General features: G+C 71.1%; 52 protein-coding genes and 1 pseudogene (1 of these 53 only partly in view). 20 read left to right on the top strand and 33 right to left on the bottom strand.

The genetic code is table 11. The annotated features are described in order from the left end of the window. The 4 genes from AHOG_RS04500 to AHOG_RS04480 form a co-directional block, all read right to left on the bottom strand. Positions 1-1,217, bottom strand: the 5' portion of a protein-coding gene (locus AHOG_RS04500; protein WP_093940218.1) for an ABC transporter substrate-binding protein. The gene continues 67 nt to the left of window position 1, outside the view; only the first 1,217 of its 1,284 coding nucleotides appear in the window; it begins with the start codon at positions 1,215-1,217; the stop codon falls past the left edge of the window. A 272-nt stretch (positions 1,218-1,489) separates the two neighbouring features. Then, a complete protein-coding gene (locus tag AHOG_RS04495) occupies positions 1,490-2,050 on the bottom strand; it encodes a YflT domain-containing protein (protein ID WP_425427583.1) in 561 nt (186 codons plus the stop codon). 474 nt (positions 2,051-2,524) lie between these two features. Continuing rightward, positions 2,525-3,469, bottom strand: a complete 945-nt coding sequence (locus AHOG_RS04485; protein WP_184451006.1) for an HpcH/HpaI aldolase/citrate lyase family protein — start codon at positions 3,467-3,469, stop codon at positions 2,525-2,527. A gap of 102 nt (positions 3,470-3,571) precedes the next feature. Beyond that, positions 3,572-4,090, bottom strand: a complete 519-nt coding sequence (locus AHOG_RS04480; RefSeq protein ID WP_376700069.1) for a MarR family winged helix-turn-helix transcriptional regulator — start codon at positions 4,088-4,090, stop codon at positions 3,572-3,574. Positions 4,091-4,308: 218 nt separating this feature from the next. Here AHOG_RS04480 and AHOG_RS04475 point away from each other — a divergent pair, with 218 nt between their 5' ends. Next, positions 4,309-5,463, top strand: a complete 1,155-nt coding sequence (locus AHOG_RS04475; RefSeq protein ID WP_376700068.1) for an Mrp/NBP35 family ATP-binding protein — start codon at positions 4,309-4,311, stop codon at positions 5,461-5,463. A 588-nt stretch (positions 5,464-6,051) separates the two neighbouring features. Here AHOG_RS04475 and tatB read toward each other — a convergent pair. The 4 genes from tatB to sigE form a co-directional block, all read right to left on the bottom strand. Continuing rightward, positions 6,052-6,444 (bottom strand): Sec-independent protein translocase protein TatB, encoded by a 393-nt coding sequence (gene tatB / locus AHOG_RS04470; protein WP_093940214.1) that lies wholly within the window; start codon positions 6,442-6,444, stop codon positions 6,052-6,054. Positions 6,445-6,513: 69 nt separating this feature from the next. Beyond that, entirely contained in the window at positions 6,514-8,004 is a 1,491-nt protein-coding gene (locus AHOG_RS04465; protein ID WP_245856558.1) for a S1C family serine protease, read from the bottom strand. Between the two features lie 268 nt (positions 8,005-8,272). Further along, positions 8,273-9,187 (bottom strand): zf-HC2 domain-containing protein, encoded by a 915-nt coding sequence (locus tag AHOG_RS04460; protein WP_157736630.1) that lies wholly within the window; start codon positions 9,185-9,187, stop codon positions 8,273-8,275. Next, entirely contained in the window at positions 9,184-9,777 is a 594-nt protein-coding gene (sigE, locus tag AHOG_RS04455) for an RNA polymerase sigma factor SigE (protein WP_221438721.1), read from the bottom strand. The genes AHOG_RS04460 and sigE overlap by 4 nt, the downstream gene beginning before the upstream one ends. 295 nt (positions 9,778-10,072) lie before the next feature. Here sigE and AHOG_RS04450 point away from each other — a divergent pair, with 295 nt between their 5' ends. Further along, on the top strand, positions 10,073-10,723 hold the full coding sequence (locus AHOG_RS04450; RefSeq protein WP_245856557.1) for an O-methyltransferase: 651 nt from the start codon (positions 10,073-10,075) through the stop codon (positions 10,721-10,723). Between the two features lie 373 nt (positions 10,724-11,096). On the opposite strand, the gene glgC is transcribed toward AHOG_RS04450, so the two are convergent. Beyond that, positions 11,097-12,317 (bottom strand): glucose-1-phosphate adenylyltransferase, encoded by a 1,221-nt coding sequence (glgC, locus tag AHOG_RS04445; RefSeq protein ID WP_093944154.1) that lies wholly within the window; start codon positions 12,315-12,317, stop codon positions 11,097-11,099. Between the two features lie 198 nt (positions 12,318-12,515). Here glgC and glgA point away from each other — a divergent pair, with 198 nt between their 5' ends. After that, positions 12,516-13,673: a glycogen synthase gene (glgA, locus tag AHOG_RS04440; protein ID WP_184450996.1), complete on the top strand. Its 1,158-nt coding sequence runs from the start codon at positions 12,516-12,518 to the stop codon at positions 13,671-13,673. A gap of 163 nt (positions 13,674-13,836) precedes the next feature. Here glgA and AHOG_RS04435 read toward each other — a convergent pair whose 3' ends face one another. Then, positions 13,837-15,123 (bottom strand): MFS transporter, encoded by a 1,287-nt coding sequence (locus AHOG_RS04435; RefSeq protein ID WP_245856556.1) that lies wholly within the window; start codon positions 15,121-15,123, stop codon positions 13,837-13,839. Positions 15,124-15,486: 363 nt separating this feature from the next. On the opposite strand from AHOG_RS04435, the gene AHOG_RS04430 reads away from it, so the two are divergent. Then, positions 15,487-16,473 (top strand): LysR family transcriptional regulator, encoded by a 987-nt coding sequence (locus tag AHOG_RS04430; protein ID WP_093940211.1) that lies wholly within the window; start codon positions 15,487-15,489, stop codon positions 16,471-16,473. A gap of 507 nt (positions 16,474-16,980) precedes the next feature. Next, complete coding sequence (locus AHOG_RS04425; protein ID WP_211290522.1) at positions 16,981-18,249, top strand: SNIPE associated domain-containing protein; 1,269 nt, start codon at positions 16,981-16,983, stop codon at positions 18,247-18,249. A 385-nt stretch (positions 18,250-18,634) separates the two neighbouring features. On the opposite strand, the gene AHOG_RS04420 is transcribed toward AHOG_RS04425, so the two are convergent. Both AHOG_RS04420 and AHOG_RS04415 read right to left on the bottom strand, forming a co-directional pair. Next, the gene (locus AHOG_RS04420) at positions 18,635-20,197 is read right to left on the bottom strand and encodes a leucyl aminopeptidase family protein (protein ID WP_245856555.1); all 1,563 of its coding nucleotides are present in this window, start codon (positions 20,195-20,197) and stop codon (positions 18,635-18,637) included. Between the two features lie 175 nt (positions 20,198-20,372). Continuing rightward, positions 20,373-20,540, bottom strand: a complete 168-nt coding sequence (locus AHOG_RS04415) for a DUF3117 domain-containing protein (RefSeq protein ID WP_075739184.1) — start codon at positions 20,538-20,540, stop codon at positions 20,373-20,375. Between the two features lie 174 nt (positions 20,541-20,714). Between AHOG_RS04415 and AHOG_RS04410 the strand changes: the two genes are divergently transcribed. From AHOG_RS04410 to AHOG_RS28265, 4 genes are all read left to right on the top strand, one after another. Then, a complete protein-coding gene (locus AHOG_RS04410) occupies positions 20,715-21,545 on the top strand; it encodes a PaaX family transcriptional regulator (RefSeq protein ID WP_093940210.1) in 831 nt (276 codons plus the stop codon). Between the two features lie 129 nt (positions 21,546-21,674). Next, positions 21,675-22,475: an enoyl-CoA hydratase-related protein gene (locus AHOG_RS04405; protein WP_221438791.1), complete on the top strand. Its 801-nt coding sequence runs from the start codon at positions 21,675-21,677 to the stop codon at positions 22,473-22,475. 711 nt (positions 22,476-23,186) lie between these two features. Then, positions 23,187-24,611 (top strand): hypothetical protein, encoded by a 1,425-nt coding sequence (locus AHOG_RS28270; protein WP_157736629.1) that lies wholly within the window; start codon positions 23,187-23,189, stop codon positions 24,609-24,611. After that, positions 24,608-25,387 carry an ESX secretion-associated protein EspG gene (locus AHOG_RS28265; protein ID WP_157736628.1) on the top strand — a complete coding sequence of 260 codons (780 nt, stop codon included), beginning with the start codon at positions 24,608-24,610 and terminating at the stop codon, positions 25,385-25,387. Before AHOG_RS28270 ends, AHOG_RS28265 begins: the two co-directional genes overlap by 4 nt. A gap of 41 nt (positions 25,388-25,428) precedes the next feature. Here the strand turns inward: AHOG_RS28265 and AHOG_RS04385 are convergent, their stop codons facing one another. Then, a complete protein-coding gene (locus AHOG_RS04385; protein ID WP_093940206.1) occupies positions 25,429-25,818 on the bottom strand; it encodes a VOC family protein in 390 nt (129 codons plus the stop codon). A gap of 337 nt (positions 25,819-26,155) precedes the next feature. On the opposite strand from AHOG_RS04385, the gene AHOG_RS04380 reads away from it, so the two are divergent. Further along, positions 26,156-26,605: a hypothetical protein gene (locus AHOG_RS04380; protein ID WP_157736627.1), complete on the top strand. Its 450-nt coding sequence runs from the start codon at positions 26,156-26,158 to the stop codon at positions 26,603-26,605. Between the two features lie 101 nt (positions 26,606-26,706). On the opposite strand, the gene AHOG_RS04375 is transcribed toward AHOG_RS04380, so the two are convergent. The 4 genes from AHOG_RS04375 to AHOG_RS04360 all read right to left on the bottom strand — a co-directional run bounded on the left by AHOG_RS04375 (position 26,707) and on the right by AHOG_RS04360 (position 28,729). Next, the gene (locus AHOG_RS04375) at positions 26,707-27,165 is read right to left on the bottom strand and encodes an SRPBCC family protein (RefSeq protein ID WP_093940204.1); all 459 of its coding nucleotides are present in this window, start codon (positions 27,163-27,165) and stop codon (positions 26,707-26,709) included. Beyond that, positions 27,162-27,674: a DivIVA domain-containing protein gene (locus tag AHOG_RS30430; RefSeq protein WP_093940203.1), complete on the bottom strand. Its 513-nt coding sequence runs from the start codon at positions 27,672-27,674 to the stop codon at positions 27,162-27,164. The genes AHOG_RS04375 and AHOG_RS30430 overlap by 4 nt, the downstream gene beginning before the upstream one ends. A gap of 69 nt (positions 27,675-27,743) precedes the next feature. Next, on the bottom strand, positions 27,744-28,394 hold the full coding sequence (locus AHOG_RS04365; RefSeq protein ID WP_157736626.1) for a permease prefix domain 1-containing protein: 651 nt from the start codon (positions 28,392-28,394) through the stop codon (positions 27,744-27,746). Further along, on the bottom strand, positions 28,391-28,729 hold the full coding sequence (locus AHOG_RS04360; RefSeq protein WP_075739157.1) for a PadR family transcriptional regulator: 339 nt from the start codon (positions 28,727-28,729) through the stop codon (positions 28,391-28,393). Before AHOG_RS04360 ends, AHOG_RS04365 begins: the two co-directional genes overlap by 4 nt. Positions 28,730-29,164: 435 nt before the next feature. Between AHOG_RS04360 and AHOG_RS04355 the strand changes: the two genes are divergently transcribed. The 3 genes from AHOG_RS04355 to AHOG_RS04350 are packed head-to-tail and all read left to right on the top strand — an operon-like array spanning position 29,165 to position 31,543. Beyond that, positions 29,165-30,955 carry a hypothetical protein gene (locus AHOG_RS04355; RefSeq protein WP_093940201.1) on the top strand — a complete coding sequence of 597 codons (1,791 nt, stop codon included), beginning with the start codon at positions 29,165-29,167 and terminating at the stop codon, positions 30,953-30,955. 37 nt (positions 30,956-30,992) lie between these two features. Further along, positions 30,993-31,157 (top strand): hypothetical protein, encoded by a 165-nt coding sequence (locus AHOG_RS28260; protein WP_157736625.1) that lies wholly within the window; start codon positions 30,993-30,995, stop codon positions 31,155-31,157. Then, the gene (locus AHOG_RS04350; RefSeq protein WP_093940200.1) at positions 31,154-31,543 is read left to right on the top strand and encodes a hypothetical protein; all 390 of its coding nucleotides are present in this window, start codon (positions 31,154-31,156) and stop codon (positions 31,541-31,543) included. The genes AHOG_RS28260 and AHOG_RS04350 overlap by 4 nt, the downstream gene beginning before the upstream one ends. Positions 31,544-31,690: 147 nt before the next feature. Here the strand turns inward: AHOG_RS04350 and folP are convergent, their stop codons facing one another. Then, entirely contained in the window at positions 31,691-32,560 is an 870-nt protein-coding gene (gene folP, locus AHOG_RS04345; protein WP_245856554.1) for a dihydropteroate synthase, read from the bottom strand. A 45-nt stretch (positions 32,561-32,605) separates the two neighbouring features. Then, the gene (locus AHOG_RS04340) at positions 32,606-33,412 is read right to left on the bottom strand and encodes an LOG family protein (RefSeq protein ID WP_093940199.1); all 807 of its coding nucleotides are present in this window, start codon (positions 33,410-33,412) and stop codon (positions 32,606-32,608) included. Positions 33,413-33,599: 187 nt separating this feature from the next. Between AHOG_RS04340 and wrbA the strand changes: the two genes are divergently transcribed. From wrbA to AHOG_RS04320, 4 genes are all read left to right on the top strand, one after another. After that, positions 33,600-34,229 (top strand): NAD(P)H:quinone oxidoreductase, encoded by a 630-nt coding sequence (wrbA, locus tag AHOG_RS04335; RefSeq protein ID WP_093940198.1) that lies wholly within the window; start codon positions 33,600-33,602, stop codon positions 34,227-34,229. A gap of 183 nt (positions 34,230-34,412) precedes the next feature. Further along, the gene (locus AHOG_RS04330; protein WP_093940197.1) at positions 34,413-34,727 is read left to right on the top strand and encodes a hypothetical protein; all 315 of its coding nucleotides are present in this window, start codon (positions 34,413-34,415) and stop codon (positions 34,725-34,727) included. After that, the gene (locus tag AHOG_RS04325; RefSeq protein ID WP_093940196.1) at positions 34,727-36,439 is read left to right on the top strand and encodes an alpha/beta hydrolase; all 1,713 of its coding nucleotides are present in this window, start codon (positions 34,727-34,729) and stop codon (positions 36,437-36,439) included. Before AHOG_RS04330 ends, AHOG_RS04325 begins: the two co-directional genes overlap by 1 nt. Then, positions 36,436-36,963 carry an LppA family lipoprotein gene (locus AHOG_RS04320; protein WP_221438718.1) on the top strand — a complete coding sequence of 176 codons (528 nt, stop codon included), beginning with the start codon at positions 36,436-36,438 and terminating at the stop codon, positions 36,961-36,963. Before AHOG_RS04325 ends, AHOG_RS04320 begins: the two co-directional genes overlap by 4 nt. 163 nt (positions 36,964-37,126) lie before the next feature. Here AHOG_RS04320 and AHOG_RS04315 read toward each other — a convergent pair whose 3' ends face one another. Both AHOG_RS04315 and dapE read right to left on the bottom strand, forming a co-directional pair. Then, on the bottom strand, positions 37,127-37,657 hold the full coding sequence (locus AHOG_RS04315) for a class IV adenylate cyclase (RefSeq protein ID WP_093940195.1): 531 nt from the start codon (positions 37,655-37,657) through the stop codon (positions 37,127-37,129). A gap of 263 nt (positions 37,658-37,920) precedes the next feature. Next, on the bottom strand, positions 37,921-38,994 hold the full coding sequence (gene dapE / locus AHOG_RS04310; RefSeq protein WP_093944146.1) for a succinyl-diaminopimelate desuccinylase: 1,074 nt from the start codon (positions 38,992-38,994) through the stop codon (positions 37,921-37,923). A 182-nt stretch (positions 38,995-39,176) separates the two neighbouring features. On the opposite strand from dapE, the gene AHOG_RS04305 reads away from it, so the two are divergent. Both AHOG_RS04305 and dapD read left to right on the top strand, forming a co-directional pair. Continuing rightward, positions 39,177-39,926, top strand: a complete 750-nt coding sequence (locus AHOG_RS04305) for a hypothetical protein (RefSeq protein WP_093940194.1) — start codon at positions 39,177-39,179, stop codon at positions 39,924-39,926. A 41-nt stretch (positions 39,927-39,967) separates the two neighbouring features. Beyond that, entirely contained in the window at positions 39,968-40,972 is a 1,005-nt protein-coding gene (dapD, locus tag AHOG_RS04300; protein WP_211290521.1) for a 2,3,4,5-tetrahydropyridine-2,6-dicarboxylate N-succinyltransferase, read from the top strand. Positions 40,973-41,332: 360 nt separating this feature from the next. Here dapD and pdxA read toward each other — a convergent pair whose 3' ends face one another. The 3 genes from pdxA to fdxA all read right to left on the bottom strand — a co-directional run bounded on the left by pdxA (position 41,333) and on the right by fdxA (position 43,964). Beyond that, positions 41,333-42,355 carry a 4-hydroxythreonine-4-phosphate dehydrogenase PdxA gene (gene pdxA, locus AHOG_RS04295; protein WP_093944144.1) on the bottom strand — a complete coding sequence of 341 codons (1,023 nt, stop codon included), beginning with the start codon at positions 42,353-42,355 and terminating at the stop codon, positions 41,333-41,335. 176 nt (positions 42,356-42,531) lie between these two features. Continuing rightward, on the bottom strand, positions 42,532-43,647 hold the full coding sequence (dapC, locus tag AHOG_RS04290; RefSeq protein WP_093940193.1) for a succinyldiaminopimelate transaminase: 1,116 nt from the start codon (positions 43,645-43,647) through the stop codon (positions 42,532-42,534). After that, positions 43,644-43,964, bottom strand: a complete 321-nt coding sequence (gene fdxA / locus AHOG_RS04285; protein WP_093940192.1) for a ferredoxin — start codon at positions 43,962-43,964, stop codon at positions 43,644-43,646. The genes dapC and fdxA overlap by 4 nt, the downstream gene beginning before the upstream one ends. A gap of 244 nt (positions 43,965-44,208) precedes the next feature. On the opposite strand from fdxA, the gene AHOG_RS04280 reads away from it, so the two are divergent. Beyond that, entirely contained in the window at positions 44,209-45,021 is an 813-nt protein-coding gene (locus AHOG_RS04280; RefSeq protein ID WP_093940191.1) for a GNAT family N-acetyltransferase, read from the top strand. A gap of 320 nt (positions 45,022-45,341) precedes the next feature. On the opposite strand, the gene AHOG_RS04275 is transcribed toward AHOG_RS04280, so the two are convergent. The 9 genes and pseudogenes from AHOG_RS04275 to typA all read right to left on the bottom strand — a co-directional run bounded on the left by AHOG_RS04275 (position 45,342) and on the right by typA (position 57,453). Continuing rightward, positions 45,342-45,719: a hypothetical protein gene (locus tag AHOG_RS04275; RefSeq protein ID WP_093940190.1), complete on the bottom strand. Its 378-nt coding sequence runs from the start codon at positions 45,717-45,719 to the stop codon at positions 45,342-45,344. Between the two features lie 104 nt (positions 45,720-45,823). Continuing rightward, positions 45,824-46,714 (bottom strand): annotated as a pseudogene (mshB, locus tag AHOG_RS04270) (N-acetyl-1-D-myo-inositol-2-amino-2-deoxy-alpha-D-glucopyranoside deacetylase); the annotation flags it as partial. Between the two features lie 260 nt (positions 46,715-46,974). Then, a complete protein-coding gene (locus AHOG_RS04265; protein WP_093940189.1) occupies positions 46,975-48,021 on the bottom strand; it encodes an ABC transporter ATP-binding protein in 1,047 nt (348 codons plus the stop codon). Continuing rightward, entirely contained in the window at positions 48,021-49,142 is a 1,122-nt protein-coding gene (locus tag AHOG_RS04260; protein WP_093940188.1) for an ABC transporter ATP-binding protein, read from the bottom strand. The genes AHOG_RS04265 and AHOG_RS04260 overlap by 1 nt, the downstream gene beginning before the upstream one ends. After that, positions 49,142-50,062, bottom strand: coding sequence for an ABC transporter permease (locus AHOG_RS04255; RefSeq protein ID WP_245856830.1), 921 nt, complete (start codon positions 50,060-50,062; stop codon positions 49,142-49,144). Before AHOG_RS04255 ends, AHOG_RS04260 begins: the two co-directional genes overlap by 1 nt. 1 nt (position 50,063) lies before the next feature. Beyond that, positions 50,064-51,059: an ABC transporter permease gene (locus AHOG_RS04250; RefSeq protein WP_093940187.1), complete on the bottom strand. Its 996-nt coding sequence runs from the start codon at positions 51,057-51,059 to the stop codon at positions 50,064-50,066. 148 nt (positions 51,060-51,207) lie between these two features. Beyond that, positions 51,208-52,995 (bottom strand): ABC transporter family substrate-binding protein, encoded by a 1,788-nt coding sequence (locus AHOG_RS04245; RefSeq protein ID WP_093940186.1) that lies wholly within the window; start codon positions 52,993-52,995, stop codon positions 51,208-51,210. Between the two features lie 289 nt (positions 52,996-53,284). Continuing rightward, a complete protein-coding gene (locus AHOG_RS04240) occupies positions 53,285-55,222 on the bottom strand; it encodes an ABC transporter family substrate-binding protein (RefSeq protein ID WP_245856553.1) in 1,938 nt (645 codons plus the stop codon). Positions 55,223-55,539: 317 nt separating this feature from the next. Further along, positions 55,540-57,453: a translational GTPase TypA gene (gene typA, locus AHOG_RS04235; RefSeq protein ID WP_093940185.1), complete on the bottom strand. Its 1,914-nt coding sequence runs from the start codon at positions 57,451-57,453 to the stop codon at positions 55,540-55,542. Between the last annotated feature and the right edge of the window lie 218 nt (positions 57,454-57,671).

Here is a 57,671-nt window from a genome sequence, read left to right as displayed (position 1 = left end):
TCGGGGTCGATGCGACCCGGCGGCGAGAGCGTGGCGGCCAGCACCGTCGAGACGTTCTGGTAGGCCGGGGTCAGCGGCCGGTTCGCCGCGTCCTGCAGCTCTTCGAGGATGACGTCCTTCATCGGATAGGCGTCTTCCATCTCGGGCTCGTCGTAGACGCTCTCGATGGTGGGCGGCACGCCGTCGTTGATGGCGGAGTACTTCTGGTTCTCCGCGTTACGCAGGCACAACGCCGCCTCGAACGCCTCATCCGGGTGCTCGGTATACCGGCTGACGCCGAGGTTGTAGCCGCCGATGGACACCTTGGACGGCACGCCGGGCTCCACACCCGGATACCGTGCCCAGCTCACGTTCTCGGCCAGCTCCGGGGCCTCGGACTGCATGGCCGGGTAGACGTACGGCCAGTTGAGCTGGAACGCGCCGTTGCCCGACTGGAAGGCCAGCCGTGCCTCGTCCTCCATCGCGTTGGTGAAGGAGGGGTCGGTGACGCCTGCCGAGGCGAAGTCCCGCAGCACCTCGAGGCCGCGCACCGCGCCGTCGTCGAACAGCGCCCGCGTGCCGTCCTCGGAGAGGATGGAACCGCCCGCGGAGGCGACGATGCTGTTGTAGATGACGACCAGGCCTTCGTACTGGGCACCGGTGGCGTTGACCTGGTAGGTCTCGCCCGCGTCCCGCAGCTGTCGGGACATCTCGATCATCTCGCCCCAGGTCTCCGGCGGCGAGTCGACCAGGTCGGTGCGATACCACAACAGCTGGACGTTGGTGTTCTTCGGCGCCGCGTAGAGCCGGTCCTCGTAGCGGGCGGACTCCAGCGGCCCCTCCAGGGTGCCCTCCTCCGCCTCGGCTCGGTGCTCGCCGGTCCACTCCAGCGTCCAGCCCGCGCCCGCGAACTCCTGGGTCCAGGTGATGTCGAGGCCCAGGATGTCCATGCTGGTGTCCTCGGCGGCCAGCCGCCGGGCCATCTGGGTGCGCTGGTCGTCCGCGCCGCGCGGCAGGATGTTGTAGGCGATGCGGTAGCGCCCGTCCGCCTCCTCGTTACAGTTGTCGACGACGGTCTGAAAGTTCTGCTCCGGGGCGTAATACAGGTTGATCGTGATTCCGTCGTCGGCACCGGCGGCGCAGCCTGCCAGTGGTGCGACGAGCAGAGCCGTGGCGGCGACGGCCGCTCTCCGCCCCCTTGCCCTCCCAGACCGCGACCGAGTCGCGGGACCGTTCATCCCAGTCTCCTTCCCGCCGCGCCGAGGAAGGTCGACCGGGTGGTCGTAGACGACCCGGACCACCACGCACGGCCGGCACCTCACTGTGCCCATCCCGCGGCTCACCCCTTCGGGGGTAGAGCCAGGAACGAAGTGTGAAAACCCGCACACCTTGGGAACGGTGGGTAAAACCTAGGCCCGAAGATCACGGCTCGCAACAACTCCCGGCGTATTGCCGTCGGCTGCCACCAGCCTGTTACCAAACAGCGCCGTAGGCCGGAGTCGAGGGTCGGTCAGGAACTGGTGCGTCGGGGTCCCATCGCCAGTCTGGCCAGGATGTCCCGGCCCTTCTCCGCGTGCCGGGGCTGGCAGAGCACGTCGTAGCGGCCCGCCACGAGCTGGCTGGCCGACATGAAGTCGCGGCGCCCCTTGGCCGAGGCGTAGGTCGCCGCCGCGAAGAGGATGCCGAACAGGACGCCGGTGCCGAGGCCGACCAGGATCGGACCGAGGATGAAGCCCTCAGGGCTGCCGAAGAGACTCAGCAGCACACCGACGAAGAGACCGAACCACGCGCCGGACGCCGCTCCGCCGCCGATGACCTTTCCCCAGGTCAGCTTGCCGGTCACCCGCTCGACCAGCATCAGGTCGACGCCGACGATCGTGACCTCCTGGACGGGGAAGTCGCCGTCGGCGAGGTGGTCCACCGCCCGCTGCGCCTCCTCGTAGGTGGCGTAGGACCCGATGGGCCACCCGGTGGGGGGTGTGGGCAGCCTGGGCGCTCCCGGCGAGCCGCCACCGGTACCGCCGAACGGACTTGTCACCATGTCTCCCCTCGTGAACTTCAGAGCCTGCATCCTGCCAACGATCGGCACGCCCGACAGTTCCGCCCCCGACAGAACGACGAATCAGACATACCCATGATCCATCGTGCTCGCCGGGTCGACCACTCCGCGGGACGACGTCCCCCCGTCGTGACTCCGACCACCGCCGAAGGTGGCGGTCCGCCGCTGCCGACGGTGGTCGACGGCGATCCACGCGGTCGCCGCCACCGGGTGGCGCACCGGGCGCGGGGCCGTCGCGGCGCCGGACTCCCGGCCCTCGTCTCTCGGCCAGGCCCGGTCGTCCTGTCTGCTCGACTGCGGTCGACCAGGCGATCGGGCAGCGGTGCGGGCACGGACGGGCGCCGCGGCGATCGCATGACGCTCGGGCGGCCCTGCCCGAGGAGCCGTCGAGATCGGCGTCGTCGCACCGCTGCGGACCGCGCGTTCGAGCCCGTGTTCCCGGCCGCCACGATCGCCTCGATCCGCGGCGCGCCGTGAAAGGCCCGGTCAGTCCTCGGGCCGCCATCCCCGCCGTCGGGTGAGTCCGGCCGCCCGCCCCTTCGCCGCGATCACCAGGGCCATCTTCCGCGAGGCCTCGTCGATCATCTCCTCTCCCAGCAGCACGGCGCCTCGGGCACCGCCCTCGGTCGAGGTGTGCCAGGCGTAGGCGTCCAGGATGTCCTCCGCGTGCTCGTAGTCGTCCTGATCCGGCGAGAACACCTCGTTGACCGCGTCGATCTGGCCGGGGTGCAGCACCCACTTGCCGTCGAAGCCCAGTGCCGCCGAGCTCGCCGCGACTCGGCGCAGGCCGTCGACGTCGCGGATCTGGAGGTACGGCCCGTCGACCGCCTGCACTCCCGCCGCCCTTGCCGCGATCAGCAGCCGCATCAACACGTAGTGGTAGGCGTCGCCCCGGTCGTAGCCCGGCGGCTGCTCCCCCACCACGAGGCTGCGCATGTTGATGGAGGCCATGAAGTCCGCGGGCCCGAAGACCAGTGCCTCCAGCCGGGGCGACGACCGGGCCAGCTCGTCGGCGGCCACCAGGCCGCCCGCGCTCTCGATCTGCGCCTCGATGCCGATGCGTCCGACTTCCAGACCGTTGGCCCGTTCGATCTGCGTCAGCAGCACGTCGAGCCAGCGGACCTGCTCCGCGGACTCCGCCTTGGGCAGCAGCAGACAGTCGAGGTCGGCGCCCGCCCCCTCCACCACCTCGATGACGTCGCGGTAGGCCCATTCGGTGCTCAGGTCGTTGATGCGCACGACCCTGGTCCGGCCGCCCCAGCCGCCCTCGGTCAACGCCTCGACGACGGTGCGGCGAGCCTGCGCCTTGACCGGCGGCGCGCAGGCGTCCTCCAGGTCGAGGAAGAACTCGTCGACCGGCAGTCCCCTGGCCTTGTCGATCATCTTCCGACTCGACCCGGGGACCGCCAGGCACGACCGACGGGGGCGCATCCGCTCGACCACGATGAACTCCGCTCTCTGGGACTCTCGACTCGTCCCGGCGAATGCTAGGAGGACCGTGGTGGCCGCGACGCGGTCAGGCGCCCCGGATGGTTACCCACCGCTGTCGGCGGTCGTGATCGTCGCGGGGTCCACGTCGCCCGAGGGAGCGGGAATTTTTCCCTCCGCCAATTTCTCGCAGGTATCGCCCAGCACCGTCAACTGATACCGGGCGAGCTGCGAGCTGAAATACCGGACCACGCCCGTCAGATGTGTTTCGGTGGCCGTCCGCAGCCTTTCCAGCCCATGGCCGGTGAGAACCGCCATCACACCTCTTCCGTCCGTGTCGACACGGCTTCGGCGCACCAGTCCGGCGCGTTCCAGCCGGTCAACCAGCCTGGTGACCCCGGACCGGGAAAGCAGCACGGCATCGGCCAACTCCGTCATCCGCAACCGGTAATCCGGGGATTCGGCCAGTTGGAGTAGTACGTCGTAGGCGGCGAGCGAGAGTCGTTGCTCCGCTATCAAATCCGCTTCCAACGAACGGGTGACCCTGGCATGCGCACGCAGGAAGGAGCGCCACGCCGCCATCTCTTCGTCTGTCGGTAATCGGGCAAGACCGGTATCCGCCACAGAAGTCGATGTTACTCACCGCGTCCAGCCGGATGCACGATATCGACGAGAAAGATCGGCGAGAGGGCGACGAGGACCGGTCGGAGCAGCCCGTAGCATGGGGGCGAGCGGCTCGACCCCTGTTCGGGGCGATGCCCGACCCCGGGCCGGGGCAGGAGCTCTGCTCTCGGGCCGGGGTGAGACACGCGAATCCCGTACCGGAAGGTCGGTGCTCAGCAGTGACCACTGTGCAGCCCGCAGACACCACCCCCTCGTCCGCATCGGTGCACGAGGCGCTCGGCCGGGTCGAGGACCCGGAGATCCACCGACCCATCACCGAGTTGGGGATGGTCAAAGACGTCACCGTCACGGAGGACGGAGTCGTGTCCGTCGCGGTCTATCTGACCGTCGCGGGCTGTCCCATGCGCGATCGGATCACCAAGGACGTCACCTCGGCCGTCAGCGCCGTCCCCGGTGTGCGAGAGGTCCACGTCGAACTCGACGTGATGAACGACGAACAGCGGGCGGAGCTCCGCCGCAGCCTCCGAGGCGACGCCGCCGAGCCGCGCATCCCGTTCGCCGAGCCCGGCTCGACGACCCGCGTCTACTGCGTGGCCTCCGGCAAGGGCGGCGTCGGCAAGTCCAGCGTCACGGTCAACCTCGCCGTCGCCATGGCACAGCGCGGCCTGTCGGTCGGCGTCGTGGACGCGGACATCTACGGTCACTCGATCCCCCGGATGCTGGGCGCGGGCGGCAAGCCGACCAAGGTCGAGTCGATGATCATGCCGCCGCAGTCCCACGGCGTGAAGCTGATCTCGATCGGCATGTTCACCCCGGGCAACGCTCCCGTGGTCTGGCGCGGGCCGATGCTCCACCGGGCGCTTCAGCAGTTCCTGTCCGACGTCTTCTGGGGCGACCTCGACGTCCTGCTGCTGGATCTGCCGCCGGGCACCGGCGACGTCGCCATCTCCGTCGCGCAGCTCGTCCCCAACGCCGAGCTGCTGGTGGTCACGACGCCGCAGCAGGCGGCGGCCGAGGTGGCCGAGCGGGCCGGCGCGATCGCGCTCCAGACCCGACAGCGCGTCGCGGGGGTCGTGGAGAACATGTCCTGGATGGACATGCCCGACGGAACCCGGCTGGACGTCTTCGGCTCCGGGGGCGGCAAGATCGTCGCGGACTCGCTCAGTCGCTCGGTCGGCGCCGAGGTGCCGCTGCTCGGTCAGGTCCCCCTGGATCAGCGACTGCGCGAACAGGGCGACGCGGGGACGCCGCTGGTGCTCGCCGAACCGGACGCCCCCGCCTCGGTGGTGTTGTCGGACATCGCCAAGCGCCTCACCGTGCGGGCGAGGGGCCTCGCGGGCCAGATGCTGTCGGTGACCCCGGTCGGACGCTGACGACGCCCCGGCCTCGGCATGGATCTCGTGCCGGGGCCGGTGTGCCCTGTGTCCGGAGCCGGCCGTCCCGGCCACGCCGCTCGTGTTCCGGCGCGATCGGCGAGTGGTGCGATGAACTCGGCGGGTGCACGTTCACGGGTTCCGTGATCCGATCGGCGCGGCCGGATCGGCGTCGGCGAGTCCGGTGAGCAGCGTGCTCGGCTCGGATCGATCACGGCGGCGGCGAGGTGACGCCTGTCGCGAACATGGCGGCGATGGCGCCGGAGGGCAGCCGTCCGCACGGCCGACGACCTGCTCGCCGCGGTCCGCGCCGCCGGAAGGCCACCACCGCGAACGGTCGCCACGAGTGTCACATCCCGCCGTGCCCGGCCCGGCCGATACGGCGGGGAGCCGTCCGAGTGTGCGGGCGCGGTGCTCAGAGCCGTCCCGACCGGACGCCCGTGTCAGGCCTCGCCGGGCGTCCGGGTTCTCGCCGGGAGTCAGGGTGTCGACGGACGTCGGGGCCTCGCCGGGCGTCGGTCTCTGACGGCGGGGCGAACCGGTCGTCGCCTAACCCGGTCGTGCGCCGCGACCGACCGCCGCAGGTGCTCAGGTGGCGTCGGGATCGATCGGCGGACGCTCGCCGGGCTTCAGCGCGGGCTCGACCGGCCGCGGCGCCGTCACCGGCTTGCGATTCGCGCCGCTTGCCCGGTTCGGCGTCTCCGGCTCCTCGTCGAACAGCTTGCGGGCCTGCTCCGTGACCATGCTGCGCGGATTGATATTGCGCAGGCCGCGCAGGTCGTTCAGCGGCTTCTGGAGCTCGTCGAACTCCGGGCCCAGCTCATCACGCAGCTGCTGGCGTGCACCGGTCGCGTAATCCCGCACCTTGCGCACCGATCGGCCCAGCCAGGCCGCCGCCTCGGGCAGCCGATCGGGACCGAAGATGAAGAGCCCGATGATGAGCAGGACGATCAGCTCACCCCAGCCCACGCTGTCGAACACTCGCCACCCCCTCGGACGTCCTCGACAGCCTAACCGCTGCGCCGCTCAGAACCGAGACCCGCCGACGTCTCAACTGTCCTCGTCCGACTGGAGAGTCACCGGTATCACGACCACGTCGCTGCCGCGCACCGCCTCCAGCTCGACCACCGCGCCGATCTGCTGCTCCCGGATCGCCGCCGCCAGCTCGTCCGCCCCGAAGACGTCCCGATCGCCGACCCGCACGATGATGTCGCCCTCCAGGAGTCCCGCCTCCTCGGCCGAGCTGCCCGCCCGCACGTTGACCACCTGGGCGCCGCTGAGGTCGTCGGTGATCACGGTGTTGGAGTTGACGCCGAGGTCGGGATGGTGGATCTCGCCGTTGCGGATCAACTCCTCGGCGATCCGCCGCACGTCGTCGACGGGGATCGCGAAGCCGAGGCCGATGGAGCCGCTCTCGCCCTGTCCCGCCATCGGCGGCATCCGGTTCATGGTGTTGATGCCGATCAGCGTGCCGCTGGAGTCCACCAGCGCGCCGCCCGAGTTGCCGCTGTTGATGGCCGCGTCGGTCTGGATCGCCTCGAACACCACCTCCTCACCCCCGGACGAGTTCAGCCGCATCGGCCGGTCCAGGTAGCTGACGATGCCCTCGGTGACGGTGCCGGGCAGCCCGAGCGGGTTGCCCACCGCGAGCACCGTGTCGCCGACCTCCAGGTCGGCGGAGCTGCCCATCGGCAGGACCGTCAGGTTGTCCACGTTCACGCGCAGCACCGCCAGGTCGGTGCGCGGATCGCGTCCGACGATCTCGGCGGTCGCCCGGCTGCCCTCGTCGAAGACGACGGTGAGACTCGACTCGGGGTCGTTCGCGGACTCGACGATCACGTGATCGTTGGTGACGATGTATCCGTCTTCGTCGATCACCACGCCCGAGCCGGTGTTGCCCGCCGTGTCCTGCACGGAGACCACGGCGGGTCTCACCCGACCGGCCAGTTCGGCGACCGAGCCGGGCTCCCGCTCGACGCCCGGCCGGACCTCCGCCAACCGCACGTCGGGGCCGCTCAGCAGACTGCCGCCTTCGACGGTGAGTCGCCCGATCGCACCGCCGACCAGGCCGATCGCCAGGGCGACGACGCCGAGCAGCAGCAGCGCACGCGGTCTGACCCGCCCGCCGAAGAGGACCTCTCTCGCGCTGAGCCGAGGACCCTCCGGCCGGGCCGACTCCTCCTCGGCGGCGGGCGCCTCCTCGGCGGCGACCGCGGGAGGGCCGAGGACGGCGGTGGCACTCGGATCACGCCAGACGGCACCCTCGGTGGACCAGAAGACCGGCTCCGGCTCGCCGGGGCCGTCCGCCGAGTCCGGACGGGCGCCGGGCGGGCGCTGGAGACCTCCCGCGCCCGCCGGCCTGCCGAAGGCCTCGATCAGCGCCGACGGCGGGGGTGCGGTCGGCAGCTCGACACGGGCGGCGGAGCCCGCCCGTGTCCGGTGGTCGAAGGCCGTCTCGATGCCCTCCGGCCGGGCGAACACCGCCGCCTCGGCCGGGTCGACCGGCGGGCGCGCCTGCGGCCTCGGTCCCAGCCTCGACACGCCGGAGCCGGGATCCGAGCCCTCCGGTCTCGAAGGCTGAGATCCCGACGACGAGGCAGGCGACTGTGAACTCATGTTTCCCCGGGCGGTAGGCGACGACGAGACCGGCGAGCGGCGGCGGGCAGCAGGGGCACACCCGCCGAATCAGCTTAAGCCTCGATCCGTTCCCCGCCATCCGCTCACGCCGATCACGGGAGGACGGGCTCGCACGAGAAGACTCTCTCATCCCAGGTGAAACGGCAGTGGTGAAACGGACCGGGTCGCGTGATCAGCCGCCGAGGACGGGCGGGCCGCCCGGGGCGGGCAGCAGTCCGGCGCCCAGCCCCGTCCGAGGGGTTGGCTGCGGCGCGTCGGAACGGCCTGCGGCCGCCTCGCCCGAACTCGACGAGGACTGCACGGCGACCTCCGGCGCGGCAGGCTGGTACACGGCGGTGGGAGTGGCGACCGGCAGGACGGTCTCCGGCACCGCACCCATGTCATAGGCGGGCCTGCGGGCACCGCCCGCGCTCGCGCCGCCGGTGCTCTCCTCGGCGCCGAAGGTGGAGCTGCCGGTGACCCGCTCCGGCTGTTCGACCGGCAGGACCAGGGCCACGGCCCCCAACACCAGGCCGGAGACGACCACGCCCGCGCTGTTGCGCGCGCGGCGCTCGACGGCCCGCAGGCGCTCCGAGCCGAGCCCCGAACCGCTCGTCCGCTCGGAGCCGCGTCTCGGCGGAGCGGAACCGAGCACCGCGGATCCCTCGCCGAGTCGCGATCCCTCGCCCAGTCGCGGCCCCGCGCCCAGGACGGGGCCCGCGGCGAACGCGGTGGACTCCCGCCCCGAATCGGGGCCCGCGGGGTCGGCGGGACGACCGGCCGACGGACGGCCCGCGGACCGCACGGTGACGACCTTGCCGTCCGGGGTCACCGCCAGCTCGTCCGGCCCGGAGGGCAGGTCCGCATGCTGCGGGATGGCGCACAGCGCCTCCAACAGTCCGACCGGCATCATCGGCGCGGCCGCGGTGCGGACCGCCGTGCGCGCCTGTCTCTGGGCCGTGGCCCGACCCGAACACGCCGGGCAGCGCGCGAGGTGACTCACCGCCCTGTCGTGTGCGGCCGCCGAGAGCTCCCCGTCCACCAGTGCGACGAGCGCATCGAGAGCCAGATGCTGCTCCGGGAGCGCGAAACCGCGCAGTTCCGTCATACGGACGCCTCCTGGGCACGCTCGCGACGATGCTCAAGAGCCTCCTTGAGCGCCTGTCGCCCGCGATGGATTCTGCTCCGCACTGTACCCAGCTTCACCCCGAGCGTGGCGCCGATCTCCTCGTAGGAGAGACCTTCGACGTCGCACAGCACGACGGCGGCCCGGAACTCCGGCGGCAGCGCGTCGAGCGCCGCCTGGAGGTCCGGGTCGAGGTGCATCGAGTTGTAGACCTCCTCCGGGCTCGGGCCGCCGCCGGGCAGTCGATCGGTGTCCTCCGGCAGCCCCTCCATCCGCAGCCGCGCACGCCTGCGTGCCATGTCCAGGAAGAGGTTGGTGGTGATGCGGTGCAGCCAGCCCTCGAACGTGCCGGGCTTGTACGAGGCCAGCGACCGGAAGACCCGGATGAAGGTCTCCTGGGTGAGGTCCTCCGCGTCGTGCTGGTTGCCCGTCAGTCGGAACGCCAGCCGGTACACCCGATCGGCATGATTCTGGACGACCTCCGCCCAGGTGGGCGGGGTCCAGTCTGTCGCCTGTTCATCGGACAGGCTGACCACCGGACGGGCCGTTTCGGTGTTCGAGTGTGCTGGCATCGTCGGACAGGACACCTCCTCAGGGCTCTCACTGCCCTATGTAACGACGGAACGACCCGTGGTGTTCCCGACCACGAGAACCCGCCTACGGGGGCCCAGGTGTCCCTCGGCTCTCCCCTGGCCCTACGAACACCACTGTCCGGCATCCGCGTGAGACGACGATGAGAACCGCCTGAGAGCAGCCTGAGAGCCGAACGCCGCCACCGTCGGCGACCGGGGCCGGCCGTGGGCGAGCCCGCACTCTTCTTGGCGCGTTCCTCTGTTTTCCGGGGCCACGCCGCTAACCTCCTATGCTGTGACACCCGAGACGCCGATCGCCGACGCCGATGCGGTCCAGGACTACGTTGCGGCGTACCTCGCTCAGGACGAGGTGCTGGCCGCCGCTCGGGCGCGCGGGATGGAACTCGGGTGTGCGCCGATCAGCCTCGGCACCGGGGCCGCGTTGCGGTTCCTGACCACCGCGCTCCAGGCGAGGGCCGTGGTCGAGGTCGGCACCGGCACCGGGGTGAGCGGTCTCTGCCTGCTCCGGGGCATGGCGCCGGACGGCGTGCTGACCTCCATCGACGTCGATCCGGAGTATCAACGGGTCGCCAGGAGGGTGTTCGCCGACGCCTCACTGCCCTCCGGGCGTACCCGGCTCATCATGGGCCGCGGCCTGGAGGTGCTGCCCCGGCTCGCCGACGGCGCCTATGACCTGATGTTCGTGGGCAGCGCGATCACCGACTACCCCCGATACCTGGAGGAGGCGCTGCGGCTGCTGCGCCCCGGCGGCGTGCTTGTCCTGGACAACATGCTCGACCGGGAGCTGCTGGCCGAGCCGGACACGCGCGATCCCGAGGCACAGGCACTGCTGGAGGTGGCCAGGGCGGTGCGCTCGGACGAGCGACTCGCGCCGCTGCTGCTGCCGTTGGGCGACGGACTGCTGCTGGCCGCCAAGGCGCCCTGAGCCCTGCGGAGCGGGCGCGGGCCGGGAGGCACCGCCGGTGGCCCGGCGGGAGGTTCGAGCCGGGAGGTTTCGAGGAGGCCTCGGCACGCCTGTCGCCTGGGTGATCGCCGCGGCCCGTGCGCCGGAGGAGGGCAGGCCGTGGCCGCCCCGGCTCCGATGGTCGTCGCACCGACCGGGAGTCACCGGCGGACGGGCGTCACCGGCGGGCCGGCGTCGTGGACGGGCGGGAGTCGGGGGCCACGGTCTCCCGGTCGCCCGCCGCGGTGTGGAGCGTCTTCGTCTCGAGGGGCTTCGGGATCGCGCTGCACGGGCCTCGCGACTTGTGGAGTGGGCGTCCGTACTTCGGTCCGCGCCGGCCGTCGGCTCGTCGAACTCAGCGTTGCGCGCGGGCGCCCTTGCCGAGGACGACGACACCACCGCTGCTCACGGTGTAGGACTCCCGATCGCGGGCCGCGTCCACTCCGATCCGCGCGCCGGGAGCGATGACGACGTTCTTGTCCAGGATCGCTCGTCGCACCACCGCGCCCCTGCCGATGCGGACGCCGGGCAGCAGCACGCTGTCCTCCACGATCGCGCCGTCGTCGACCATCACGTCGGCGCTGACGACCGAGCCTCGGATGTCGCCGCCGGAGATGATCGATCCGGGGCCGACCATCGACTCCCGCGCGGTGCCGCCCTCGATGAACTTCGCGGGCGGCAGCGGCGGGGTCGCCGTGCGAATCGGCCACTGGTGGTTGTAGAGGTTGAAGACCGGGTGCACCGACACGAGGTCGCGATGGGCGTCGTAGTAGGCGTCCAGGGTTCCGACGTCACGCCAGTAGCCGTGGTCGCGCTCGGTGGAACCGGGCACGTCGTTGTCGGCGAAGTCGTAGACGGTGGCGATTCCCCGGTCGACGAGCATCGGGATGATGTTGCCGCCCATGTCGTGCACGGAGTCGGGGTCGGCGGCGTCGGCGCGCAGGGCGTCCAGCAGCACCTCGGTGGAGAAGACGTAGTTGCCCATCGACGCGAAGGTGACCGCGGGATCGTCCGGCACATGCGGTGGATCGGCGGGCTTCTCCAGAAATCGGGTGATCCGGCCGTCGGCGTCGGAGTCGATGCAGCCGAATGCCTTCGCCTCGGCACGTGGCACTCGGATGCCCGCCACCGTGACTCCGGCGCCGGAGTCGATGTGCTGCCGCACCATCTGCGCCGGATCCATTCGATAGACGTGGTCGGCGCCGAAGACGACGATGTGATCCGGATGCTCGTCGTAGACCAGGTTCAGCGACTGATAGATGGCGTCGGCGCTGCCGGTGTACCAACGGGGCCCGAGTCGCTGTTGTGCGGGCACGGGGGTGATGTAGTCGCCGAGCACCCCGGAGAGGCGCCAGGTGGTGGAGATGTGCCGGTCCAGCGAGTGCGACTTGTACTGGGTGAGCACGCATAGTCGGACGTAGCCCGCGTTCACCAGGTTCGACAGCACGAAGTCGACGAGACGATAGTTGCCCCCGAAGGGCACCGCCGGTTTCGCGCGGTCCGCCGTCAGCGGCCACAATCTCTTACCCTCGCCGCCCGCGAGCACGATCCCGAGTACGCTGGGCTGCCCCTTCACGATCACCGACCCTAGTCGTCCCGACGCCTGTGTATCCAGTCCGCGGGTTGGCTGGTTGCTGAATTCCTTTCATATCTCACGTTCCCTCCCCGCCGGACGCAATTCGACCACCGGCGTGTTGCCTGCGCGACACGCCAGCGGCATTCACCCGATCACCTGGGTGCACTCACTCGGCCAAGCCATCTAGTGTCGCCTCCTGTGCGCATCGGACTGATGACCCGTGAATATCCGCCCGAGATCTACGGGGGTGCGGGCGTGCACGTCGGCTTCCTCGTCCCCCGGCTGCGGGAATTGATCGACGTCGACGTGCACTGCTTCGGCGCACCGCGCGAAGACGCCGTCGCCCATCAGCCCGCGCCGGGGCTGACCTCGGCGAACACGGCGCTACGCGCCCTCTCGGTCGATCTGTCGATGACGGACGCGGCCTCCTCGGTCGACCTCGTCCACTCCCATACCTGGTACGCCAACCTGGCAGGTCACCTCGCGGGCCTGCTGCACGGCGTGCCCCACGTCGTCACCGCCCACTCGCTGGAACCACGCAGACCGTGGAAGGCCGAGCAGCTCGGCGGCGGCTACCGACTGTCCTCATGGGTGGAACGGACGGCCTACGAGGCCGCGGCCGCGGTGATCGCCGTCAGCGACGGGATGCGGGCGGACGTGCTGTCCTGTTATCCCGCCCTCGATCCCGAACGGGTGCACGTGGTCCGCAACGGCATCGACACCGACGCCTATCGGCCGGTGGCCGAGACCGATGCGCTGCGGGCGCTGGGCGTCGACCCGGAGCGGCCGATCGTCGCCTTCGTCGGCCGCATCACCCGGCAGAAGGGCGTGGCACATCTGGTCGCCGCGGCACACCACCTCGACCCGGACGCGCAGCTTGTCCTCTGCGCGGGCGCCCCCGACACTCCGGAGATCGGCGAGGAGGTCGGGCGCGCGGTCGCCGAACTCGCGGCGGTGCGGCCCGGTGTCTTCTGGGTTCAACGGATGCTCGAACAGGCGGAGATCCGCCAGGTCCTCACCCACGCCGCGGTCTTCGTCTGTCCCTCGGTGTACGAGCCGCTGGGCATCGTGAACCTGGAGGCCATGGCCTGCGGCACCGCCGTGGTGGCCTCGGACGTCGGCGGCATCCCCGAGGTCGTGGCGCACGGGGAGACCGGGCTGCTCGTGCCGCTGGACGAACAGGACCCGACCGCCTTCCAGCGTGGGCTCGCCGACGAGGTCAACGCCCTGCTCGCCGATCCGGCCCGCGCCGAGGCGATGGGGGCGGCGGGCAGGCGACGCGCGGTGACGGAGTTCTCCTGGGCGGGCGTGGCGGAGCAGACGGTGTCGGTGTATCGAGCGGCGCTGACGGGCTGACCGTGGGACGGACGCGGGCAGGCGTCGCGGGCCCGGGCGGCTCATGCCACCCGTCGGGCCCGCCGCCGGGGTCGGTCGCCGGTGTCGCGACGCCCTACGGCGCACGCGGCGTCGACTGTCCAGGACGGCACGCCCGCCGATGCGCCTCGGCCGCCAGGCGCCGTCACCGCTCCGCGGGCTCGTGTCCCGACCCGGCCGCCCGGTCGGCGGGCGCGCTGCTCGGCCCGGGGCCACGCGCTCCCGCGGCCGTCGGCACGGCCCGGCGGGCCGCATCGACCCGAGGAGCTCCCACAGGGCATCCTCGTCGGGTTCGTCGTTGTGCCGCCGCCGCGAGCAGCGCCGCCGCGGCGGCGAGCACGAGCCACCCCACGACGAGCACGACCAGGCCCGGCCAGCCCCAGCCGCCGTAGGCGAGGCCGCCGATCACTCCGCCGACGCTGCCGCCGAGGTAGTAGGCCAACAGGTACAACGCGGGCGCCTGCGCGCTGGCAGGCCCGGCCGCCCTGGCACCGACCCAGCCCCCGGCCACGGCGTGCGCGGCGAAGAATCCGCCGGTGAGCAGGCCCAAGCCGAGCAGGACGGCGCCGAGCTGGTCGGGCAGCGTCACGAGCACGCCGAGGACGGTGATCGCCAGGGCGCCGATCAACACCCGAGGTCGCCCCAGCCGATCCGCCGCCCGCCCCGCCGTCGCCGAGGTGACGCTGCCGATCGCATAAGCGAGGAACACCAGCGCGATCACCGCGGGCGCCAGCAGGAACGGCGGCGCCAGCAGGCGGAAGCCCAACACGTTGTAGACCGAGACGAAGCAGGCCGCCCCGAGGGCCGCCACCAGGTACGGGCCGTAGAGCACGGGATCGGTCACGGCGGCACGCAGTCCGCCCACGACCACCGAGCGACGCAGCGGCGCCGGACGGGGGCCCTGCGACGGCGGCAGCACCAGCACGAAGACGACGGCGCAGCCCGCCGCCAGCAGCGTGACCGCCCAGACGCCGACCCGCCAGTTCGCGATATCGGCGATCACGCCGGTGATCAGCCGCCCGGACATGCCGCCCAGGCTGTTCCCCGCCACGTAGAGGCCGATGGCCGCGCCCAGGCCCGCCGCGCGGGTCTCGGCGGCCAGGTGCGCCATCGCGACGGACGCCAGGCCCGCCACGGCGAGCCCCTGCGCCGCGCGCAGCGTGACCAGCATCGGGAAGGACGTCGCCAGGGGCACCACCACGCCGATCAGCACGGCGGCACAGACCGAGGCGATCATCACCGGCCGACGGCCGAGCGCCTGGGCCAGCACGGCGAGCGGCAGCAGGCCGACCGCCAGGCCGCCGGTCGCCGCCGACACCGCCAGCGAGGCGCCGCCTGGACCGAGTCCGTACTGGTCGGCGAACTCCGGCAGGACGGGCTGGACCGAGTAGAGCAGGGCGAAGACGGCGAAGCCCGCGATCAACATCGCCATGCCGATCCGACGGGACCGACGCCGTGCCTCTCCGGTCGCGGGCGGTGCGTCCCCGGCGGACGAGTCGTTCTCGACAGGCGCTGTGTTCCGCGCGGACGAGGCGTCGTCCTCAGGTGTGTTCCGGGCGGGCAGTGCGTTCTGGGACGGCGAGGTGTCCCCGACAGACCAGGCGTCCCCGGCGGGCACGACGTTCTCGACGGGTCGCGCTCCGGCCGGAGTCGCCTGAGCGGCGGCCGGGCCGGCCCCGCGTGGCGAGCGGGCGGCGCTCGGATCGTCGCAGGCATCGAAGGCGGGCACGGGTCCGACCGTAAGACCGCGCTATTCCGCCGTCCAATGAATCTTTCTCGGCATTACCATTCATCGATGGATGAGTCAGCCGAGCATCTGGCGCGGGACCTCGCCCCGAGACTGGCGTTGCTGCGTGCGGTCGCCGCCGAGTCCCACGTCACCAGGGTCGCGGCCCTGCTGGACGTACCTCAGCCGACGGTGAGTCGGTGGCTCGCCCGCCTCGGCGCCGATCTGGGAACACCGGTCGTGACCAGGGCGGGCCGCGGCATCCGCCTGACCCGTGCGGGCGAGCTTCTGGCCGAGGCCGCCGGGCACGCTCTCGCCGCCCTGGAGCCCGGCTGCCGCCGCGCGCTGGACGAGGCCGATCCCGATCGGGGTCGGGTGGCACTGGCCTTCCTGCACACCATGGGCGGCGTACAGGTCCCGGAGCTGCTGCGCGGATTCCGTCGCAGGCGACCGTCCGTCCGCTTCACCCTGGCGCAGGCGCCGCACGAGACGATCCTGGCCCAGGTCCGCAGTGGTCACGTCGACCTCGGCCTGACCTCGCCGCTGCCCGAGGACGCCGCGGATCTACGCTGCGTGCCCCTGTTCGAGCAGTCGCTCGTCCTGGCCGTGGCCGCCGGACATCGCCTCGCCTCCCGAAGCCGGGTGCGCATCGGGGAGCTGGCCGACGAGGACTTCGTCGGGCTGGAGCCGGGCTTCGGTCTGCGCCGGATCACCGACGAGCTGTGCGCGGCGGCGGGCTTCACCCCCGTGCTCACGTTCGAAGGTCAGGAGACGGACACCGTGCGTGGCCTGGTGGCGGCGGGGCTGGGCATCGCCCTCGTGCCCGCCGCCGACGCGGGCCCGCCGCCGGGCGTGGTGGAGGTCCGACTCAGCCCGCGATCCGGCCGGACGATCGGGCTGGTCTGGCAGGCGGGTCGTCCGATGACCTCGGCGGTCCGTGCCTTCCGCGATTTCGCGCTCACCGCCCGCCACGCTCCGCATTCGCGCCTCGCTCGATCCGACGACCTACGATCCGATGATCCGCCCCGAGCAGACACGCCGGTCCCTGAGGTGTGAACCAGCCGCGAGCGCCGGCTCGGCCGGATGCCCGGTCGCCGCGACTTCCCCGACCGCCCGCGTCCCGGCGGGCACCGGAACCCCGACGTCCGATCAGACCCCGGTGTCGTCCGGAATCCGGTGTCCGGCCGGATGCCGACCTTCACGCGGCCGCTTGGAACGCGCTCGTGATCGTCCCGCCCGCAACCGCCGGGTTCCCATGGCGGCCCTCCACCGTCTGGCGGCCGGGTCGGGTGGTGACGAAGCAGAGCGACGGACTCGCGCTCGTTCCACGCTCTCGATCCCGAGCGGAACAGATCCCGGCATCTCCACTGGATCACCTCGCCATCACGAATCCCACGACACCGAAGGCCGGCTTTCGCGCGCGCCGACAGCGGCGACAGGACGCCGGCGGCGGACTCGACCGGTTCCGTCGTACACCGCGCTCTGGGATTCCCGGGCCGCGTAACACGTCGATCACAGAGCGCGATCCCAGTGAGACACGAAGTGATCTTGCGGGAGGCGTCGATGTTCGGTGGGCGGAAGCGGCGGCAGCAGCTCGACGAGGCCCTTCGCGAGAATCAACACCTGCGCGACGAGCTCCGACGGCTGGGCGGGCTCGGCCCTCTCGGACTGCGCAACGAGATCGACGCGCTGACCCGTCGCCACCAGACCGATCGGGCCCGTTTTCAGCAGGAGATCTCCGCGATGAACGCCGAGGTCGCCCGATTGAACGGCCGGCTCACCGCATTGCGCGCCGAGGTAGTCGAGACCGATGACGCCCGACTGATGCAGGAGGTCGGGGTCTATCAGTACCGACACGTGCTCTCGGATGCCGAGGCGTACAAGGACCGGCTCGCACTCGTCAAGGACACGGTGAAGAACATGACGAGATCGAAGTCCGCCGTAGACGGGTCACAGGACTTCCACTACAACAACTCCCTCGCCCAAGGGCGCAAGTTCGTCGGGGAACTGTCGAAGCTGATGCTCCGAGCCTACAACGCGGAGGCGGAGAACTGCGTCCGCGTATTGAAGGCGGGCAATCTGGCGTCGGCGGTGAAGCGTCTGGAGACCGCCGTCCGAACCATCGAGAAGCTCGGAGCCATGGCGGCGATCCGCATCAATCCCGCCTACCACGCGACGCGGATCCGAGAACTCGAGCTCACCGCCGACTACCTGGCGAGGAAGCAGCAGGAGAAGGAGGCGGAGCGAGAGCGGCGGGCCGCCCTCCGGGAAGAACAACGGGCCTTACAGGAGTACCGGCGCGAGCAGGAGCGGCTCCTCAAAGAGCAGGGGCACTACCGTAACGCCGCCGCCGCGCTGCGGGCGAAGGGCGACGAGGAGGGCGCGGCCGACCTCGAACGCAAGCTCGCCGAGATCGCGGCCGCGCTCGGGGGCATCGAAGAACGGGAGGCCAATATCCGCGCGGGCTATGTCTATGTGATCAGCAACATCGGCTCGTTCGGCCCCGACGTCGTCAAGATCGGGATGACCCGCCGCCTCGAACCGATGGACCGGGTGCGCGAGCTCGGCGACGCTTCGGTGCCCTTCCGGTTCGACGTGCACGCGCTGTTCTTCTCACCGGACGCGGTGACCATCGAGCGACAGCTGCACGCCGCGTTGGAATCTCGACGTCTGAACCGGGTCAACCGGCGGCGTGAGTATTTCCGGTGCACTCCGACGGAGGTCAAGACGTTGCTGCACGATCTCGCGGGGAGCCTCCTCGACTACCGCGACGACCCCGAGGCGGTCGAGTACCGCCAGAGTCTCGGTGCGGCCACCGCCACGGCGGTGTGAGGCGGAGTCGGGGCCGGTGGCCGGACGACGAAGAGGATGTGAGCGCGCACCGACCGCAGCGGAGTGGGCGTCGCGACGCTGATCACGGTCACCCCGAGCGCGCAGGATTCGACCACGGCCGGTTCGTGAGTGCGAGCGGCCTCGGATCATGGTCCGGTACTCGTCGGCCCGGGCCGAACCGGCGGGGCGACCAGCCGGCACGCGGGCGGCGGTCCGCCGCCGTGTGTCATCGGGGCGGTTCGCGCACGGTGCCGCCGTGTCTACTCGGGACGGGCCTGTCGCCTCCCGAGGACGAGCAGCCCCGGACAGGACCGTGACCCGACCCCGACACGGATCCCCGAGGCCGGGCCCGCACCCGGCCGATCACCGGGTGCGGGCGGCAGGCTCACGACGGGATCCGCCCGGCGACCAGCTCGATCAGGGTGCGGGCGGCGAAACCGGTCGCGCCGGGGTTGACCTCCGCATAGGACCGGTCGGCCCTGGCCGGACCCGCGATGTCGAGATGCACCCAGGGCAGTCCGGCGGTGAACTCACGCAGGAACAGGGCGGCCATCACCCCGCCCGGCCCGGGCGGCCCCTGCCGAACGTCCGCCCAGTCGCCGCGCACGTCCTCGGCGTGATCGGCGAGCAGCGGCATCCGCCACCAGGACTCGCCGACCTTGTCGCCCGCCGCCGTCACCGCGTCGGCCAGCGCGTCGTCCGAGCTGAACAGGCCGCCGGTGCGCAGACCGAGGGAGATCTTCATCGCGCCGGTGAGCGTCGCGACGTCCACCAGGATCGTCGGATCGAGCCGCTCGACGGCGTAGGCCAGTCCGTCGGCCAAGACCAGTCTGCCCTCGGCGTCGGTGTTGACGATCTCGCTGGTACGGCCGCCGAAGTGCGTCACGACGTCGCCTGGTCGATAGGCGCTGCCCGACACGTGGTTCTCGGCGCTGGGTACCAGTCCGGTGACCCGGACGGGCAGTCGCAGCGCGGCGATGCCGATCAGGGCGGCGATCACCGCCGCACCGCCCGCCATGTCGGTCCGCATCAAATGCATTCCGTCGGCGGGCTTGAGCGAGACGCCCCCGGTGTCGAAGGTGATCCCCTTGCCGACCAGCACGAGGTGCGGGCCGTGGACGGGAACCTCCGGCCGCCAGGACAGTTCGATCAGCCGAGGCGGGGACGCGGAACCGCCGCCCACCGCCAGCACGCCGCCGAAGCCGTGGTCGGTCAGCCACTGTTCGTCCCGCACGGCCACGGTGAGATCGGGATACGCGGCCCCTGCGGCCACCGCCGTCCGGGCCAGCCATTCCGGGTTCTTCACGTTCGACGGCGCGTTGGCGAGGTCTCGGGCCAGCGCGGTGGCCGAGGACAACGCGGCGGCACGGTCCACGACGGAGGCCGTCGCGGCCACCGTGTCCTCGGGTGTCTGAGCGGGCAGTACGAACGTGACGTCGGTCGGTCTCGGCGGCCGTTCCCGTCCAGTCACGGTGAAGCGGTGCGCACCGAGCGACACTCCGATCGCGAGCGCGGTGATCTCGTCCTCGTCGAGAGTCGCGGGCAGCAGCAGGCTGACCTCGTCGACGGTGTCCAGCCCGGCCTCGTGCGCCTGCCTGTCATGCTCCTCGGCGGCACGCAGCACGGCGGCTCCGGCCGCACGCCAGTCGGCGGGCGATCCCGTCGCGGCGCCGAACAGCCACCGGGGCGGCGCGGCATCGAGGCCGATGCGCTCCAGCGAGCCCGCCTTGCCTCGGAACCCGACGGAGCGCAGCCGCGCGCAGTCCTCGGTCAGTTGATCCGCGCCGAGCGCGGGCAGCGGCGCGTCGGCCTGGGTCTCACCGGTGTGACGTGGCGTCTCGGCGGAGAAGACCGGCCAGGCGTGAATCGACGCCGGTGCGGGGGCGCCGGCCAGTACGCGCAGCCGAGGAGGCGACACGGGGACGTCGGGCAGGGTGTCGAGGGACAACGCGGCTCCTGCGTGGTTCGAAATGGGGTCGTGCGTGGTTCGAACGGGGTCCTGCGTGGTTCGAGAAGGGACAGTCGAAGGCCCCGGCATCCTGTCGAGGAGGCCGGGGCCGGGACTCCGCTGAGGGCAGTTCAGGCCGACCACGGCTGACGGACCGCGTCGTGTCGGCCCCGCCTCACCCCACGGCGGCGTTCAGTGCATCGCCAAGGTTACTGGCCTCCTCTGCCGACATTTCGACGACGAGGCGCCCACCACCCTCGAGCGGGACTCGCATCACGATGCCGCGTCCCTCCTTGGTGACCTCAAGGGGACCGTCGCCGGTCCGGGGCTTCATGGCCGCCATAGCGTGCTCCCTCCATCAACACTTCCCCGCCCGACGCACCGCACCGCTCGTCGGGCACTCGAGCATTCTCCCCCATCTGGACGCAACCGTGAAACCGAACCGTCGGCTCGGGATCGCGGAGCGTGTACGCGCAACTCTGGTCGAGCGGGCAAACGGGTGTCAGACTCGGCTGTCGTGCGAGCTCGGTCAGCATTGTTCGATCTCTTCGGTGGTCACCTTCGCGGCAGGGGCGGCGTCGCGACGATCGCCGCGTTGGTGCGTCTCCTGGAGCCGCTGGGCTTCGCCTCCCCCGCCGTGCGGACCGCGGTGTCCAGAACGGTGCGTCAGGGCTGGTTGGCGCCGGTACGGCTGCCGGAGGGACCCGGGTACGCGCTGACGGCCAAGGCCGAACGTCGTCTGGACGAGGCGGCCGCGCGCATCTACCGGACCCGTCCCGACGTGTGGGACGGCCGCTGGCACGTCCTCGTGCTGGAGGAGCTGCCGGGCAGGCCTGCCCGCGACCGGCTCACGTCCTCGCTTCGGCTGCTGGGCTACGGAGAACTCGGCCCGGTGACGTGGGTCGCACCGCGTCCTGCCGAGGAGCTGCCGGACGTCCTCGCGACGGAGTCCATGCGTGCGAGCAGCTTTCTCGGCACTCATCAGGGTGACGATGGCGAGCTGGCGCGTCGCGCGTGGAACCTCGATGCCCTGGCCGAGGACTACTCGGCATTCATCCAGGACTGGGAGGGCCGCCTCGCCGTCGTCGACGCCGCCGACGACGCGGCGGCCTTCGCGGCCGGCCTCGAACTGCTGCACGCCTGGCGCGGATTCCTGTTCCGCGATCCCGGTCTCCCGCCCACCGTGCTTCCCCAAGAATGGGGCGGTGACCTGGCCGCCGCGTTCTTCGACCGACACACCGCTCGGTTGGCTCCGGCGGCGGATCGATTCGTTCGGCTGTGCCTGGCGAGCAGTGCAGGGTCACCCGCCGACTCATCACCTGACCAGGGTGAGGGGCGGCAGGATTAGGAGAGGAGTGCCACCGTGCCCGATCGACCAGCGTCTCCCAGCTCCACCGAGGAAGTCCGTCCCGCCGAGGACCCCCAGGCCGCCGACGGGGTTCGTGCCGCCGACGAGCCCGGTCCCGCGGCCGCGGGCCTGCGAGGAGTGGAACGGCCGCTCTTACTGATCGAGGACGATCAGGGCGTCCGAGTCCTGACCTTCAATCGGCCGGCCGCGTTCAACTCGTTGACCGTCCAGTTGAAGAACGACCTGCTCGCCGCGCTGCATGACGCGGCGGAGGACGACTCCGTCCGCGCTGTGGTGATCACCGGAGCGGGTCGGGCCTTCTGCGCGGGCCAGGATCTCAAGGAGCACATCGCACTGCTTCAGGCGGGTGACGAGGCACCGCTGCACACGGTGGAGGAGCACTACAACCCGCTGATCGAACTCGTCACCGCGATGCCCAAGCCGGTCATCGCCGCGGTGAACGGCACGGCGGCCGGGGCGGGCGCGTCCCTGGCCTATGCGGCGGATCTGCGCATCGCCGAGCGGTCTGCCCGGTTCCTGATGGCCTTCGCGGGTGTCGGTCTCACCGCCGACTCGGGCGCCTCGTGGACGCTTCCCCGACTGATCGGCTACGGGCGCGCGATGGAGATGATGCTGCTCGGGCAGCCGGTGACGGCGGAGGAGGCGCTGCGCCTCGGGATGATCAGCCGACTGGTGGAGGACGGCGAGGCGTTGGCGGCGGCCAGGGAGCTGGCGGGCCGATTGGCCGCAGGTCCGACGACGGCCTACGCGAAGATCAAGGAGTCGCTCCGGGCCGCCGCGTCGAGCGAGTTGACCGAGGCACTGGCCACCGAGGCACGGACTCAGGCCGAGGCAGGGCAGACCGTCGATCACCGCGAGGCCGTGGACGCCTTCGTGGCCAAGCGGGAGCCGAGGTTCCTCGGGCGCTGATCGACCGCCTGCTCCTCGGCCGATCGAGTCGGGCCTTCGCGACGCCCGACTCGATCGGCATCGGCCATGCAGGCAGGGCCTGGCGACCCGCCCGTGGCACGCTGGGTCGGCCCCTGGCTCCTCCCCCGGCTGCCGGATACCGGCTCCCGGCATCGGGCTCCCGGTGCACGGCCGATGCAGCCGCCACGTGACTTCCGCGGTCTGCGTGATCGTGGTCCGTCGTTCGTCTCGCGTCTCGCGGCCGAGGACGCGGGACGCCGGGGCCCGGGCGGGACGTCACGGAAATGCCATGGCAGGAATCAGCGCCGAGGGACTCGGCCGGCCATCGACTCGCCGCGTGCCGACGGCCAGAAAACGCGAAAAGAATTCCATTTCGCGCCGACGTCGGAATCGAGCACGGCTCCACTACAGAACACCACACCGTCGAACGCCGAATCGTCGATCCCGTGGTGCCATGGCTGCTAGTTTGATCGACGGCGATCGCGGCGCGCTGACGAATGCCACGCCGCGACCGGGTGTCGGCTCCCTTGCCCGAGGCGATGCCCCGGCGCAGGCGGTGGACGCGACGGTCGGGCCGAGCACGACGGGCCGGTCGGGACCGAATCGCCCGGAGCTGCGACGACGGCGGTCGAGCGATCGTCGTGTGATCGCGTGACCGGCCGCGGATCGACGGGTCCGGTCGAGGGCCGAGCATTGAGGGACGGTACGACGATGGGCATCGACCACACGGAATCCGAATGCGACATTCCCGCGATTCGATATGAAGGCTATTCACTTCAGGAGAAGCACGCCTGGGTACGAGACGGCTCCGGCCCCGACGCGGCCGAGGACATCAGAGCGGCCCTGAGCATCCTCGCCGATGCGATGGCGGAATCCGATCTCCTGCTTCGCCGGGCGTTGCAGCCGCTGGGCATCGACTGGCAGGGCGCCGCCGCCACCTCGGTGGGCGCGGCGTGCGCCCTCGTCGCCGACTGGAGTCTCGCCTGCGGCGACTCCGCGCGGGAGGGCGGCGTCGGCGTCGCCGTCGCCGGGGCGGGGTTCGCCCACGTGCGGGTGCGAGTGGAGGCACCGGGCCCCGGTCGGGCGGACACGCGCCTCGACGTCTTCGCCGGACCCTTCGGCGGACAGGCCGACCTCACCCAGGAGGCGGAGGCCGAGCGGGCGAGGGACGACGCGGCGAACCGGGCGTTCTACGCCTACGAGGACGCGGTGCGCGACGCCGTCCGGTCGTTGCCCGTCCTCGCGGCGCCACCGGGTGTCGCGGTCGCCGCGGTCACGACGCGCCCCACGTGCCCGGAGCGGTCCGGCGTCCCCCGAACGACGGTGCAGGCGGCCGCCCGCACCCAGGGATCGACCGCGACTCGCCACGAGTCGGGTGCTCCGATTCCGACGGAGAAGCCTCCCGGCGCGGACCCGACGGCCACGCCTCTTGCCGGAACGTCGCCGCAGCCCGCGCCGGTCGGACCACAGGCCGCCGGGGTGGCGATCCCCGGACAGCCCGCCCCGGACCGAGTCGCCTCAGCGAGTCCGCCCGGGCAGTCGATCGGCGTGGCCGTCGCCCAGGCCGTCCCACCGCCGCCGGACGGCCCGAGGTCCAGAACCGGACCGTGGACGGCGGGCGGCGCGGGCGACGCCGATCGCCCCGCGACGGCAGGGGACCGGGGCGGCGCGATGTCGGGGACCGGCTCCCGCGCAGGCCGCGCGGACCTCCCTGGCGGCGGGACGATCAACCGCGCCGCTCCCGTCGGCCCGGAGGCCTCCGCGGTTCGCCGGTCGATCGAGTCCGCGGGCGACCCCGGCTTCGCCGCGGCCGGACTGCCGGTCGGGCTGGGGATGTCGGGCGGCACCGCCGCGGCGCCGCGCCCCGTGGGCGGCCCGGGTCCGTCGAGCGGCGGACCTTCCGCAGGACCAAGCCCTCGAACCGCCCTCGGGGCGGCCCGGACCCCCGCGCCCGCGCCGGATCGATTCGATATGCCGGGCGCGCGGACCGCGAGCCCCGCCGTGGACGAGCCGGACAGGGCGGCCGATCCGCTGGGCTTCGAGGCCGCCGCGCCGTACACGGTGGACACGGTGGACGGAGCCTCCTCGATCGCCCCCGCGGTGCTCGGCACGGACCCGGCCGAGGAGCCGCGGTGATCACGAGGACGCGCGGGGACAGCACGTTCCTGCTCTCCGCCGTCGAGTTCGACGTCTGCTGGGAGTCGCTCGGCCTCGGCGAGACGCCCGTGGCGCTTCGACTGCCGAGTCCCGGCCGCACCCGAGACGAACGGCGGCGGATCGTCGCGAACGCCGAGGCGACGCTCGCCGCTCGCGGCCTGTTCGCGAACGCCGAGCCGACCCCGGAGCTCAGTGCCGCCCTCGCCTTGTTGGCGGGCTGCGACTGGCTCGTGGACGCCCACCTCGCCCTGCCCGAGGTCGTCGACGCGATCGGGGCCGGGTGCGGGTCGGCGGGGGCGGTGGCCGCGCGTCGCGCGGATCGCGTCTGGGTCGCGGCGCTATCCGATCATCAGGTGATTCCCGAGCTGATCGGGCTGGCGGGCGAGGTGCCGCCCGGCATCGGCGAGTCGGCCAGTGTGCGGGGCGGCGCGCTGGCCGCGGCCGTCCGCCTGGCGCACGGCGACTCGCGGGTGCTCGTCGCCGAGCTGACCGCTCGTGGTGAGCGGGCCGCCGATGCCGCCGAGCTGGCGCGACTGTGCGCCGAACCGCTCAGACAAGGCCAGTTCGGCGCGAGCACCGTCACGGCGAGCGGCAGACGACGAGCCGCACGGGTCGTGGCCTTCCACGACACCGCGGCGGGACGCCATCTCCAGCTGCGGCGTGGACATGGCGATCAGGAATGGGTGACGGTCACCCCGGCCGACAATCGCAAGATCGCGCTGGCCCTGCGTGAGCTGGCCGCCGAGACGCGGTGATCGTCCCGACGGCCGTCGAGTCGTCCGACGCGAGCGGCGGCCTAGGGCAGGTCGGCGAAGAGGTCCACGATCACGCCGTCGGGGTCGACCACCTGGGCGTAGCGCTGCCCCCAGAAGGCGTCCCACGGAGCGGCCGCCCCGGCGTTGCCCGCGGCCACCACCCTGGTGTACACCGAGTCGACCTCGTCGGGGGCGGCGAGCCCGATCGCGAGCCCGAGGCGAGGGCCGCCGCTGGGGGGCTGCCAATCGGGCTTGATCTGTCGCATCAGATCCTCGGTGTCCCACATGAGCCGTCCGCCGCCGGGCAGCGCGGCGGAGTGATGCGGCTCCTCGGTGGGATCGGAGATCTCCAGGCCGAGCAGCCGATAGAAGGCGACCGAGGTCGCGATGTCCCGGGTGACGATGCCGAAGGCGGCTGAGATCGCTGTCATGTCGCGGAATCCGACCAGTCATCGTGCCACTCCGCGAACGCGCAATTCATTCATCTTCTTGCCGGGCCATTCCGGGGCCGCATCGAGGGCATCGCACCGACGATCCGGCTCCGACATCACGGCGTCACGAATTCGTCGTCCTGGCGGTTGATCCCGAGCGCCACCGCACGATTCGCGTCGAATGCCCGCCGGCTCACCGAACTCGACGCTTCATCTCGACGTGCACCGTGGTGTCGTTCGAGTGATTCGGCGGCGCAGCGCCCCTGGCGGCGCCGAGACTGTTACGTTGATCTTCATCGAGATCGCGAGGCGCCCGAACGCGGAGAGAGACACGAAGATGACGTTCATCGACGACGTGGTCCACGAGGCCGTCGAACTGGCCGAACGCGCGAGACGGCACGGTGGTCACGACGATCGCGGCGGTCTCGCCTGCGACGCGGGCGAATTCGCCGTCGACCTGACCGTCGACCCCGAGAACGTCCTCCATGCCCGTCGTGCGCTCCTGGATGAGGCCGACCGCCTCACCGCGACGCTGGTCAACGTCCGACACCGTCTCCGATTGACGCCGATGGGCGGCGACCCGGCGTCGATCGAATTCGCTCGCATCGTCACCGGAAGGCTGCTGGAGAATCCAGACTCCTATTTCAACCGGTGCAGGCACTACGTCGAGAATCTGCGGGCAGGGGCGCAGGCCCTGGCCGAGACCGCGCAGCAGTACGGCTACACCGAGGACGAGATCGCCGACTCGCTGCGCTCCCCCGCGATCCGGCCGGGCGAGGACGACTGAGCGGACGCGGCGAGGCGCACCGGCCCGACCCCGCTCCGGCCCTCGCCCCGGGCCGCCGTTCTCCCGGGCCGCCGCCCGCGCGGGCTCGCGCCCCCCACGACTCAGTCCTCGCGATAGTCCCGGCAGAGACGAGCGAAGTCCGTCAGCGACCGACGCAGTCCCCATTCGAACGCGGGCCGCACCATCGCCCAGCCGAGGCCGCCCAGCGCCCCCAACGGCAGGGTGAGCCGCTCCTCCCAGAGAAAGGTGCACCGCTCGCCGCCGTCGTGCGGCAGGATGCGGAAGCCGCCCTCGCCGCGTACCAGGCGTCCGGTGTGCCGCACGGCGACCGACCTCGGCGGGTCCCAGCCGGTGATCTCCATCCGATCCAGGAAGCCGATGCCGCCCGCCCCGGTGAAGGCGGCCAGCCGGGACCCGACGCTTCTGCCGTCGCCACCGACGACGTCGACCTCGGTGCCCAGCATCCACTCGCCCTGGCGAGCCCAGTCGGTCGCCGCGGCCCACACCGTCTCGGCCCGCTCGGGGACGGCCACTCGCAGCACCACGTCGGCGGTGCTCATGCTCGGCTCCCCGGCCCGGCGTCGTCACCGGACCAGGTCGCAGGCGACTCGACGTCGAGTTCACCGCCCACGGCGTTCGCCGGTTCGTCGGCATGTCCCGATCGCACCGCTGTCCCCTTTCGTCGGTCGAGGGCCGCGGACTCCTCGATGACGGGTGCCGCCTCGGCTTCCGCCGTCGATCCGGCGGCTCCTGCCGCGGTGTCCGGGGCCGACCGTTCGGACAGCTCCCGTTCCAACTCCGACACCCTGGACCGCAGACCGTCGAGTTCGGCGGCGACCTTCTCCAGCGCCCAGTCCACTTCGGTCATGCGATACCCCCGGACGGCCTGCTGGAACCGCAGCGCTCTGACCTCCGCACCGCCGAACGAGGTCTCCGGGAGGGTCGTGGGGGTGACGCCGGGCGGCAGCGGAGCCAGCTCCTCGCCGCTGCCGAAGATCACCGACACGAGGAGGAACACCACGGCGGCGACCAGCAGCATGACGGCGAGGTAGATGAGCAACGTGGTCACAGCCACAGATCGTGGCATGGTGTGCCCGGCCGGTCGCGCAGGGACCTGCGGGGGCGAGCCCACGCGGTGTCAGAGCCGCAGGCTGCGGCCCGCCAGCCATCCGAGTCTGCTCATCACCAGGACGGTGACCGTCATGATGACGACCATTCCGACGTCCTGGAAGACCTCGGGGCGGAGGAACATCCCTAATGCGCACACCAGGAACAGCGTGGTGCCGTAGACCAGCACGGCCAGAACGTTGAACCGGGTCAACAGGCTGCTGAGGGCGCGGGCCGAGGTACGCCTGCCGAGCAGCCGAACCGAGAGCAGCAGGACGGCGATGACCAGGCCCAGCACGATCCCGAGCCGTTCCGCCATGCCGAAGGCGAGGCCTGCCAGCGGGTTGAGCGGCGGCCCGGGGAACGCCTCCCACGGGCCGATGATCAGCCGTCGGCCGACCTCCCACATCAGGACCAGCAGGACCACGCCTGCCAACAGGGTCCGGACGGTGCCGAGACTGTGGCTGACGGCCAGCTCGGCCTGGCAGTCCTCGGCGACCGCGTCGACGCCGCCGAACTCGCGGACGGCCCGCTGCTCGGCACCCGCCGTGGTGAGGCCGTCGTCCCGGTAGGCCTCCGCGGCGTCCTCCAGGCTGTGCCGCACCTCGGTGAGCAGCTCGGACTTCACCGATCCAGGGCCGTGCAGTCTGCGGTCGAGCGCGTCGAGATAGTCCTCGATCATGCCCGCGCAGGCCATGCACCGCCTCCGAGTACGCCTTCGATGGCGCGGGTGAACTCATGCCAGGCGGTCCGCTCAGCCGCCAGGGCACGCTCGCCCGCCGAGGTGAGAGTGTAGGTCCGGCGTTGCCTGCCGCCGACGGTGCTCCACTCGCTGCCGACGTAGCCCGCTCGTTCGAGCCTGCGCAGGGCGGGGTACACGGTTCCGGTCGGCAGGTCCAGGGCACCGCCGCTGCGAAGCTGCAGAGCCTCGATGATCGCGTAGCCGTGCAACTGTCTGCCGTCCAGGGTGGCGAGCAGGAGTGCGTCCAGATGACCGCGCAGCGCGTCCGACTTCACAACAAGAGTGTAGAACGTCACACGAAGTGCAGGTAGCAACGCTACTCATTGGTAGCATCACGCCCGTCGTGGCCCGCGAGGCGGCCAGGCGCCCCCACGCACCCGCCACCAGCGACGACGCGCCCGACCGGGGCACGTCCCGGCGGTCGCCGCGATCGCGGCCACGCCGCCGAATCCCCGCAGAACTGTTGCATAGGCAAACACCGGCGAGCGGGAACCCGCCAGGCGGATCACGAATCTCCTTGCTCGGACAAGGATCTCCCCACTCGATAAGAGCAATACTCCTGACGTCGGGTGATGAGTTCGCCGCCATTCTCCCGACCAATTAATCCGATCGCCTGATAGGGCGAGGAATACATATCATTCCGTGTGCGAACAGTCGTAGCGTGATGGCCGTCCGACGATCGACTTCCCTCCGCCGCGCTGGGACGAGCCATGACCACACACGATTCGACGACCGTCGATCCGACGCACACAGGCCGAGAGCCGAACGAGAACGAATCGGAGGACGCCACTCGTTGTCTGTCGGCGGCCGCCCACCTCGATGCGGATTTCGCCGAACTGGCGATCGAGCGGTATCTCAGTGAGCCTCGGCGCGGCCTTCCGCCCTCACCGGGCGTCGACTCCGTCGCCGTGCTCGAAGAGGCGCTGGCCGCCCGCGGCCGTCGCCTGCGGCGAGACCTCGCCGTGTCGGCGTTCCTGGTGGTGATCGCGATCCTCGATCTCCTGCTCCTCCTGGTGTGGGCGGGCCTGATCGGCGCGGGATACCTGGCCAGGGCCGTCGTCCGCGCCGCCGAGAGGAACAGCCGGCCCGTTGCCGTTGTGATGCGGGGCCGAGGCACGGTGCTGACGGTCCTGATCACCGCGGTCCTCGTGCCGACGGCCGTCGTGCTGCTCAGCACGGTGCTCGGCTCCGTGTCCGAGTCCGAGACCGCGTTGCGGTTCGCGTCCGGCCTCCGTACCGGCATCGCCCTGCTCCTGGTCGTGGCGGTCTCCGGAGTCCTCCTGGCCGACGAACTCGTCGTCGACAGGGTGTTGAAGCACCGCTTCAGCCGAAACGGCTTCGTTCCCGGCGGCCCCCCGTCGCCCGGCGCCGCTCCGTCGCCCGGCACGCCGACCACCGCCGCCACCCCCTCGGCGTCCGGGCGAGGCCTGTCGGCGCAGGCGATCGCGCGGCATCGGGCCAGGTTGGAGACCATCCGGCAGAACCAGCGCGTGAGCGACGCGGGGGACGGGATGACCCACAACAACATCACCGTCTATGCGGGAGAACGCGCCTTCGTCGGCTCCGGCGACCTCGACCAGACCTGGTCGATGGCGTTGCAACTGCTGCCTGCCGACCCGGACGCCGGACAGCCTCGCGAGCCGCTGCGTCCCCGTGACCTCTACCGGGCGGTGGACGAGGAGATGCGCTCGCTGCGGGAGTCGGACGCGCTGGCACCCGACCTCCGGCTGCGCTCGATCGCGGGCGAGCCGCAGGCCATCGTCTCGGCGGCCGCGCTGTTACGCCGTCGGCGGGACCGCATCGCCACCGCGATCCTGCCCTCCCCCGAGCACATGCCCGCGAGCAGCATGCCGGAGGAGGAGTTGAACACCCTGGCCGACAGCTCGCGGGAATGGATCCGGCATTACCAGTGCTTCCGCGTCGAGAGCTGGGATCGGCATCTGGTCATCTCCGTGTTCCTGCACATCGGCTGCGACGACAAGACGCTGTACATCGAGTGGAACTCGTTCCGGCTCACGCCGATCGACGCCCGGTTCGTCTCGGACGACTGGGCCGAGCGGACGACGCCCCGTGCCCTGGGCCGAGCGGTTCGGGACACGTTCCTGCTGCCCGCCTCGATGACGCGGCGCGTCTCGAGGATCGTCCGCTATGCCCGCGAGCAGACCAGGCGACGACGGGGAGTCGACGAGCACACCTTCGGGGCCACCGTGAGCCTTCGGGAACTGGCCACCGCCGGGCACGCGCAGACCTACTTCCAGGAGTCGGACAGCTTCCGCTACCGCAAGATCCTGGAACGCCGGGCGCTCGCCGCGATCAGCACGCATCTCCAGGGGAAGGGCTTCTCCACCACCGAGCTGCACGGCCGGGTCAACACGGTGATCAACAACACCGTCGTCAACGGCGGCGTCTTCTCCGGCGTCACCGTGGTCGGGCAGGAGAACAAGACGACCGTCGTGCCCGCCGAGCCCGTCGCACCGCCGGACAGGGAGGCACGCGGCTGATCGAGGGCCGGACGCGGCCGACCTGACTTCGTGCCCCGTGCAGCCACGGCCGATCCACCCCTGCGCGGCTCGTGAACTCCACCGCCTCGACGACGGCGTCTTCGCCGGCATCACCGTGATCGGCCACGAGAACAAGACCAGAGTCGCACCGAGCGAGCACGCCGACCGCGACGACGACACCAGGAGGACGGGAGAGGCATGACCGAGAGAACACCCGACACCGGAGACCGCGCCGAGGTCAGCGGCGGCTCCTTCTCCGGGATCACCGTGATCGGGCAGCACAACTCGACCACCGTCGTCCCCCTCGGCACCCGCCGAGCCGAGCAGCTCACGACGCTGCGCGCGGAAGTCCGCAGCCTGCTCGACGGGCTCCGCGCACCCGGCGCCGTCAAGCCCGCGGACCTGGCGGGTGTGGTCGAGGCCAAGGTGCATGCCGGCGAACTCGACGAGGAGCTCGCCGAGGAGCAGCCCGACGGCCGGGCGGTCCGGAAGCGCTGGACGAAACTGGAGCCGGTGATCCGCGGCCTCGGGATGGCGGGCGCGGTCGCCTCGATCGGCCGCCTCGTCACGGAGGTCTTCACCGGGTGACGACGGACGCCCGCTCGGGAGTCGCGAACAGGGGCCCGCGATCAGGCCCCCGATCAGGTCTCACGGACAGGCCTCAGGGACAGGGGTCCGCGATCACGCCGCCGGCTCGCCGGACCGTCGTCCCCAGCGAGCGTGCCGACCGTCCGGTCAGCTCATCGCGCGAAGCACGGCGGCGGGCGGCCTGCTGCCCTCGATCGACGCGACCATCTCCAGCACCTTCCTGGTTCGCCCCACCTCGTGGGCCCGGAACACCGCGGCGCCCTGCCAGGCGGCGACCGCGGTGGCCGCGAGGGTCCCGTCGACCCGGTCCCGCGGCCCCGCTCCCAGCGTCTCCCCGATGAAGTCCTTGTTGGACACCGCCAGCAGCACCGGCCAGCCGGTGTCCACCAGCTCGCCGAGCCTGCGCAGCAGCTCCAGTCCGTGCCAGGTGTTCTTGCCGAAGTCGTGAGTGGGGTCGATCAGGATGCCCTCGCGGGGCACGCCCCACCGGACCATCCGCTCCGCACGCCCCACCACCTCGGCGATGACGTCGGCCACGACGTCGACGTAGCGGACCCGATGCGGGTCCGTGCGCGGCGGCAGGCCGCCGGTGTGCGAGCAGACCAGGCCCACCTGGAACTCGGCCGCCACCTCGGCCAGCGCGGGATCGGCCCCCGCCCAGGTGTCGTTGAGCAGGTCCGCCCCGACGGCGCAGACCTCCCTGGCCACCTCGGCCCGCCAGGTGTCGACGCTGATGACGAGGTCGGGATGCCGCTCCCGCACCTGGGCGACGAACGGCACCACCCGATCGATCTCCGCCGCGACGTCGACGACCTCGCCTTGCGCGCCCGCCCGGACGCCGCCGATGTCGACGACGTCGGCGCCCTCCTCGACCGCCCGCGCCACGGCCGCCAGCGCCGCGTCGGTCGCGAAGGTGGCGCCCTGGTCGTAGAAGGAGTCTCTGGTGCGGTTGACGATGCCCATCACCAGCGCCCGATTCGAGACGATCCGACGAGTTCCGAAACGCAGAGTAGGCACCTGTCGATGCTGCCACGAGCGCTCGCCCGCAGGCAGGGTCCGCCGTCAGTGCACGTCCTCCCACGCCTGATACGCCTCGTTGACCACGCGCACCGCGTCGTCGATGTCGTCGGTCACATGCAGCAGCGCCAAGTCCTTGTCGCCGATCTTGCCGCCCGCGTGAACGCTGTCGCGAAGCCAGTCGTAGAGCCCTCCCCAGTAGTCGCTGCCGAAGAGCACGACCGGGAACTTGGTGACCTTCTTCGTCTGCACGAGCGTGAGCGCCTCGAAGAGCTCGTCGAGCGTGCCGAAGCCGCCGGGCAGGCCGATGAACGCCTGGGAGTACTTCACGAACATCGTCTTGCGGGCGAAGAAGTACCGGAAGTTGACGCCGAGGTCCACCCACGGATTGAGGCCCTGCTCGAAGGGCAGCTCGATGCCGAGTCCGACCGAGAAGCCGCCCGCCTCCTGACAGCCCCGGTTGGCCGCCTCCATGGTGCCGGGCCCGCCGCCGGTGATCACCGCGAAGCCCGCGCCCGCCAGTTCCGCACCCAGCCTGCGGCCGACGGCGTACTCGGGGTGCTCCCGCGGCGTGCGGGCCGAGCCGAACACCGTGACGGCCTTGGGCACCTCGGCGAGCGAGCCGAAGCCCTCGACGAACTCGGCCTGAATCCTCAGCACCCGCCACGGGTCGGTGTGCACCCAGTCCGACGGCCCCCGGGAGTCGAGGAGGCGTTGATCCGTCGTGGTCGCCTCGTCCCGTTGACCTCGGCGCAGGACCACCGGCCCGCGCCGCTTCTCCGACGGGTTCTCCTCCGTGCCGAGTCCGGTCTGCCCGGAGCGGTCGCCGTTCGTCGTCGAATCGGAGTCCATAGCGCTCATGTGATCAGGGTAGGAGCAGAGCGTGACCATCACGACGACGGAGGGCGTCTGTCCGTCGAATGCCCGGTCACGTTCCCCCGTCGGCTCCGCTCGCGGCGAGGCTCCGCCACAGGCACACTCCGAGAGGGAACGGCATGGACAGGAGCCTCTTCGCACACGACCGGCTGGAGTGAGACGGATGAGCGGTCCCGAACCGACGAAGGTCGCGGTCATCTATTACAGCTCGACAGGCAATGTGCACGCCCTGGCGCGGTCGGTGGTCGACGGCGCCGAACAGGCGGGCGCCGAGGTCCGACTCCGCAGGGTTCGCGAGTTGGCACCACCCGAGGCGGTGGCCTCGAATCCGGCCTGGGAGGCGCACGCGAAGGCGACCCGGGACATCCCCGAGGCCACGCCGGACGACGTGCTCTGGGCGGACGCCGTCGTCTTCGGCACTCCCACCAGGTACGGCAACGTGGCGGCCCAGCTCAAACAGTTCATCGACTCGCTGGGACCGCAGTGGTCCCAGGGGCTGTTGGAGGACAAGGTGTACTCGGGGTTCGTGTCCACCGCGACCTTGCACGGCGGCCGTGAGTCGACGCTGCTGGCCCTCTACAACACGGTGCACCACTTCGGCGGCATCCTGGTCACCCCGGGTTACACCGATCCGATCCAGTACGAGGTGGGCACGCCGTACGGCCCCTCGCACGCCGACGGGCAGGGCAGCAATCCCGTCAGCGACGCGACGAAGGCCGCCGCCGCGTACTCCGGATCTCGGATCGTGCGGATCACCACCCAGTTCAAGGTGGGCAGGTCCTCGGTCCACTGATCCGGCGGACCCTCGCACCGGCGCCCAGGATCGGCCGCGGGCGTCCGAAGCGCCCTGCCCCCGTGCCGCCCGCGTCCCCGGTGACGACGCGATCGATCGTCGACGCGGTACCCCTGATCTGTCGCATTCCTCCGCCACGATCGCCTCGATCCCGTTAGCTTCTGCCCAGGCGGAGGGAGCGGCGTGGAATACACGATCACGATCGAGGCGCTACGCGCGGCGGCGATCACGGCGAGGACGGCGGGCGAGCAGGCGGCGGGCGTGCCGCTCGGCGAGGCCGCCGACGCCGTCGCCGCGGCCCTGCCGGGCAGCCGGTCCGCGACGGCGGCGGCGGAGCTGGCCGAGCGCTGGCGGAGCCGACTCACGGCCTGGAGTGACGACGTCGTGGTGCACGGCGACGCGCTGGACGCCTCGGCGACGCGGTACCAGGACGGCGAGGACTCGGCCGGGCATGACCTGAGCCGTGCGGGCGAGCGACTTCCCGCCGGAGGTGTCTGATGGTCGGACTCGCCGACGTACGCGGCTGGCGGCCGTCGGACCTGGAGTCCGTCTTCGATCGACTCGGCACGCATCGGGACGCGCTGGTCGGACTGGACGACGAGTTGAGCGACACGAGGTCGCCCGACGGGTGGAGCGGCGACGCCGCCGAGGCCGCGAGCCTGCGACACGACGAGTTGAGCGAGGAGATGCGCAGGCTCGTCGCCGGGCTCGCCGCCGTACGCCGGGGCACTGCCGAGGCCGCCGACGCCCTCGTGGCGGTGCGGACCGCCCTCGCCGAGGCCGAGGAACTGGCTCGGTCCCACGGTTTCCAGGTCCAGGAGAACGGCATCGTCGTCGACGTCGCACCACCTCAGGTGGCGCCGAGTCAGGTGGACACGGTGCGCCGCGAACGCGAGCTGATCAGGGCGGAGGTGATCGAGCGGGTCAACCAGGTGGTACGGCGGGCCGCCGACATCGACGCCGACCTGGCCGCGGTGCTGCGGGCCGCCGCGAACGATGCCGTGGACGACGGCGAGTCCGCGTCACTGGTCGACGCCGACGCGGCGGGCGCCGGCCAGGGCGGTCTCTCCACCCTCGGCCCGCCGACGGACGCCGATCCCTCGGCGAACGCCGGCTGGTGGGACTCGCTGTCGGAGGCGGAGCGCGCGCGGCTGCTCACGGACTCGCCCGAGCTGATCGGCAATCTGGACGGGCTGCCCGCCGCCGTGCGCGACGAGGCCAACCGCGCACGGCTCGACGGTGAACGGGACCGCCTGGAGGCCGAGATCGCCGACCTTCAGCGACGACTCGACGATCGGCTGCTCGGCGGCTGGTTCACCGACCTGGACGACCGGCTCGACGAGGCTCGCGAGAAGCTGGCGGCGGTGGACGCCGTCGAGAACACCCTGGACCGAGGAGATCGACAGCTCCTGCTCTTCGATCTCTCCCATGACCAGGCGCGAGCGGCGGTGGCCGTGGGCGACGTCGACACCGCCGACCACGTCGCCGTCCTCACTCCGGGGTTCACCACGACCGTGCAAGGCAGCCTGGAGGGCTACGACCATCAGATGCGGGAGCTGCGACGGCAGGCCGAGGACGAGTCGCTGCGCTATGGCGACGGCGGCTCGGTGGCGACGGTGGCCTGGCTGGGCTACGACGCGCCGCAGGCCGACTGGGGCCTGCTGAGTCCCGCCGACGCCGTCTGGAGCCGGGAGCCCGCACAACGCGGAGCCGAGGAGCTGGCCGACTTCTACCGGGGCATCGACGCATCCCGGGCCGAGGACCCGCATCTCACCGCTCTCGGCCATTCCTACGGTTCGACCACCACCGGATACGCCCTCCAGCAGGACACCGGCGTCGACGACGCGATCTTCTTCGGCTCGCCGGGGCTGGGCACCTCCGACGTGGCGGATCTGCGGATTCCGCCGGGAGGCGCCTATGTGATCGAGGCGCGCAACGACGCGGTCGCCGACTTCGGCGGGCTCGCGCCCTTCGGCTCCGATCCGAATCAGCTCGACGGCGTCACCGGGCTGTCGGCGCGTGAGGAGCGGCTTCCCGACGGGCGCCGGTTGAGCGAGTCGGTCGGTCACAGCGCCTATCTCGCACCCGACAGCACGAGCCAGTACAACATCAGCGTCATCGTGAGCGGCAACGAGGACAGGGCGGTCCACGACGACGGTCGGGGCTTCGGAGACCGGCTGTCCGGACTGGTGCCGGACCTCTACCGATGAGACGGCGGTTCGCGTCGTGGGCCGCGGCACTGATCGTCGTGCCCCTGATCGCGGGCTGCGGCGGGGCGACGAGAGAAGAGGACACCGTGAACGACGACCGTGCGATCCTGCTGGCGAGGCCCGACATCGAGGAGATCAGCGAGCGCTACGAGGAGATGCAGGAACGCATCACCACGCGACTCTCCGCGGAGCTGGGTCCGTGGGAGTGGGTCAACGATCGGAACATGACGCGGTCGGGCTGCGCCGACTTCCCCCACGTCGGCGGGGAGAGCCGGAGCCTCGATCGTCGCCACTTCCGGGGCAACCTGCCCGATACGCAATGGTCGACGGCCGTCGAGATCGTCACGGAGATCACCGGCGAGTACGGCTTCGGCGAGCCGGAGGTGATCGTCGACCGCGTGGACGACCACGAGATCGTCGGCCGCGACTCCTTCGGCGCCCGCTACACCTTCGGCACCGCCGCCAACACGCTGCTGAGCGTGGCCACCGGCTGTCACCTGCCTCCGGAGGCCGACCGCGGCTGACCGATCCGCTCGGGCCGGGCCGATGCGACGGGCGACGTGCGACGGGCCTCATCGCGCGGGGAGCGGATCGCACGGCGCGGAAGGCGGCATCGGACATCGCGGGGAGACGACGACGGGCGACACGACGACGGTCCGGGTATCGGGCGTCGGCTCCGTCGGGCGATCAGAACCGCAGTTCGGGGACGGCCCCGAGGTCGATGCCGTAGCGCGCGTAGACCTTGACGGTGTTCTCCCCGGTCAGCTCGTCCTCGGTGTGGCCGAGCAGTCCCGCCACCCTGATCACCTCGTCCTTCGACTCGGCCTCGATCTCCGCGTACGGGGGGATTCGAGGCCAGGTGTCGATCTCGACCTGTGCACCGTCGAGGACGAAGCTGATGCGTCGGTTCTCCTGGTAGGACTTCGCGACGAACCCGAGTGAGTCGAGCAGTGCGTGTGTCGCGGCGAAGTCGTCGACGCCGACCTCGGTCTCGTGGGTGCCGTCGACGGCGTCGCTGGTGATCTGCTTCACGGCCAGTGTGATCTCCTCACCGGTGTCCCGAAGCCTGATCCACCTGGACCGGTCCCCGGGAGTGACGTCGTAGACGTGGCGGCGCATGAACCGTTCGCCGAGCTTCCGACCACCCTTGTCCAGAATCCGTCGTTCCATCTCGGCAGGGTCGATGCCGAGGATCTTCGCCTCATACTCGACGGGCACCGCGAGCCTCCTTCTCACTGTCGATCATCGCGGACGTCTTCCGGCGAGCCGAGCCTCGCGCCGCGCGGAATCGGCTTGCCCCGGCCGAGAGCCCCGGTGCCGCCACCCGATCGCGAGTCGCTCCGGGCCAGGGAGCCCCACCGCGAACGCCCCGGGTGTCCCGGTGGTCTCGGCGGCGCGGGCACCGGCGCCGACCCGTCCGTCGTCAGACGTCGCCGCGCCGGGCGCTCCACGAGTCTCGGCGGGCGCGGCGGCTCCCCCGTTCAGCGCAGGAAGTCGCCGAGCACGCCCGCGCACCGAGTGATGTCGGCGGCGCGCACATGCTCCTGTCGGGTATGGGCCAGCGTGGGATCGCCGGGGCCGAAGTTGACCGCGGGCATGCCCAGCGCCGCGAACCGGGCGACGTCTGTCCAGCCGAGCTTCGCCGTCGCCTCGCCGCCCGCCGCCGCCACCAGCTCGCTCGCGGCGGGCGCCTCCAGACCGGGCAGCGCGCCCGCCGCGCCGTCGACCACGGTGACGTCGAAGCCGTCGAAGACCTCCCGCAGGTGCGCGACGGCCTGCTCCGGCGTGCGGTCCGGCGCGAACCGGTGGTTGATCGTCACCACACAGGCGTCCGGCACCACGTTGCCCGCCACGCCGCCGCTGATGGCGACCGCCTGGAGTCCCTCGTGGAAGCGGCAGCCGTCGATCTCGGGCGTCCTGGGCTCGTAGGCCTCCAGCCTGCGCAGGACCTCCCCGGCCGCGTGGACGGCGTTGCGGCCCATCCAGCCGCGCGCGGTGTGCGCCCGGACCCCTTCGGTGCGCACCTCGATGCGCGTCGTCCCCTGGCAGCCCGCCTCGATCGAGGCGTTGGACGGCTCGCAGACCACGGCGAGGTCGCCGACCAGCCAGTCGGGCAGCTCCCGTTCGATGCGACCGAGGCCGTTGGCGGCGGCGTCGATCTCCTCGCAGTCGTAGAAGACGAAGGTCAGGTCGTGCCGAGGTTCGACGACGGTGGCGGCGAGATGCAGCATCACGGCGACGCCGCTCTTCATGTCCACCGTGCCGCAGCCGTGCAGCACGGCGGCGGCACCGGTGCCGGTACGGCGCACCGGCAGGTTGTCGTTGATCGGCACCGTGTCCAGATGACCCGCCAGCACCACACGGGAGGCACGCGCGAGTCGGGTCCTGGCGAGCACGGCGTCGCCGTTGCGCACGACCTCGAGATGCGGTGCCTGAGACCGCAGGGCCTGTTCCACCGCGTTCGCGATGGTCGCCTCATCGCGAGACACGCTCGGGATGTCCACCAGGGCGGCGGTCAGGTCGACCGGGTCGGCGGTCAGGTCCAGGGACGGCATGGTGACGGTCACGACACCGCACGGTACCGGCCGGGTGGTCGCGGGCAGCGGTCGACATGCCCCGCTGGTCCGAGTGGGGGATCTGTCCGGGTCCGGCTGCGGTCGGCACGGTCAGACGGCTAGCTTCTGATCACAGCCCGTCCGCTGATCACAGCCGCGCCCTGCCGAGGAGTCGACGAACCATGCGGTCATCACGCACCACTCTGCCGGCACCGATCCTGCCGCTGCTCCTTCTCGTGGGCGCGTGCTCCGGCGGCTCCGATGCCTCCGAGGGGCCGAGTCAGACGCTGCTCGATCGGCGTGCGGTGTGCGCGGAGTTCTGCGAGCGGACGACGGACTTCCGGGACGATCCCTGTGATCAGGTCTTTCGACCTGACCAGGCTTTCCAGCAGTGCGGCGACTTCCTGGACACCCATGTGGCGCTGGTGGACGAGTTGGAGCCTCGCCTCGCCGAGGTCGAGCTGTACCAGACGGAGCGGATGGCGGAGTCGTTCGACCGGGTCCGTTCCTACACCGACGCCTTCCATGAGATGGGATGCGCGACGAACCCGGGACGCGCGCCCGCCGAGGAGGACTCGGGCACCGCGGAGGTTCCCGCCGCGCCCACGGACGAACGTGACGCCGGACAGGGCGACGGCTTCCTGCCGATCCCCGAGCTCCCCGACGACTCCGAGCTGCCCGCCGCCCCCGGAGCACCCGACCCGAGCGACCGCTCCGGTCCGGAGCACACGCCGCAGGCCCCGGCGGGCGGCGGGGGCACGAACCCCGACGGCGAGGCGCCCGCACCCACGACCGTTCCTCGGGACATCGGCGGCGACCTGGCCGCCGAGATCGACGAGACACGGGCGCTGAGCGACTGCATCACGGCGATCCACCACGTCCGGACGGCGGGGATGGACGTCGGCGCGACCATCCAGGTCGCCATGCCCTGACCGGCGGGGCTCCGGTCCCGGCAGTCGTCATCGGCGATACCGTGTGGGGCGTGACGACCGCAGCGCAGAACCCTGACCAGCAGGACGTCGGTGCCCACGGCATCGGACTGGCGACCATCACCGCGAGCGGAACGGTGTTGGACACCTGGTATCCCGTGATCAAGACGGGGACGACCGGCGACGACGCGGGCACCGTGCGGCTCGACCGAGCCGAGGCGGCGACGGCCCTCGGCGAGGCAGGCGCCGCCCTGCTCGCCACCGACGAGGCCCGCGGGGTCGAGGTCGTGGCGGTTCGCACCACCATCGCCGCGCTGGCCGCCGCGCCCGTCGACGCCCACGACGTCTACCTGCGGCTGCATCTGCTCTCCACGCGGCTGGTGCGGCCGCACGGGCTGAACCTCGACGGCATCTTCGGGCTGCTGGCCAACGTCGTGTGGACCAACCACGGTCCGGCCCCGGTCGACGATTTCGAGGCCACCCGACTTCGGCTGCGGGCGCGCGGCCCCGTCACCGTCCACGGCGTGGACAAGTTCCCGCGCATGGTCGACTACGTGGTGCCCGGCGGCGTGCGCATCGGCGACGCCGACCGCGTTCGCCTCGGCGCGCACCTGGCGGCGGGCACGACCGTGATGCACGAGGGCTTCGTCAACTTCAACGCGGGCACCCTGGGCGCGTCGATGGTGGAGGGCCGTGTGTCGGCCGGGGTGGTGCTCGACGACGGCTCCGACCTCGGCGGCGGCGCCTCGGTGATGGGCACGCTCTCCGGCGGCGGCCGCGAGACGATCTCGGTGGGTCGCCGCTGTCTGATCGGGGCGAACGCGGGCCTGGGGATCTCCCTGGGCGACGACTGCGTCGTCGAGGCGGGCCTCTACGTCACGGCGGGCACGAAGGTGACGCTGCCCGACGGGGTCGTCGTGGCCGCGCGGGATCTCTCCGGCCGTTCGGGGCTGCTCTTCCGGCGGAACTCGACCACCGGAGCCGTCCAGGTACTGCCCAGGACCGGCACCGGGGTGGAGCTGAACGCGGCGCTGCACGCGAACGACTGAGGACCGCCACGGCCTGCGGGGAGCATCCGGCCCGTTCTCCGTAGGCCGCGCGTGGACGAGAAGCCGAGGGACGTCGATACCGGCTCCAACGGGGCCGATCCGCCCGTCCCCGTCCCCGTCCCCGTCCCCGTTCCCGGAGCGCGGGCCGGGGCCGGATCGACGGCCTCGCGTTCGGCTCGTCCTGGGCTGCCCGGGCTGGCCTCGCGGCCCGATGAGAGGCCGGCCGCGAAGCACGAGGCAGATCGCGGGGCACCGCGCCCGTGCTCGCTCGCCGGTCACCGGCGCAAGCCCGACCACCCGACGGCACGGGCCCCGCTCGATTCGTCGCCGACGCCTCGTGGGGACGAGACGCCACGGCGGTCAACTGCCGTACTCGGCCCTGATCCGATCCGCGTAACCCGCGTACTCGGCGGCGGCGAGGAAGGCGGAGCGCATCGTGCCGTGGTCGGCGATCCCCTTGCCCGCGATGTCGAACGCGGTGCCGTGATCGACCGAAGTGCGCAGGATGGGCAGCCCCACGGTGACCGAGATGGTCCCGTCGAAGTCCACCGTCTTCGCCGGGATGTGCCCCTGATCGTGGTACTGCGACAGCACTCCGTCGTAACGCCCGGTCAGGAGCTGGTGAAACACGGAGTCGGCGGGCACCGGTCCGAAGACCTGCGCGCCCTGGGCCCTGGCGCGTTCCACCGCCGGGCCGATGTGCACGATCTCCTCGTCGCCGAACGCCCCGTTCTCCCCGCCGTGCGGGTTGACCGCGGCCACCGCGAGCCTCGGCTCGTCGTGACCGAAGACCCGCAGCGCAGTCAGGGCCTCCTGAATTCCGTGGAACACCCGTTCCTCGGTCAGCTGGTCCAAGGCCTTGCGCAGCGAGAGATGTCTGGTGGTGAAGAAGATCTTCTTGCCCCGCACGACGAACATCGTGTTGTTCCTGGTACTGCCGGTAAGCGTTCCGAGCATCTCGGTGTGGCCGAGGTGCTCCGAGCCCGCCGCCCAGATCGCCTCCTTGTTGATCGGGGCGGTGACCACTCCGGCGACCCGACCCGCCAGCGCGGCCTCGGTGGCGACCTCGATGGAACGCAACGCGGCCCGGCCTGCCAACGGGGAGACTTCGCCGTAAGGCACCTCGCGGTCCCCGACCACGCCGATGTCCCAACAGAGCACGACGCCGGGGCCGACGGGGTCGACGTCCCAGGACGTCACGGTCCTGACCTCCGCGTGCATCCCGTAGGCGGCGAGCGCGCGACGCAGCACCGAGGGGTCTCCGACGGCCACCCCACGAGCGGGGGCGTCTCGATCGAGTTCGGCGAGCGTTCTGGCGGTGATCTCCGGGCCGATACCCGCCGGATCTCCGACGGTGACGGCCACGACCGGAACGGTGCTCATCGCTGCGCTGCCTCCCTGTTCTTCGGCCCGAGTCTCGCGGACACCGAGCTGTTCGAGGGCCCGCGTCCCGGCGGGACACCGGCGGTGTTCGTCCATCGCCGACCCGCCGACGACCGGCTCGGGTCGCGACAAACCCGGGGACCTGCCCACGGCGGACGGTCGTGCCGGTGGTCAGATCACGCGGAGTCTCGGAGTCGGTGCACCGCCGAGGCAATCCGCTCGTCGGTCCCGGTGAGAGCTACCCGGACATGTGCCCCGCCCGACGGGCCGTAGAAGCTGCCGGGTGCGACGAGCACGCCGCGTTCGGCGAACCACGCGACCGAGCGCCAGACGTCCTCCCCTCTGGTCGCCCACAGATACAGACCCGCCTCGGAATGCTCGATCGCGAAGCCCGCATCCCGCAGGGCGGGCGCCAGCAGCTCACGTCGAGCCGCATACCGCCGACGCTGTTCCCCGACGTGGTCGTCCTCGGCCATCGCGGCGGTGACGGCGGCCTGCACCGGTCTCGGCACCATCATCCCGGCATGTTTGCGCGTGGCGAGGAGCCCGCGGATCAGCGCCGGGTCTCCGGTGACGAAGCCTGCCCGATAGCCCGCGAGATTCGCCGACTTGGACAGTGAATGCACGGCCAACACGCCGGTGTGGTCCGACCCCACCTCGCGATGCAGCACCGAGCGCGGCTCGGCTTCCCAGCCCAGCGCCAGGTAACACTCGTCGGAGGCGATCACGGCCCCCACCGCCCGCGCGGCGGCCACCGAGGCCCGCAGCGCCGTGACGTCCAAGACGCGTCCGGTGGGATTGGACGGCGAGTTCAGCCAGACCAGCGCCGTTTCTGCGGGCGGCTCCTCGCCGTCGCGGAGCCGGACGACCTCGGCGCCCGCCAGTCTCGCCCCGACCTCATAGGTCGGGTAGGACAGCTCGGGGATCGCCACGAGATCGCCCGCGCCCAGACCCAACAGGGTCGGCAGCCACGCCACCAGCTCCTTCGAGCCGACGACGGGCAGCACGTCCTGTGGGTCCAGTCCGGTGACGTCGTGTCTCCTGGCGAGCCCGCCGACGACGGCCTCCCGCAACGCTGCGGTGCCGTGCGTCGTCGGATAGCCGCCCTGGTCCGCCACCGAGTTCAGCGCCTGCTGGATCCGAGGCGGCACCGGGTCGACCGGGGTGCCGACCGACAGGTCGACCAACCCGTCGGGATGGGCCTCGGCTCGAGCGCGGTGCTCGGCCAGCGAGTCCCAGGGGAAGTCCGGCAGCCGGTCGCCCGGGGTGCGCCGGACGGCGGAGCCCGTCATTCCGCCTGCGGAGGCAACGCCGCGACCAACGGGACGTCCGAGTGGATCTTCCCGATCTTGGCGGCGCCACCCGGCGAGCCGATCTCGTCGAAGAAGTCGGCGTTCGCCTTGGTGTACTCCTTCCACTGGTCCGGGACGTCGTCCTCGTAGTAGATCGCCTCCACCGGGCAGACGGGCTCACACGCCCCGCAGTCGACGCACTCGTCGGGGTGGATGTACAGCATCCGTTCACCCTCGTAGATGCAGTCGACCGGGCATTCCTCGATACACGCCTTGTCGAGCACATCGACGCACGGCTCGGCGATCGTGTAAGTCACGGCGGCTCTCCTGCTCGTTCCTCGGTGCACCCATGCGGCACAATGCACGGTTCTTCCAGTATCCCTCGGATGCGCCTCCGACATCCAGGCCCCCTCCGACTGGTGGAACGCCTTGAGCGTTTTCCGAGTGGGGCGCTCGCATCAAGATCCAGCGCCACGCGCGGATCGACCCCGTGAACTCCGCCCTCGTCGTACGGCGGAAAAGCCGTCGAAGGGGCGTGACCAGCCCTGGCATACTCTCGGGATGACCGTCCAGCTCAGCGGATCTCCTCGTGGCACGTCCGACGCCGTTCGTCTGGAGTCGTTGTGCGCCCAGGCCTGGCCCGCCGTGGTGGACCGGCCGTTGGGCGAATGGCGGCTTCGGGCGGCGGCGGGCTTCACTTCTCGGGCGAATTCGACGCTGGCCGTGGGAGACCCCGGCATGCCGGTGGCCATGGCGCTCGACGAGGTGTCCGCCTTCTCCCTCGAGCAGGGCATCGCGCCCAGGGTTGCCATGGTCGTCTCCTCAGCCGAGGAACGACGTGTCGAGGAGGCGGGTTGGCGATGGTCCGGGCACCCGGCGGCCGAGCCTGCGGTGTCGGTGCTCACCGGCAGGGTGTGTGACCTGCGGACGAGACTTGATGCCACTCGGTCGACCGACCCGTCCACCCGGCATCGGGTGCATGCCGCCCCGCCCGGGAACTGGTGGCCGCTGGTGGCGGGCTCGGCGGAGCCGAGCGCGGCGGCCAGGCACGTGCTCACCCACGGGGCAGAGCTCGGTTTCGGCCTCAGCGTCGCACCGGGATCGGACACCGCACGCGGGGCCGTACGCGGGGCCGTGGTCGGCACTGGAGACGAGCGGCTGCTGCACATCGCACGGCTGGTCGTCCTGCCCGAGCATCGGCGGCGCGGACTCGCCAGGGCGCTGCTGTCAGCTCTCGCCGACTGGGCGCAGGCCAAGGGCGCCGCACGCTGCGTGCTCCAGGTGGCCGACGACAACCACAACGCCCTCGAGCTGTACCGATCGCTGGGCTGTGTCCCGGCACACCGCTACCGCTACTGGTCTCCCCCGTTGTGACGAACGCCTCGGCCGTCGGGGGCGCCGCATACGGGCGCCGTCGAGCCCTGGCGTGATCATGCTGACGTTCGCCTCGTCGAGCCGCGAATTCGCACCTCGACAGGTCCGCGCCCGGAATCGACGGCCCCGGTTCGTGTTCGTCGGCTGCCGAGCCGGTGCTCCAGCCCCGCAGGCCCCTGGACCGGATGCGGGGGCGTGGTCGGTCAGCAGTTCGTACGGTCTGCCACCGGCCTGCGGTATCTCGGCAGGCCGACCGTGCGGCCTGCCGCTCAGTCGCGCACCCGACGGCTCCCTCGGCAGGCCGCGGCGTTCGAGCCTGCTCAAGCAGACGACTCGGCGGCCGGGCCCCTGGCCAGCAACGTGCCCACCGCCATCGCGGCGGGCAGCGACCCGGCGGCCAACAGCAGAAACGATCGCCAGTCGTCGACGAGCACCACGTCGCCGCCGGGCCGGACCATGGCGAACACCACCACGACCGCGAGCCACACGCCCAACGGGGCCACCACCACGGGAAGCCGGGGTGAGAGGCGTGCGGCCTCCCGCACCAGCCACAGGTTCGCCACCGCGGTGAGCAGCGCCGTCACCGGCATCTGGAGGGTTCCGACGTAGAGCGGGAGGAAGAACATGCCGATCAGGGCGATCACGACGGCGTCGACCAACAACACCGCGAAGATCACCCGGTCGGCCCAGCCGCGCATCAGCGAGCCCGCACGGCGGCGTCGCCCTTCGCCGCCTGGGCGTCCGCGGCGGCGATCTCGGCAAGGCCCTCGGGCGGAGCGATGATCTCGGGCTGGATGCCCGCGCCGAGCAGCTCCTGATCGATCGACGCGGGCACCCGCCCGCCGGGCCTGCTCAGCGCGTGGGTGAAGCACTCACGGTCGAGCACCGGCTGCGCCACCCCGTTCGACAGCGCGAAGACGGCGGTGCCCGCGTTGTCCTGCCACACCTGCACCTGGGTGGCGTGCGCACGCAGCGCGTTGAGCTTCGCGGGGAGACTCTCGGCGATGTCGACGCGATGGCTGATGTCGGCGTCCTCGACACCCGCAAGTTCGCCGGGTGCGGGCAGGGTGAAGGGGACCCCCGGCACCTGCGCCAGCTCGGCCACCCCGGCCTCGACGTCGGCACGGGCGGACACGACGTGGAAGACGCTCATATCGTGGGTCGCGGCGCGGGCCGCGGCCATCGTCACCTCATGCGCCCGCACATGGTCCGGGTGGCCGTACCCCCCGTCGGCGGCGTAGGTCATCACCACCTGCGGCCGGACGTCGCGCAGGATCGCGGTCAACGCCGCGACCTGCTCGTCGAAGTCGCCGATGGCGAAGGCCCTCGGGTGCGGCGACAGCTTCGGCTCGGCCCGCCCGGGGGCGGCCCAACGCATCCCGGAGTCCCGCCAGCGACCGAGGCCGCCGAGGAAGCGGTGATCGGTCACGCCGAGTGCGGCGCAGGCCGAGCGCAGCTCGCCGACCCGGTAACCGCCGAGCTGATCGGCCGCCTCCGGGCCGAGCCCACGCAGGCCGGCAGGGATGATCTCGCCCTCTTCGCCGAGTGTGCAGGTCACGACGGTGACGGCGACCCCGCGCGCGGCGAAGTGCGCGATCGTCCCACCGGTCCAGATGCTCTCGTCGTCCGGATGCGCATGCACCAGGAGCAGCCGGGGCACAGCCGTCAGTCGGAAGCCGGGAGCGGTCGTCACCACCGCAGGGTAATCGGCGCGGCCGGGGGCTCGACAACGGGCGCGGGCCGCGCCGACCGCCCGCGCCCGAACGGCGCACCGACGCTGCTCCGTCAGGAGGATCATCGGCGAGCGCAGGCCGGCCCGGAGCGGGGTTCCCGACGTCGCGGTGCCGGTCCGGCCCCGCCCGCCGACCGACACGACGACGGCCCCGGCATGCCGAGGGGCACGCCGGGGCCGGTCTACGCGAGGAGCGGGTCGGCTCAGCCGACCAGTTCGGGCTAGACCTCCGCGAAGTGACACGCCGAGAGCTGTCCGGTGGGCCCGTGCGGGAGCAGCTGCGGCTCTTCCTGGGCGCAGATGTCCTGCGCCTTCCAGCAGCGCGTCCGGAACCGGCAGCCCGAGGGCGGATTCACCGGGCTCGGGACGTCGCCGGTCAGCACGATGCGCTGCCGCGACCGCTCGACCTTGGGATCGGGCACCGGCACCGCCGAGAGCAGCGCCTGCGTGTACGGATGGGAGGCCCGCTTGTAGATGCCCTCCCTGGTGCCGATCTCCACGATCTTGCCCAGGTACATCACCGCGACCCGATGCGAGATGTGGCGCACGACCGACAGGTCGTGGGCGATGAACAGGTAGGCCAGCCCCAACCGCTGCTGGAGCTCCTCCAACAGGTTGACGACACCCGCCTGCACGGACACGTCCAGCGCCGACACCGGCTCGTCGAGCACCAGCAGCTTCGGCTCCAGGGCGAGCGCCCTGGCGATGCCGATCCGCTGCCGCTGCCCGCCGGAGAACTCGTGCGGGTACCGGTTGCGGTGTTCCGCGTTGAGCCCCACCAGCTCCAGGAGACTGTTCACCTTCTCCTGGATCTTCTTGTCCCCGAGGCCGCGGTGATGGATCTCCAGCGGCTCGCGGACGATGTCGTTGACCTGCCACCTCGGGTTCAACGAGGCGTAGGGGTCCTGGAAGACGATCTGCATGTCCCGCCGCACCGACCGCAGCCTGGCGGTGGTGAGCTTCGTCAGCTCCCGCCCCTCGAAGCGGACCGAGCCGGAGGTCGGCTTGTGCAGCTGGAGGATGGCCCGGCCGGTCGTGGACTTGCCGCAGCCCGACTCGCCCACCAGCCCGAGCGTCTCGCCCGGCCGCAGGTCGAAGGAGACCCCCGACACCGCCTGCACCTGTCCGACGACACGCGGAATGATCCCGCCGCCCCGGACCGGGAAGCTCTTGACCAGGTCGGACACCGAGAGCAACGGCTCCTCGGTCTCCGCCTGCACGGCCGTGCTGTCGGCGGTGGTGCCGCCGGACACGTTCGAGGTGGTCATCACCTGCTCCCCTCTTCCTGCGGAGTCGACTCGGTGTCGATGGTGCCCGCGTCGGCGTCGACCTCGACCAGCACGGCGGGGTTCTCGATGTTGCCGATCTCGTCGTGGACGAACAGCTGCTTGGCATCGCCGAGGGTGCCCAGTTCGTCCCAGCGGATGCACCGGCTGGCGTGCCTGCCGCCGGCGATCGGGCGCAGCTCGGGCTCGGCCGCCCGGCACTCGTCGATGGCGAGCGGACACCGCGGCGCGAACGTGCAGCCGGTCGGCAGGTTCAACAGCGACGGGGGCGTGCCCTTGATCGGCGTCAACGGCTGGCCGAGCTGCTCGGGATTCGGGATCGAGCCGAGCAGACCCACCGTGTACGGCATCCGAGGCGTCTCGAACACCTCGTCGACGCCGCCGGACTCGACGATGGTGCCGCCGTACATGACCTGCACGCGATCCACCATGCCCGCGACGACGCCGAGGTCATGGGTGATCAGCATGATGCCCGCGTTGGTCTCGTCCTTGATCCGGATGAGCGTCTCGAGGACCTGGGCCTGCACCGTGACGTCCAACGCCGTGGTCGGCTCGTCGGCGATGATGAGATCCGGGTCGTTGATGACCGCCATGGCGATCACGACCCGCTGCCGCATGCCGCCGGAGAACTCGTGCGGGAACTGCTTGGCCCGCCGATCCGGCTGCGGGATGCCGACCAGTTCCAGCACCTCGACGGCCTTGGCCCAGGCGACCTTCTTCGGGACCTTGTGATGCGCCCGGTAGGCCTCCGACAGCTGCCAGCCCACGGTGAACACCGGGTTCAGCGAGGTCATCGGGTCCTGGAAGATCATGGCGATGTCGTTGCCCCGGATCTTCTCCAGCTTCCGGGGCTCGATGCCGACGATCTCCTGATCGGCGAACCGGATGGAGCCGGTCACTCGCGCGGTCTTGGGCAGCAGCCCCATCAACGCCATCGACGAGACCGACTTGCCGGACCCGGACTCGCCGACGATGCCGAGGACCTCGCCGCGACGCAGGGAGAACGACAGGTTGCGGACCGCGTGCACGACGCCGTCGTCGGTGGGGAAGCCCACCGACAACTCGCTGACCGTCAACAGCTCTTCGGAAACGGACTGAGTCATCAGGCACGCACCTTCGTCTGCCGAGGGTCGAACGCGTCGCGGATGCCGTCGCCGATGAAGTTGATCGTCAGCGAGATCAGCAGGATCGCGAGGAACGGCGCCCAGAACAGCCAGGGTCGGGTGAGGAACTGGTTGTAGTTCGCGTTGATGACCAGGCCGAGCGAGGTGTCCGGGATCTGCACGCCGAGACCGATGAACGACAGCGCCGCCTCGGCCAGCACCGCGGTCGCGACCGCGAGCGTGGCGTTGACGGTGATGATGCCGGTCAGGTTCGGCAGGATGTGCTTGAGGATGATCCGGGTGTTGCTCGCCCCCATCGCCCTGGCGGCCTCGACGAACTCCCGTTGCGCCAGCGACAGGGTCTGGCCGCGGTTGATCCTGGCCACCGACATCCAGCTGAACAGGCCGAGCGCGATGGCGACGAGGTACCAGCTGCCGCCGAAGATCGCGGCCGCGATGCCCACGAGGGCGATCTGCGGGATGATCAGCATCAGGTCGACGAACCGCATGACCAGGCTGTCGACGAAGCCGCCGAGCAGACCCGCCGTGGCGCCGAGCACCACGCCGATGGCGGTGGCCATCAACGCGACGACCATCGCGATCAGCAGCGAGAACTGCGTGCCGCGCAGCAGCACCGCGAACATGTCGCGGCCGATCTGGTCGGTGCCCAACGGGTGTTCCGGGCTCGGGTTCTCGAAGCGCCCGCCGCCGGTGTAGGTGTAGCTGTAGTGCCAGAACATCGGCGCGATCAGCGCGAACAGCACCAGCAGGACGAGCACGACCAGGCTGATCATCGCGAGCTTGTGCTGCATGAAGCGCCGCAGGACGATCTGCCACTGCTTGCGGGCCGCCGTGCCGAACTCGCCTGCGGAGTCGGTCGGGGGTTCGCCGGGGGTGCCCGGCGTCGTGGTGGAAACGATCTCAGCCAATGCGGATCCTCGGGTCCAGGAAGCCGTAGACGATGTCGGCGACCAGGTTGAACAACACGGTGATGATGGCCGTGACCATCAACCAGCCCATGAGCATGGGCGCGTCGTGCTGCTGGACGGCGTTCACCAGCAGGTTGCCCATCCCACTCCAGCCGAAGACCTGTTCGGTCATGATGGCGCCGCCGAGGACGGCACCGAAGTTCAGCGAGACGAGGGTGGTCACCGGGATGAGCGCGTTGCGGAAGGCGTGCCGGAAGATGACCCGACCGGGGCGCAGTCCCTTCGCGCGGGCGGTGCGCACGTAGTCGGAACCGAGGGTCTCCAACATCGCGCTGCGCTGGAAGCGACTGTAGGCCGCGAAGCTGATCAGCATCAGGCTGATGGTCGGCAGCAGATAGGTGCCGGTGTACTGGAAGAACTGCTCGCCGAAGTCGCCCTGGAAGCCTCTGGCCGGCGGGATCGTGCGCAGCCAGCGCTCACCGCCCAGCGAGACGAGCAGGTCGTTGAACTGGATGCCGTAGGTCTTGAGCAGGATCGCGACGCAGAACAGCGGCATCGAGAACATCATGAAGGCGAGCGTCGTCGCGGCGTAGTCGAAGATCGAGTACTGCTTGACCGCGGTGAAGACGCCGACCGCGATGCCGAGGGTGATGGCCAGCAGCTCGGCACCCAGGACCAGCCGGAACGTGACGCCGAAGGCACGCATCACCTGGTCGTAGACGTCCACCTGTGCCGAGCCGAGGGCGACGCTGGTCCCCCAGTCGCCTTGGACGAAGTTGACGAGCCAGTCCCAGTAGCGCACCAGGATCGGCCGGTCCAGGCCCAGCTCTCTGGCCGTGGCGGCGATGACCTCTTCCGAGACGTTCGGATTCATCCGCATCTCGGAGATGGGGTCGCCTGCGGCGGCGACCATGAGATAGGCCAGAAACGAGCCGATCCCCAGAATGGGGATCGAGATCAGGATTCGTCGAATCACATAACGGAACACGGTTTCTTCCTCGGGACTGGGCCGGGATCATCCGGGGGGCCGTACGGCACCGGGTGCGCCACTGCAGGCGGTGAGTCTGCCTCACCTCCCGCACGGCCCCCGGCCGGGGTCTCACCTGATGGGCGAGACCCCGGCCGGGGACGCGATGTCAGGAGGAGACCTCCCACTCCCAGACGTTCCACGCGACGCCGTCGGAGCCCTGGTAGGTCACCTTGTCGACGCTCTCGTTGTAGGCCCAGCTGTTCGGAACCGAGAACAGCGGCAGCGAGTAGACGAGCTCGGCGTAGATCTCGTCGGCCTCGATCAGCGCCTGGTCACGAAGCTCCTCGTCCAGCTCGGTGTTGACCGAACGAAGCAGCTCGGTGGCCTCCGGCGTCTCCCAGTTGGACCAGTTCTGCCCGCCGCCGTCCGAGTAGATCGAGACCTTGGAGGACTTGAACGGGGTGCCGACCCAGGCGAACAGGGCGACGTCGTAGTCGCCCTCGCTGACGCGCGAGTCGAGGAACTGGTCGTCGTTGTCGTCCGTGATCTCGATGCCCGCGTCCGCGCAGTGCGACTGGATCAGGGCGACGGTCTCGTTACGACGGGGGATCGAGGTGTGGCTGATGCTGAAGGAGAGGCGCTCGCCGTCCTTCTCGTAGACGCCGTCGCCACCCTGGGTCCAGCCCGCCTCCTCGAGGATCGACATGGCGGCCTCGGAGTCGCCGAGGATGACGTCCTCGTAGCGGTCCGCGTAACCGGACTCCTCGCTGGTGAACAGCAGGCTGCCGAGGGGCTGCGCCTCGGGGTTCACGCCGCGGACCAGCTTGTCGACGAGGTCGTCACGGTCGATGCAGGCGGCGAAGGCCTGGCGGACCGCCTGGTCCTGGAACAGCGGGTTGTCCAGGTTGATGTCGAGGTGCTCGAAGGTCAGGCCCTCGGCCGCCTCGTAGCGGATGCCCTGGTCGGCCAGCGCACGCAGCTGCTCGGCGACGTTGTTGTCCGCCTGCGGCTGGATGACCTGGACCTGCTGGTCCTGCAGCGCGCTCTGCTGGGCGGAGGCGTCGGCGATGGCCTGGAAGCTCACGCTCTCCGGGCCCGCCGGGTTGCCGATCCACTCCGGGTTGCGGACCAGGGTCACCGAGGAGTTCGGCGTGAAGCTGTCGATCATGTACGGACCGGAGGCGGGAGCGAGCTCCTCGGTGAAGCCGTTCCAGCCGTTGTTCCAGAACTCCGCGACCGCCATCTTGTCCTCGAGCGAGGAGTCGTTGTTGATGGCGGTGATGTCCTCGATGCCGGCCTCCTGCTCCAGGATGTGCGCCGGGAGCATCGACACCGCCTCGAACTCGCCCTTCCAGTCGGCGTAGTCGGTCTCGAATTCGAGCAGACCGGTGAGGTCGTCCTCACAGGTGAAGGTGGCGTCCTCGGCACCGCTGGTGCTGGCGGGCACGAACAGCGGGTCGCCCGCGTCGTCGAGGATGGTGGCGCTGCGGGAGAGCCAGCTGAGGTAGAAGTCGTCGCAGTCCCAGGCCGCGCCGTCGGACCACGTCACGCCCTCGCGGATCTTGTACTCGACGATCTGCGGGTCGGTCTCGATGACGTCGGCGGATTCCATCACGTCGGCGTTCAACAGGATGTTCAGCTGGTCGTCGATCTTGAACGGGTGGGTCAGCACCGAGCTCAGGACCAGCGTGTTGTTGAAGTTGTTGCCCGACGCAGCCGAGTTGTTGAACGTGGTGAACGGCGCGTCGTGGGTGATGGAGACCGGGCCGCCCGGCTCCACCTCCGGCGCGTTGTACGTGCCGTCGCCGTTGTCGCCCTTCGCACCGGTCTGGCTGCTGTCGTCGAGCCCGACGCCTCCGCCGCCCCCGTTGTCGCCCCCGCCACCGCAGGCTCCCAGAACGAGAGCCGCACTGACGGACACCGCGATCGCGGCAACCGTCTTCCTTCTCCTCATGGTTCGTGCCCTCCTAGCACTGAATCGCTCCCGCCACTGGAAGACGGTCAACGACCCGAGACATCAGCGCGCACGGTGTGGTCACCCGCGCACCGTTGGCGGGAACGGTAGGAACTCGACAGGGTGGCTGCCACCCGTAGACGACCGATCGTGACCAAAAGGTGACTCCGTGATTGCACACGGTGAACGGTCGTTGACCGAACGGGCATGTCCGTTTTTTGAACAATTTTGCCGTCAGGTTACCCGACGGTAGCCCATTGTTCGCCGAGTCGGGAAGGCGCCCGACTCGTCAGGGTCCGCTGCCGTCCCGCTGCCACTCGGACGCGCCGGCGAACGGGCCGAGATACGGGCGCCAGGTCTCGCCGCCGCTCATTCCGGTGCCGAAGACGACGGTGTCGGCGAGCTGGAAGAGCGGCAGGACGACGGCCTCGTCCCAGAGGATCGGCTCCAGCTCGGCGCGGGCCTCGGCCAGCGGAACGCTGCCGGTCAGCGCCGCGTCGAGCAGCTGGTCGACCTCCTCGTCACAGAACCCGGCGAGGTTGACCGGCGGCGTGGCGTCCGAGCCCTCGATCGGCGCCGGGCAGCCCAGCCGCGTCGCCAGCGTGGCCGCCGGGTCGGCACCGACGCCCATCGGCGCCACCGCGATGTCGACGGCGGGAACCTCGGACGCCGCGTCACCGGTGGACGACTCCTCGCCCGTGCCGCCCGAAGAGGAGACCTCGTCGACATCTCGCTGCAACAGATCGTCGTAGAAGTCCGTCGCGGACGGTCGCACGACCTCGGTCTCGATGCCGACGTCGCGAAGCTGTCGTGCCACATGACCCGCGAGCGAGCTGTAGGGCTCCTGGTCGGCGGGGGCGGCGACCACCAGGGAGAGTCGGGTGCCGTCGCGCTCCCACCAGCCGTCGTCGACGGTGTAGCCCTCGTCCGAGAGCAGCTCGTGCAGCGATTCGGCGTCCCCGGTGCCCAGCGTCGACCCGGCGGGCCTCGCCGCGGCGTAACCAGGCTCCGAAGGAGCCAGCACCTGCGAGTCGGCGACCAGGTCGGCCGAGGGGCCGCTGCGCGTGCCGATCGCGATCAGCGCGTCCCGGTCGAGCGCGGCCCCGATCGCCCGCCGCAGTTCGTCGTCGGCGAGCACCGGGCTCGCGGGCCGCAGCAGCACCTGTGCCGTCTCGGCGCGCGGCAGGCTGCGGGTCCGCAGCGGCTCCTCCGTCTCGGCGGCGGCGATCATGTTCAACGCCACCGCGTCGGCGGTGAGGACCGCGAGCTGGTTGTCCCCGCTGGCCAGCGAGTCCGTCAGCCCCGGGTGGCTGTTCTCGCGCAGGACGAGCCGCAGGACGTCGCTGGGCTGCTCCCAGTAGCGGTCGTTGCGTTCCAGGACGATCTCGCCGCGACCCCGGTCGAAGGCGGTCATGGTGAACGGGCCGCCGGAGAGCGGATACCGCTGTGCCAGCGCCCGCTGCCAGCCGCCCGGAGCGTCCTTGATGAGGTGCGCGGGCAGCAGGTGGGTGAACAACGACTGCCACCCCGGATAGGGCTCGCTGAAGACGACCTCCACCGTCTTGCCGCCGTCGCCGGGAACGATGTCCTCGATGAGCCGATACCCGGCCGCGTCCACCACGCCGGGTTCGGAGCGCATCCGCTCCCACAGATAGACAAAGTCCTCGGCCGCGATCGGCGCGCTGTCCGACCACGAGGCGTCCGGCCGGATGTCGTAGCGCACCGTGAACGGCGCGGAGCCCACGACCTCGGCGTCGTTCATCAGCGTGCCGTCGAGCCGGGGCGTGCCGTCGGGACCGGGGCGGAAGACCGAGGGCAGCATCAGGCTGGCCAGCGCGGTGGTCGGCGTGGAGAGGTCGGCGAGCCGGTGCGGGTTGAAGCCGCCCGCGAAGCTGTCGACACCGATCACGATCTCGCTCGGGATCTCCTCGGCGGGCAGCTCCGACACCTCGGTCGGATCGACCAGGGGCGGGGGCGGCGTGGTGCAGGCCGTGAGCAGGCCGACCAACAGGATCGACGTCAGGCCCAGGCGTCCGCCGCGCGGGCGGATGCGACCGCCGGTCCGCCGAACCGCCTGCTCCGAGAACCACGATCCGAGCAGGCCCGCGGGGTTCGACGCGCGGTGCCCGCCCGCCGCCCGAGCGCCGCAGGCCCGGCCGGACTCGACGCCTCGAACGGACCCGGCGGCATGGCCGGACTCGGTGCCTCGCACGCATACGGCGGCCATGCCTGCCCACGCCTCCGCGCGGGAGGCCGCCGCGGTCCGAGACGGGCGGCTCTCCCCACCCGGACCGTCTGCGACCCCGCGATGCGCGGTCAGGGCACGGCCCCGACGCAGGAGCCAGGCGCGACCCCCGCGCAATCCTGCGGACCGAGCCACCGCGCGAACCTCCTCAGCAGAGCCGGGTGCCTGCACCCCGGCGTGAAGCGATGTCGAGGGTGCCAGAACCGGCGGGCCGGAACCCTCCGAACGCACAGAGTGTTCCAGGGTGTCATCGGATCACTCGTTGAGAGGACGTCCGGGGGTGCCGACCGTTGCCCCGGTCAGGCGTTGCGGGCCTTGCTCCGAGCCCGCTCCCGGCCGCGCTGGGTGGAGTCCAGGATCAGCTTGCGCACCCGGATGACCTCCGGGGCCACCTCGACGCACTCGTCCGAGGAGCAGAACTCCAGGGCCTCCTCCAGGCCGAGCTTGCGCGGCCTGGCCAGCCGCTCCAGCTCGTCACCGGTGGCGGAGCGCATGTTGGTGAGCTTCTTCTCTCGCGTGACGTTGATGTCCAGGTCCTCGGCCCGGGGGTTCTCCCCCACGACCATGCCCTCGTAGACGTCGGCGCCGGGCTCGACGAAGAACGTCCCCCGGTCGGCGAGCTGGATCATCGCGTACGCGGTGACCGCGCCCGTCCGGTCCGACACCAGGGAGCCGCTGTGCCGGGTGCGCAGTTCGCCGACCCAGCGCTCGTAGCCGTGGAAAACGTGGTTGGCGATGCCGGTTCCGCGCGTCTCGGTGAGGAACTCGGTGCGGAAGCCGATCAGGCCGCGCGCCGGGATCAGATAGTCGAGCCGCATCCGGCCGGTCCCGTGGCCGCCCATCTGCTCCATCTGCCCCTTGCGGTTGGCCAGGAGCTGCGTGAGGGCGCCGAGGAACTCCTCGGGGATGTCGATGGTCAGCCGCTCGAACGGCTCGTGCAGCTTGCCGTCGATCATCCGCGTCACGACCTGCGGCTTGCCGACGGTGAGCTCGAAGCCCTCTCGTCGCATCTGCTCCACGAGGATGGCCAGGGCCAGTTCGCCTCGGCCCTGCACCTCCCAGGTGTCCGGGCGCTCGGTCGGCAGCACCCGCACGCTCACGTTGCCGACCAGCTCGGAGTCGAGCCTGGCCTTCAGCAGCCGCGCGGTGATCTTGGTCCCGCCGTTGCGGCCTGCCAGCGGCGAGGTGTTGACGCCGATCGTCATCGAGATCGCGGGCTCGTCGACGGTGATCCTCGGGAGCGGCCGCGGGTCCTCCACGTCGGCGAGGGTGTCGCCGATGGTGATGTCCGGGATGCCCGCGATGGCGACCAGGTCGCCCGCCACGGCCTCTTCGGCGGGGACTCGGTCCAACGCCTTGGCCATCAACAGCTCGGTGACCTTCACCCGCGACACCGTGTCGTCCTCGCGGCACCAGGACACGGTCGCGCCCTTGCGGATGCGTCCCGCGTGCACCCGGCACAGCGCGATCCGGCCGAGGAAGTTCGAGGCGTCCAGGTTGGTGACCAGCGCACGCAGCGGGGCGTCCGGGTCGCCTACGGGGGCGGGCACGTGCTCCAGGAGCACGTCGAACAGCGGGTCGAGGTTCTCGCTGTCGGGCAGGCCGCCGTCCTCGGGCGCGGTGAGGCTGGCGCGGCCCGCGCGAGCGGAGGCGTAGACGACCGGGAGGTCGAGCAGGGCGTCCAGATCGAGGTCCACGTGGTCGAGGTCGCCCGCGAGGTCGAGCAGCAGGTCGTGGGTCTCCTCGACCACCTCGGCGATCCGGGCGTCCGGGCGGTCGACCTTGTTGACGACCAGGACGACGGGCAGCCCGGCGGCCAGCGTCTTGCGCAGCACGAACCGTGTCTGCGGCAACGGCCCCTCGCTGGCGTCGACGAGGAGGACGACGCCGTCGACCATGGACAGGCCGCGCTCGACCTCACCGCCGAAGTCGGCGTGCCCCGGCGTGTCCACCACGTTGATGGTCACGGGGCCCGACGGCGTCTCCCGAAGGACCGCCGTGTTCTTCGCGAGGATCGTGATGCCCTTCTCGCGTTCGAGTTCGCCGGAGTCCATGACCCGGTCGACGAGTTCGGCACGGTCGGAGAAGGCACCCGACTGCCGCAGCATCGCGTCGACCAGCGTGGTCTTGCCGTGGTCGACGTGGGCCACGATGGCGATGTTACGAAGATCGGTCCTGGTCAGCTCGGCGGTGGCGACGCTGGAGGCGGGCACGCGAAAGCTCCTGATGAATTGCCGGAGGTGGAGAAGGGCTGTGAGTCTCGACGACTCGACGGTGAGTCTGGGGGACTCGGCTGCGAGCCGCTTTAGGACTCACGGATTGTTCGGCGGCCGCCGGCGATGCGCACTCACGACCCAGCACAGAATACCGCGTCCAGGCCGGGTGTCCGCTGCCTGCCGGGTCACGTCATCGGGAATCCGCCGGTCACCGG

The organism is Actinoalloteichus hoggarensis (assembly GCF_002234535.1).
GTDB lineage: Bacteria > Actinomycetota > Actinomycetes > Mycobacteriales > Pseudonocardiaceae > Actinoalloteichus_A > Actinoalloteichus_A hoggarensis.
The sequence above is the reverse complement of the archived record's forward strand: the minus strand, read 5'-3'. Positions and strand labels throughout refer to the sequence as shown.

Bases quoted from the DNA above. Each gene is read 5' to 3' on its own strand.
- AHOG_RS04495 (WP_425427583.1), bottom strand. From the start codon at position 2,050: ATGCAGGCTCTGAAGTTCACGAGGGGAGACATGGTGACAAGTCCGTTC.
- AHOG_RS04485 (WP_184451006.1), bottom strand. From the start codon at position 3,469: ATGCGCCCCCGTCGGTCGTGCCTGGCGGTCCCCGGGTCGAGTCGGAAG.
- AHOG_RS04460 (WP_157736630.1), bottom strand. From the start codon at position 9,187: ATGACGGAACTGCGCGGTTTCGCGCTCCCGGAGCAGCATCTGGCTCTC.
- sigE (WP_221438721.1), bottom strand. From the start codon at position 9,777: ATGCCAGCACACTCGAACACCGAAACGGCCCGTCCGGTGGTCAGCCTG.
- AHOG_RS04435 (WP_245856556.1), bottom strand. From the start codon at position 15,123: ATGGCGATGTTGATCGCGGGCTTCGCCGTCTTCGCCCTGCTCTACTCG.
- AHOG_RS04430 (WP_093940211.1), top strand. From the start codon at position 15,487: ATGGATGAGTCAGCCGAGCATCTGGCGCGGGACCTCGCCCCGAGACTG.
- AHOG_RS04425 (WP_211290522.1), top strand. From the start codon at position 16,981: ATGTTCGGTGGGCGGAAGCGGCGGCAGCAGCTCGACGAGGCCCTTCGC.
- AHOG_RS04415 (WP_075739184.1), bottom strand. From the start codon at position 20,540: ATGGCGGCCATGAAGCCCCGGACCGGCGACGGTCCCCTTGAGGTCACC.
- AHOG_RS28270 (WP_157736629.1), top strand. From the start codon at position 23,187: ATGGGCATCGACCACACGGAATCCGAATGCGACATTCCCGCGATTCGA.
- AHOG_RS04385 (WP_093940206.1), bottom strand. From the start codon at position 25,818: ATGACAGCGATCTCAGCCGCCTTCGGCATCGTCACCCGGGACATCGCG.
- AHOG_RS04380 (WP_157736627.1), top strand. From the start codon at position 26,156: ATGACGTTCATCGACGACGTGGTCCACGAGGCCGTCGAACTGGCCGAA.
- AHOG_RS04375 (WP_093940204.1), bottom strand. From the start codon at position 27,165: ATGAGCACCGCCGACGTGGTGCTGCGAGTGGCCGTCCCCGAGCGGGCC.
- AHOG_RS04365 (WP_157736626.1), bottom strand. From the start codon at position 28,394: ATGATCGAGGACTATCTCGACGCGCTCGACCGCAGACTGCACGGCCCT.
- AHOG_RS04355 (WP_093940201.1), top strand. From the start codon at position 29,165: ATGACCACACACGATTCGACGACCGTCGATCCGACGCACACAGGCCGA.
- AHOG_RS04350 (WP_093940200.1), top strand. From the start codon at position 31,154: ATGACCGAGAGAACACCCGACACCGGAGACCGCGCCGAGGTCAGCGGC.
- AHOG_RS04340 (WP_093940199.1), bottom strand. From the start codon at position 33,412: ATGGACTCCGATTCGACGACGAACGGCGACCGCTCCGGGCAGACCGGA.
- wrbA (WP_093940198.1), top strand. From the start codon at position 33,600: ATGAGCGGTCCCGAACCGACGAAGGTCGCGGTCATCTATTACAGCTCG.
- AHOG_RS04325 (WP_093940196.1), top strand. From the start codon at position 34,727: ATGGTCGGACTCGCCGACGTACGCGGCTGGCGGCCGTCGGACCTGGAG.
- AHOG_RS04320 (WP_221438718.1), top strand. From the start codon at position 36,436: ATGAGACGGCGGTTCGCGTCGTGGGCCGCGGCACTGATCGTCGTGCCC.
- dapE (WP_093944146.1), bottom strand. From the start codon at position 38,994: ATGCCGTCCCTGGACCTGACCGCCGACCCGGTCGACCTGACCGCCGCC.
- AHOG_RS04305 (WP_093940194.1), top strand. From the start codon at position 39,177: ATGCGGTCATCACGCACCACTCTGCCGGCACCGATCCTGCCGCTGCTC.
- pdxA (WP_093944144.1), bottom strand. From the start codon at position 42,355: ATGAGCACCGTTCCGGTCGTGGCCGTCACCGTCGGAGATCCGGCGGGT.
- dapC (WP_093940193.1), bottom strand. From the start codon at position 43,647: ATGACGGGCTCCGCCGTCCGGCGCACCCCGGGCGACCGGCTGCCGGAC.
- AHOG_RS04280 (WP_093940191.1), top strand. From the start codon at position 44,209: ATGACCGTCCAGCTCAGCGGATCTCCTCGTGGCACGTCCGACGCCGTT.
- AHOG_RS04275 (WP_093940190.1), bottom strand. From the start codon at position 45,719: ATGCGCGGCTGGGCCGACCGGGTGATCTTCGCGGTGTTGTTGGTCGAC.
- AHOG_RS04265 (WP_093940189.1), bottom strand. From the start codon at position 48,021: ATGACCACCTCGAACGTGTCCGGCGGCACCACCGCCGACAGCACGGCC.
- AHOG_RS04260 (WP_093940188.1), bottom strand. From the start codon at position 49,142: ATGACTCAGTCCGTTTCCGAAGAGCTGTTGACGGTCAGCGAGTTGTCG.
- AHOG_RS04245 (WP_093940186.1), bottom strand. From the start codon at position 52,995: ATGAGGAGAAGGAAGACGGTTGCCGCGATCGCGGTGTCCGTCAGTGCG.
- AHOG_RS04240 (WP_245856553.1), bottom strand. From the start codon at position 55,222: ATGGCCGCCGTATGCGTGCGAGGCACCGAGTCCGGCCATGCCGCCGGG.